This window comes from Indibacter alkaliphilus LW1 (assembly GCF_000295935.2).
GTDB classification, from domain to species: Bacteria; Bacteroidota; Bacteroidia; order Cytophagales; family Cyclobacteriaceae; genus Indibacter; species Indibacter alkaliphilus.
The window spans coordinates 1-57,671 of the sequence record NZ_ALWO02000032.1 but is presented as its reverse complement, the minus strand read 5'-3'; the positions used below and the strand labels follow the sequence as shown (position 1 = coordinate 57,671).

Below are 57,671 nucleotides of genomic sequence, written 5' to 3'. Positions count from 1 at the left end.
TTCCTACTATAGCGGTAAATTTGAAACAGACGAAAACTCAAGAAATGAGTTTATGAAATATATCAGTCTATAATACTGACTGAAAATTAAACCAACACGAAGCCGGGTGATGCCCGGCTTTTTTTATTTCTCAAAAGTCTTCTTTAGTTGGTTATTTCAAGGGATAAGTGTCTAGTATTTAATGATAAGGGGTTTTTGTATAAAACAATTCACTGTGTAATTGATTATATATGTTAAACAAGATTGTATGAAAGATAAGAATATTGTGATCATAGGAGGGAATTCCGGCATTGGGAAATCCATAGTAGACAAACTGAAAATGGAGGGTGCGAATGTTTTTTCATTTTCCCGAAGTGAATCTGGTCAAAACCAATTGGATGTGACAGAGGATTTTGATATAAGTGCTTCACTTCCAGAGCAGATTGATGGTTTGGTTTATTGCCCGGGGACTATCAATCTTAAGCCCTTTCATCGATTCAGTACCGAAGATTTTCAGAAAGACCACGAAATCAATTTTTTAGGCGCTGTCAAGGTGCTTCAAGCGTGTATGAAAGGTTTGAAAAAATCTGGATCTGCATCTGTTGTTCTTTTTAGTACAGTAGCAGTACAGGTAGGATTGGGGTTTCATGCTTCTATTGCATCGACCAAAGGTGCCGTGGAAGGACTGACTAGATCGCTTGCAGCTGAATGGGCTCCAAATAACATAAGAGTAAATGCAATAGCTCCTTCTCTTACAGATACTCCGTTGGCAAATCAACTTTTGGGCACGGATGATAAGAAAGAAGCTTCCAATAAAAGGCATCCTTTAGGTCGATATGGGCAGCCTGAAGACATCTCGTCTGCGAGTCTCTATTTGCTTTCAGATGCGTCAGGTTGGATGACGGGGCAAATTCTACATTTAGATGGTGGCATGTCCTCCATTAAATAGACAAAGTGTCTCCGTTTTAAACAATTTATAAGGATATTGTGTAATTATTATAGGGTATACTCCCTTGCGTTTAAAGTACAAAGATTATGAGGACTCCACCGGAATCATTTTTGATTTTCAAGGAAGAATTGGAAAAAGCCAAACTTGAAAAGGAAAGGCTTAAAAAGGAATACGAAGCCAAGTTGGCTGATATGAATAGAGAATTAATGAGATTAAAGGAGCAGATTCAGTCCCAACAGGAGTTGATTAAGACAACTTTGGATTATGCAATCCGTCTAGAAGAGAATCTGGGAAGCTTTAAAGATGAAGTCTCAAATGGTAGAAATACTAAAAACCGTTCATTTCATTAAATCAACTTATCCAAAGCATCATGAATACCACTATAAATGTCATAGAATCCAATAATTTTGAGATGTTGTTCGAAGCTAGGTATGCCAAGGTATATGCCAATTCGGAAAAAGGAATGATTATCTGTGAATTGCTGGCCGATTACATCCCTATTGATGATTTCAAAGACACATTTAATCAGATTACAGCCATAGTCAAAAACGGAAAATACGAGAAGTTTATTTTTGATAAGAGATCTTTGAGAGCATTTCATCAGCCAAGTATGGAATGGTACTTTCTGCACTGGAAGAATAAAATGCTGGATGAAGGAATTTCAAAGCATAGAAAAATTCTTCCTGAAGAAAAATGGTTTGAAAAAATGGTCATGATCGCCAAGGAACAGATCATGAAAAATAATCCAGACAATATTATTGATAAGCTGGATATCAAATACTGCAATTCCATAGAAGAAGCCATTTTAATATGATGAAGCATTTTGATAAGGCCTCCATATTGGAGGCTAAATCATTTTTCAGAAGAGATCTGATCAATTCCATCTCGGGTTACAAAAGTCTTAATCTAATAGGTACTAAAAATAAAATCGGGCAAAGTAATCTATCACCCTTCTCACAGGTTTTTCACATCGGGGCAACTCCGCCTTTGCTTGGCATTCTTTTTAGACCGCATACTGTTGAAAGACATACCTTACAAAATATTCTCGAAACAAATTATTTTACGCTCAATCATGTAACAGCTGATTTTTATAAGCAAGCACATCAGACTGCGGCAAGGTATGAAGGCTCTGAATTTGAAGCTACTGGACTTGAAGAGGAGTATAAGCTAGATTTTTATGCCCCTTTTGTAGAGCCAAGTCCTCTGAAGGTTGGGTGTAAACTGGAAGAAAGCCTTACGCTCGAAATCAATGGGACTGTTATGGTCATAGCAAGTGTGGAGCATTTGTGGGTTGACCAAAAAGGTCTACTTCCCGATGGTTCATTAGATCTTGAAGCAATCGGAACAGTGACCTGTTCAGGTTTGGATACTTATTATTTGGGTAAAAAATTGAGTAGATTGAGCTATCCAAAGCCAAACAAGGATTTAGAAGAAATCTAATGTCTCTCCTCGAACTTACACCTGCCGGGCTATATTGCAAACAAGCAGATATTTATGTAGATCCATGGAGGTCTGTAAATAGAGCTGTGATTACACATGCACATGCTGATCATTCCAAGTGGGGAATGAAGCATTATTTAGCGCATCACATGTCCAGAGAGGTGATGAAGCTTAGGCTGGGAAATGACATATCTCTCGAAACAGTTGATTATAATTCTCCAAAGCAAATCAATGGTGTCAAACTTTCCCTCCATCCGGCAGGGCATATTCCAGGTTCCTCGCAAGTAAGATTGGAGTATAAAGGCCAAGTAGTGGTAGTCAGTGGTGATTACAAACTGGAGGATGATGGTCTGAGTACTGTTTTTGAGGCAGTAAAATGTCATGAGTTTGTTTCAGAATGCACTTTTGGATTACCGATCTATAAATGGGAATCACAGGGGTATATTTTCAATTCCATTAATAATTGGTGGAAGCGAAATGCCTCAAAAGAAATCACTTCTGTGATTTTCGGTTATTCCTTGGGAAAAGCACAGCGTATTCTTAAGCATTTGGATCAAAATATTGGCCCCGTCTATGCCCATGGAGCAATTTGGAATACAAACCAAGCTTTGAAATCCAATGGGCTGAACTTGCCTGACATACCTAGGGTTACTCAGGAATTGCCTAAGTCCGCTTATAAAGGCGCTTTGATCATAGCCCCGCCTTCTGCTATGGGAACAGCTTGGATGAAAAAGTTCAGCCCCTACCGAACTGCCATTTGCTCAGGTTGGATGAATATCCGAGGAGCCAGAAGGAGAAGATCAGCGGATATTGGGTTTGTGCTGTCCGACCACGCAGATTGGGAAGGTTTGATCAAGGCCATTAAAGCGACGGAAGCCGAAAAAGTTTACCTCACCCATGGAAGTACCGCTGTTTTTGGCAGATATCTAGAGGAAGTGGAAAAAATACAGGCTGTGGAACTGGAAACACTTTTTGAAGGGGAGAATGGAAGTGAAACAGAAGGTTGATATTTAATCCCCATAGCGGACAAACTATTGATGGGTATTATAAATAAGTTTTAACGGTATTGGAGTTTGAAAAATAGCGGTTGATTCTTTTGATTCAATATCAAATACCCATTAGATCATTTAAAGACTTCTTTTGACCTCAAAAGAGATTATGGATGTTAAACTTGGATAAATATTTCTATTTTTATGTATCACCATTTATCCAAATCACATGAAAAGAAACATCATTCCTTTTTTGATCAAGTGAAATTCAGTACCTTTTCTGGACAATAGAATTCCTTTAAGCGGAAGAAATCCAAAATATGATAAGGGTATTACCACTTTTTAGTCAAAGTCTAGTTAATCTTCCAGTCGACCTCGGTAGACAAGTTCTTTCAACCTTTCAATCCATTCCTTTCACTTGCCAAACATTCTTCTGAAAATTTTCCTTAAACTTTTTCCCAATCTCACTGCCCTGTGTACCTTTGCGCATGGCAGAACAAATACTCATCCTAGATTTTGGTTCCCAATACACACAGTTAATTGCCCGCAGGGTAAGGGAGCTTAATGTTTATTGCGAAATCCACCCCTACAACAACATCCCCGAAATCACCCCGGATATCAAAGGGATAATCCTTTCGGGAAGTCCTTGCTCAGTGAGAGATGAAGGCTCTCCAGATCTTGATCTGGATGCATTAAGGGGGAAATTGCCCATATTGGGCGTTTGTTACGGATCTCAACTTTTGGCTCACAAGTATGGAGGTGAGGTATTGCCTTCAGAAATTAGAGAGTATGGCAGGGCAAACTTAGACCATATCGATCTCCATTATGATTTGTTAAAGGAGATGACTCATGGTTCTACAGTATGGATGTCTCATGGTGATACCATCAAAAACCTACCGGATGGATTTGATGTGATTGCCAGCACTGCATCAGTAAAAGTGGCTGCATTCAAAATCCAAAATGAAGAAACCTATGGCATACAGTTTCATCCTGAAGTAACCCATTCTACAGAAGGCAAAAATCTTCTCAGAAATTTCGTAGTCAATATCTGTGGCTGTTCCCAGGATTGGACTTCTGATATGTTTATTGATATCACTGTAGCAGAGCTCAAAGAAAAGATAGGTTCTGACAAAGTAGTGATGGGTCTTTCAGGCGGTGTGGACTCTTCAGTGGCAGCAACTTTGATTCATAGAGCTATAGGAGATAACCTGACTTGTGTATTTGTAGATAATGGCCTTCTGAGAAAGAACGAGTACGAGGAGGTTTTGGAGTCTTACAAAACATTGGGCCTTAATGTGATTGGGGTGGATGCCAAAGAAAGATTTTATGTGGCATTGGCAGGGATCTCAGAGCCTGAAGCCAAAAGGAAGGCTATCGGACGAGTGTTTATTGAAGTTTTTGATGATGAAGCACATAAGATCGACGGTGTGAAATGGCTAGGACAGGGGACTATTTATCCTGATGTGATCGAATCCGTTTCTGTTAAGGGGCCATCAGCAACTATCAAGTCTCACCACAATGTGGGAGGTCTCCCTGATTTTATGAAACTTTCAGTTATAGAGCCTTTAAATACACTTTTTAAGGATGAAGTAAGGGAAGTAGGCAGAGCGTTGGAAATTCCAGAAGCTATTATTGGGAGACACCCTTTCCCAGGTCCAGGTCTGGCTATTAGGATTTTGGGGGACATTACTGCTGAAAAAGCCAAAACACTTCAAGAAGTAGATTATATTTTTATCCAAGGATTGAAAACTCATGGTCTTTATGATCAGGTTTGGCAGGCCGGAGCAATTTTGCTTCCCATCCAATCAGTAGGGGTGATGGGAGATGAAAGGACTTATGAAAAAGTAGTAGCTCTCCGGGCTGTAGGATCAGTGGATGGTATGACTGCGGATTGGATTCATTTACCGTATGAGTTTCTCGGTAAAATGTCCAATGAGATTATCAATCGGGTTAAGGGAGTAAATCGAGTGGTTTATGACATTTCTTCCAAGCCACCTGCTACCATTGAATGGGAATAAGGAATATTGAAATTGCTTGATGGAATGAATGCCACCTCTTCAAGGGTGGCATTTTTCTTTTCTTTTGGTCGAAAATGGGTTAAATTCGAGCCCTGTTAGGAATGAATTTTGCCCTTGTAATTTGAAAATCTATATATGAGACAAGTTTTCCTTTTGTTATTGTTTGTTTTTACATTTTTTGTCCAAAGCTCAGCTCAAGATGAATTAAGAGAGTATGAAAGAGCCAAAACTTTAATTGGCTATGGCAATTATGGTGAAGCCATGGAACTTTTAAAGCCATTTATGGAAAGAAATCAATATGGTCAGCTTTCTAATTATGCCAAATACAATTATGCAATGGCAGCCTTGAAGAGTGAAAATTATGCTCTAGCTCAGACAACTTTAAAAGACCTGGTTGGCACTGGCAGCTGGGTAAAATCTGAAGATGCAAAATATTTACTTGCAATAGCTTTTTTTGAAGAAGGTAAAAATAAAGAGGCTCTTCAGGTAATAAATTCCATCAAAGAGGCTGAAATAAAAAGACAGGCTGAGAATGCCAGCTTTAATTTTTTGAAAGAAGCTCCTTTGGATTTCTTATTAGGTAACGTGAAGGAGTTTAATGATAACTCAGGGTTTATGCTGGCATTAAAGGCCCAATTGGATAGAAAAACGATACTTTCTTCAGAGGAGAGGGATTTGTATAACGAAGCTAGAAATATTGGTTTGGAAGGTGGTACGAAGGCAGATGGGAAAAATGGGCAAGAATTGGATATAGCTTTAGTACTTCCCTTTAATTATTCTGGTGGATCTGGGGTAAGAAGCCTCAATTCGAGCAATTTTGTTTTAGAATTGTATCAAGGAATCATAATGGGAGTAGAGCAGCTAAAGAAATCCGGAGTTGCCGTCAATATCAAGACTTTCGATACGGAAAGAAATATGGAAAGAATCAAAGAGATACTTGCAGATCCATATTTCAGACAAGCTGATGCAATCATTGGCCCCATATATCCGGATGAAACAGAGTTAGTAATGAATTTTGCTGAAACCAATAAAATACCTTATATCAACCCGCTGTCAAATATTGACGACAGGTTTCAGGGGATGAACTATGCATACCTGTTTAGACCTTCTGTAGCTTCAATTGCTGACGGTGTGGTGGAATTTGCTAGAAAAAATATCAACGGGAAAAAAATAGCCATTGCTTATTCATCTTCTTTGAGGGATGAACAGCTCTCCACCCAAATTCAGGAAACATCAAGGAAATTCGGGTTTGAGATTGTCAAATCCCAAAAGGTTTCGGGAAGGGAAATAAACGAATTTTTCAATGGTCTGGACTTAAGATATGATTCTGCTGCCAAAGCCGATATGGTCGTTTTATTGGCAGATGACCCGAATATTGGTGCAACAGCTTTGGGGTTCTTGGAATCACAAAATGTAAGCACACCTATTCTGGTAATGGACAGTTGGCTTTTCTTCAACTTCGCAAATTATGAAATGTTGCTTGCTGAAAATCTGTATTTTATAGGTAATAATACCATTAAATTAGACAGCAAACCTGTTGCAAGCTTCCGCGAAAAGTACTTTCAACTATTCGTCGGCTATCCGTCTTTTAATACTCACCTAGGTTATGAATTAATTCAATGGATTGGGGAAACTATCAACCAATCTGATGGGTTTGATCTAAGAAGGAATTTGGATAGACGGGGATTCCGGGAAGGCAAATTGTTCTATGGTTTTGATTTCAGCAAAAGTCATCACAACAAATATGTCCCTGTGCTTAAATTGGAACAGGGAAAACTTGAACTCAAACAATAAAAATTCATGCAGATTACCCAAAGCAAAGATTTATTTAATAAGGCTAAAAATTTTATACCGGGAGGAGTCAATTCTCCCGTTCGTGCATTTAGAGCTGTTGGAGGAGACCCAATTTTTATCAAGAAGGCAGATGGAGCATTCATTTATGATGAGGATGACAATGCTTATATAGAATTGATCAACAGCTGGGGTCCCATGATTTTGGGACACAATCATCCGATGATCCGGGAGGCTGTAATCAAAGCAATGGAAAATGGAACTTCTTTTGGCGCGCCTACAGCAAGGGAGGTGGAGATTGCAGAATTGATTGTTGCTATGGTGCCTTCTGTTGAAAAAGTAAGGATGGTCAATTCCGGTACAGAAGCTACCATGTCAGCTATCAGGGTTGCCAGAGGCTTTACGGGCAGAGATAAATTCATCAAGATGGAAGGCCATTATCACGGTCATGGCGATTCTTTTTTGATTTCTGCGGGATCTGGTGCCATTACCATGGGCAATCCGGATTCTCCGGGCGTGACCAAAGGTACAGCTAAGGACACACTTTTGGCCCCATACAATGACCTTGAGGCTATAGAAACGTTGGTTGAGGCCAACAAAGGGGAAATTGCAGCCTTGATACTGGAACCTGTACCAGGAAACATGGGGCTTGTTATTCCAAAAGAAGGCTATTTACAAGGTTTGAGAGATATATGTGACCGTGAAGGTATTGTACTGATCTTTGATGAAGTAATGACTGGCTTTAGGCTATCCAAAGGGGGAGCCCAGGAATTGTTCGGTGTCACTCCTGATATGACCACTCTAGGAAAAATAATCGGAGGAGGTATGCCGGTGGGTGCTTATGGAGGCAAAAAGGAGATTATGGAATTTGTTTCCCCAGCGGGACCTGTTTATCAAGCCGGAACATTATCCGGTAATCCCATTGCAATGGCAGCCGGACTTACCATGCTCAACTATCTCAATGACCATGATGAAGTATATACTCAACTCAATCAAATAGGGGGAAAGATTGTTGCTGGGATCAGATCCAGCCTTGAAGGACTGGGACTGGATTATACTGTGAACCATCTTGGTAGTATGTACAGTCTTTTCTTTACCAATTCGAAAGTTACGGACTTTGCATCTGCCAAGCATTCTGATACTGCTCTCTTTGGTAAATATTTTCAATCTATGCTTCGTCAGGGGGTGTATCTTGCTCCTAGTCAATTCGAAAGTTTATTTCTTTCTACGGCTCTTTCAGATCAGCTTATTGGCAAGATATTGGAAGCTAATAATGTAGCGTTAAAAGAGATTCACCAATAAATAAGCATAAAAATGGAACTTAGGATATACGGCATCAAAAACTGTAATACCATGAAAAAGACCTTCGATTTTTTGGAAGAGAAGGGGGTGGATTACCAGTTTACTGACTATAAAAAGGAAGCACCTGACGCAGAACTTCTGGTGAAATTCGCCGAAAAAGTAGGCTATGAAAAATTGATCAATAAAAAGGGCATGACTTTCAGGAAGCTAACAGATGAGGAAAAATCAAGTCTGGAAAATGAAAAGGAAGGCTTAGCACTTTTAAGCAAGAAAAGCAGTATGATCAAAAGGCCTATTATAGAATTTCCTGATGGAGATTTGGTTTTGGGTTTTGATCCAGAGGCAATTGAAGCAAAAATGTAAGGAAAGGTTTACGGCAGCATCACAGTTATTGGTGCTGCCATATTTTTTTATTGAGGTACTTTTTGAATTAATATGACCCGTTTTGTCATATAAAACTAACTAAGAGAAACCATAGAACTTAGCCATCCAAAAAGACCAGATGTGTTTCCAAGCATTTCTATGGATGATGTCAATGAAATCGAAAATCATCCTGTTTTCAGCAATTTACTTTTTGCAGGAGAATATGCTTTGGTGCAATTCTTTACTAAGATTCCTGAGGATCAACTTAAGGCTTTTAAAGCAAAGTCAGAACAATATTTCAATTTACCGGAATATAAAGAAGCCTTCAGAAAATACGTTAAGCCCTGTTACATATTAGTGAAGAATGGCCAGCAAATAGGTGTGATCAATGAACTCCCTGTGAATGGGAATATTGAATTTTTGGATAAAGAAGGAGCAATCTATATCAATGACAATATCAGTCCGGAGGTAGAGAGAGATTACAACGTGTTCTATAAGCTGAAGATAGAAGAATAAAAGAGGCCTTCGCCTCTTTTTTATTTTTAGAAATTCACCATATACTCAGGTAGGTTGGTCAAAATATCTGCTGTCATTTTTCCCAAATCGTAATCGTGCTTCCAGCCCCAATCTTCCCTTGATCTGCTGTCATCTATGCTATCCGGCCAGGAATCTGCTATGGCTTGCCTAAAATCCGGTTCATAGCCTATGGTAAAGTTGGGATAATGTTTTTTGATGCTTTCGAAGATTTCTTTCGGAGAAAAGCTAATGGCCGCCAAATTATAACTTGATCTGATTTTCACTTTTTCCTTAGGAGCATGCATGAGGTCTAAGGTAGCTTTGATCGCATCAGGCATGTACATCATCGGTAAGTATGAATCTTCCTTAAGGAAGGAAACAAAATGCTCTCCGGCAATAGCTTTATGGTAGATATCTACTGCATAATCAGTAGTGCCCCCACCAGGAAGGGATTTGTAACCAATAAGACCTGGATACCTGAGACTTCGGACATCAACCCCGAATTTCTGGAAATAATATTCACACCAGCGCTCCCCAGCTTGCTTGGAAATGCCATATACCGTATTGGGTTCTTTTACACAATATTGAGGGGTATTGACTTTTGGAGTGTTGGGCCCGAATACTGCTATTGAAGAGGGCCAGTACACTTTGTCCATATTGAATTCTTTGGCCAGTTCCAAAATAAAAAGGAGGCTTTCCATATTGAGATGCCAGGCAAAGAGAGGATTTTTTTCTCCCGTAGCAGACAGAACTGCCGCTAAATGATATATCTGCTTGACATTTTCTTCTTGGATCAGTTTCCTGACCTTTTCCTTATCCATGACATCCAGCACCTGAGTGCGGCAAAAATCAAACTTCTTAAGATTACCAGGATTGATATCTGATGCGATGACATTGTCACTTCCGTAAATTTCTGTCAGAGCCAGTGATAATTCCGAACCAAGTTGCCCTGCTGAGCCTATAATAAGAATTCTTTCCATAAGATAAATTACACTTCCCGGGTCCAAAGGCCCATGAGCTTTTTTGATTATATTTGGGTTTGCGTGGGCAAAAATAGTGAAATCAATGAATGAATAACATTAATATTCCACAAGTGTTTTTATAATAAATCAGTCTAATAAATATGTACGATACTTTAAAACCCAAATTAGAACAAGAATTAAAAGAAATTGAAGAGGCAGGTCTTTTCAAAAAGGAAAGAGTCATTACTTCTCCCCAATCAGCTGAAATAACCATTTCCGGAGGTAAGAAAGTGTTGAACTTTTGTGCAAATAATTACCTGGGTCTTTCTTCCCATCCTAAGGTTATCGAAGCGGCAAAAAATGCCATTGACACTCATGGTTTTGGGTTGTCTTCAGTCAGGTTTATCTGCGGTACGCAGGATATCCATAAAGAATTGGAAAGAAAGATATCCGAGTTTTTAGGGACAGAGGATACTATTCTTTATGCAGCAGCATTTGATGCTAATGGGGGAGTCTTTGAGCCTGTTTTTGGTCCAGAGGATGCCATTATCTCAGACGCACTCAACCACGCATCCATTATTGACGGTGTAAGGCTTTGTAAAGCTATGCGTTTTAGATATCAGCACAATGATATGAAAGACCTAGAAGCACAGCTACAAGAAGCAGATGTCAAAGGGGCCAAACAAAAGATCATCGTCACGGATGGTGTATTTTCTATGGATGGTACTATTGCGCAATTGGATAAGATTGTAGCCTTAGCCGAAAAGTACAATGCGGTAGTAATGTCAGACGAATGCCATTCCACAGGATTTATGGGCAAGACAGGAAGAGGTGTACACGAACATTGTGGTGTGATGGGTAAAATAGATATCATCACGGGAACATTGGGTAAAGCTCTTGGAGGAGCATCCGGTGGGTTTACTTCAGGAAGAAAAGAAATCATTGAGCTGTTGAGACAAAGGTCCCGGCCATACCTTTTTTCAAACACCTTGGCCCCATCCATTACCGGAGCATCTATTGCTGTATTTGACCTGCTATCTGAGACCACAGAACTTAGGGATAAGCTTGAAGATAATACTAAGTATTTCAGGACTAAAATGACTGAAGCTGGATTTGACATCAAACCTGGGGAGCATGCTATTGTTCCAATTATGCTCTATGATGCTGTTCTGTCCCAAAAAATGGCCGAGAGGTTATTGGAAAAGGGAGTTTATGTGATTGGATTTTATTATCCAGTAGTGCCAAAGGGACAGGCAAGAATAAGAGTACAGATTTCTGCCGGACATGATAGAGAACATTTGGATACCGCTATCAATGCTTTTGTAGAAGTAGGTAAGGAATTGGGAGTTATTAAATAGAAACCATTCTATTTCCTAAAATTTATGGTAAAAGCCTGCTTGTCTTTAGACAGGCAGGCTTTTTAATACCTTTGATTTTGAGGAAGTCTTCTCAGTTATGATAGCAGTTAGGAAATCAATTGGGATTTGTTTCATAATTATTCACAAATTTTTGAAAAAGGGCTGGCAGGTTTTTTCTTATAGAAGTGGGATTTTAGAAAATGAATATAGGAGAAATGAAGAAGACTTTTCAAGCATAAAAAAAGGGGCTTGAAGCCCCTTTAAGTATTGTAATTCGGAAATTATCCAAGTTTGAACCTGATCGGAAGTCTCATCCTTACTCTTACTGGACGGCCTCTTTGCTTACCAGGAGTCCATTTTGGAGCATTGGAAACTACTCTGAGTGCTTCTTCATCGCAACCTCCCCCAATTCCTCTTAGGATTTCAACATCCTGAATAGAACCGTCAGTGTTTACAACGAATACTACATATACTGTTCCCTCTATACCCATTCTTCTCGCTTGAGTTGGGTACTTAAGATTTTTTCTCAAATACTCATTCCAAGCTTCCATTCCACCTGGGAATTCAGGAGAATTTTCTACCACATCAAAAATTTCATCTGCTTTCTCCACTACAGGTGCATCAGCGATTACTACTTCTTTGATGACAGTCTCTTCCTGAACATCCAAATCAAAATTTACTTCGATTTTTTCTTCGATTTCCACTTCATCAGGAATCTCCTGAATTACCGGCTGCTCGATTGGCGGCGGTGGTGGTGGTGGCTGTTCTGTAATTGGAATGTCCAATAGTTCTTCAAAGTCATCGGATACCTGTCCTAAGTCTTTTAATCCAAGATCATCGAATGACTTGTATTCAAAGGCAAACAGAACCAACCCGACGCTAACAAAAAGACCTATATTCAGGAACATTCCCGATTTTTTGGTCAAATCCGCTTTTGGCGTCTTTTTAGCTTCCATGGTTGTACTTTATAAAGGTTAATAAATTTTACAATTTTAAAGATAACAATTGTAGCCATTTATTTTTATTTATACAAGTCTGCTTTTAGCCTTATATAAAATAATAAACGCCACAAAACCCACTGTACCCCCTATCAAATTTGCAGCAATATCAGCGTATTCAAATGACCGATTGGGTACAAACTGTTGCAAATACTCCACTAAGATAGGAAAAATTATTGTAAATACTAACAAATTAGTCAATAATTTTCCCCAATTCAACTGATTATCAGCATTTATCGTACCGACTCTGCACCATAGAAATGTCAATAAGGCAAAAACTCCAAAGTGCACCAACTTATCAGCATGTGGAAACAACGGGGTCTTCGGGAGGTTTTCACCTGGTGTCAAAAGTGCCACCGTTACAATGATCAACCAAATGATGGCCGGTAATATTCTGTGATTTATCAAAATTAATTATGCACCGATCAACTCTGCGTAATCTTCTGAGCTCAATAGGTCATCAGGAAGGTCTCCGGAGATTTTCACTTTGATCATCCATCCTTCATCGTATGGAGATTCATTCACAAGTTCAGGAGAAGATTCCAACTCTTCATTAAATTCGATGATTTCGCCTTCTAAAGGCATAAAAAGGTCTGAAACTGTTTTGACAGCTTCTACAGTGCCGAAAACCTCGCCTGAAGCGATCGTTTCTCCAACTGTTTCTACTTCTACATAGACAATATCACCAAGTTCTCTTTGAGCAAATTCTGTAATTCCAATGGTTGCGATTCCATCTTCAATTTTCACCCATTCGTGATCTTTGGTGTACTTAAGTTCTTGAGGCAAATTCATAAATTGATTTTTTTAAGGTGGGTAAAAATACAAGGTTTCATTAAATCAAAAAACCTATTGTGATAAATTAAATCTCAGTTGTCCACCAAAGGCAGTAGAGCTTCTTCGGAATGCTGTTGTTACCCTTGGGTCGTTGACAGTTCTGTCAAAATAAAACTGGATATTCAGACTTTGATTGATAACATAACCTATTGTAGGACGGATTTGCAAATTAAGGTTGCCGTTGGTTACTGTTGCCGGTTCTCCAATTTTTCTTTGGATTTGCCTTGTATCCACTACTCTGGTGTTTAGCCGCAGTTGAAGATCATTTTTCAAAACTTCTTGCCTTCCCTGGATCTTAAAAGGGATTTTTACTCCCGCTTTTGTATAACCCAGATCAAAGCCGATGTCCCTACTGTTTTGCTCAGTTACTTGGGCATTGGAGAAATTTAAGCCAATATTCCTTTCAGTATTGTATTCAAGGTTAATATTGAGCCTGTCTTTTGTCAATAAGTTTACTCCGAGGAGAGGTGAAAATCTTTCAGTCATGATTACCTGGTTCAATACAAAAATCGGGATGTATTCTCCAAACTCATTGGTAAGGGTGGCTCCAGGTATATCCCTGACCCTGTTGAAAAGCTCAAGGCCAGATTGATAAAGCAATGAATTTGAAAAATTGCTTACCTCATAAGTGGAAGCATAACCATGGGTCAGGTTGATGCTGGCAAAATACTCTCTTAAGGCTGGGATTTGGGATAACCCCTTGTAATCCAATCTCCAATTGGGAATCGGGATTTTAGGAAATGGATTTAATTCGATATCCGTAGGGTCTTTGCCAGAGTAAGCTGCTAGAAATGCCAAAGTCAATACATCCTGACCATTAAGGGCATATTCCCCTCCAGGATTAGCGGCATTTAAGCGGTCCTGAATCAAAGATCTGTTTTGCTCAAACTGGCTGAAAATTGGAGAATTATTACTTCTGTCATCCCGCGAAAAGGTCGTTCGAAGCATAGAGTAAGTGATACTGTAGCCGCCCATCCTATTGGGACTGAGTGAAACAAATTCTCCTGGACTGCTTTCTGAGTTCCTGAATATTTCACTGAATTCCCCCGTTTCTCTTTTTCTTGCTTCAAAATTTATCCTGAAGTCCCTAAAGGGTTCAGCCAAAGCATTGACTTGAATATTGATTGCCTGATTCTGCCGGAATGCCTGTGTGAGTTCTGTACTTGGAGCCATCAGACCCTGATCTGCCAGTCCAAATCTGACATTTGGATTTTGAGCCCCTAATATAAATCCAAGACCAGGATTCAAAAAGCTCCTATCCAAGCCCAGTAACCCCGTGTTTTCCATGTACCCTGGCAGGAAAGTTCCCTCAACTTTGGAAATCCTGAAGTTAATGTCCTTGAACATGGTCACAAACTTAATCAGCCTGTTCGTAAAGGGGGTGCCAATGGTGTCTTCTGCATTGACAGAGGGTCTACCTGGAATACTTGGTCTTTTGGGCGCATTCAATGCTCTGATTTTGGCGTTTTTATTATATAGTTTAACAAGGTCAATTCTACCGTTCAAGGCTTGGTCTCTTGTGTTTTGTATCACATTACCCAAGGTATCCCTTTGGCCAATAGCTCCTGTCATCCAGGTGTAATTGGCCCCATACCGGTAATCCATACCTATCCAATCCAAGGCTCCCACTTTTTCAAATGGAAGTTTGTAATTGAGCATTACTTGGTGATTGTAATTTGTAGTTCTCCCCAGATTCATCAAGTTGACCCGGACAGAATCCCTAGCTTCCTGTGAGTCTCTTGCTCCTTCAGGTTCATCAATGACAGCTAATACCCTACCGCTGTAATCAACCCTTAGATTTTTGGTCAAATCCCAATTGACATTGTAGTTTCTGTTCAGGAAAAAACTTTTCTGATAAAAAGGCTCCACACCATCTGTTGTTAAAAATTCATTTCTGTATTGAGTTCTCAAAAATCGCCGGTCCACATCCACTCTTGCAGAAACGGAGGTTGGAGAGAAATTGAAATTCATATCTTTCAACAACCTGAAATTTCCCAACCAATCAACATTCTTGAAAGGCTCCAAAATGGCAGGTTTAGGTTGGAATACATAGGCTATATTTCCTACATAGGATTCGAATAAATAGCTTTCAGTATCAATATTACTTTGTCTAACTGAGCCATAGGCGTAGGAAAAGGAAAAATTGCTGAGGTCATAGATTCTTACGTTTTCTTTTTCAGGATTTCGGTTTTTCCTGACATTGGAGAATCCAATATTTCGCCTTCTGGAAAGATCTAAAACCTGACTTCGATAAAAATCCCGGTCGGCATCCGTGGTGAATTTATCCAATGCCTGAGAAAGCAGAACGTCAGGATTTAAAGGGTCATATTCCGGTCTGACGGTAGTGTTCTCTATACTGGCATACATGGGAATGGTTACATTCATTGCTTCGGGCAGAAGTTTTTCCACGTTTACATTGGCGGATACATCGTATTGGGTAGAAGCAAATAAAGATCTTTGAGAAAGGCGTGTTTCCAGTCCTCCAAACCCGACGGAGCTGTGGCGGATAGATGTGGATACGGTCGCTACATCAGCTATCTGCGCATTTAAAATAGCATTGGCTGCCCAGCCAGACGATTCCTTGAACCCCGTCACCCGGAGTTCGTTTGCCCAGATACAGATAGATTTAGATGCACCTCCTGTTTCGCCGGGGTTTCTGATTCCCAGCATCATCCCTTGGATCAAACTGAGTTCCGGTCTTCCGACCACGGTGACTTTGTATTGTCTGACATCTTGGGTAAATGCTAAGTTCAGGGGAACTCTTGCATTGTCTCTTGCAATTTTAACCCCCACAATTTCATCGATAGCGATATCTATTTCATTTTCCAAGGGCCAGATTTGTTGGGGGTCTCTCGTACCTCTTGGAGTGATCAATAGGGGTACCTCAATCTCATAATAATTGTCTGTATAATCTGTCCCCATTCTTAAAAAAGCAGTCATTTCTCCGTCTTCGGCATCATCCGAATCGGCATGAAAAAACATTTTAACCCTTTCAAACTGTACCAAGTCGAGTGAATTGGCATTTTTGAATACTGCTCTGGCATCCCTGGCTTGAAGATCTTCCACACAAAGCCTCAAGGATTGTTCGTTGAGCTGTCTTTCAACTGCCGCAAGATTGTCACGGTCACGGGTGATGCCGGGAGGAAGTACATAAGGACTTTGGGTAGGCGATCCTTGACTGTTTTCTTCAATATTTACTACTCCAACAGTCAAATTGGAATTGTCAGGCTCAGGTACTTCAAAAAAACCTCTTTCAAACAGAGACTCTTGGAAAACCCTCCATTGACTTGCTATCAATCTGAAATTGGCCATCCTTAATACCACAGGCTGTTCAAATTCCGTCAGATATGTCCTCATAAATCGGATGGACTTAAAGCCTGAAATATCTCCCTGTACCCTGTCAGGAGTTCTAATGGGAATTCTGAATAAGTACCAATCTACTTGGTCCCCACTCTGGGTTGAAGTCACTTTATCAATAATATAATTTCTCCCAACTTGCAATTCGCCAGGTCTAAGATCTATTTCGTACTCATAATAAGCTTCCAGTTCATTGATTGTATTGTCATTATTCAAATCCTCATTGTCAGGAAGGTTTGAACCTGATGGCGTATAAGGAAGATTTACATTAGAGGTGATTGGAGTATTCCCCTCCATGCCATTAAATTTCTTGTGGCGCTCAAGAATCTTTACATTGTTTTGATCGTATTCTGGATCCAGGTAATATTTAAAATCATCATTGGATGGATCTTCCAATATTTCCTGAAGGGCATTTGGAGAGACACTCAACCTGTTGATAAACCTGTCTCTAAAAAACTCAACCTCAGCATCACTACTGAGTCCATCCAAGCCTATATCCTGATTTTCCCTTGCTTCGGGAGAGTTGTCAAAAGCAGGTATCAAAAATTGCTGTCTTGTTATCCGTCCCCATTCTGTAGTAGCAGTTTCACTTGCGTCTCCATCTGCAGGTAGCCCATTTTCAAATCCGTGCCTTCCGTCTTTGATGACATCTTCTGAGACTTCCCCCAAGTTGAACCTCAGTTTTCCACCGGTAGTATTATTTTCATTAAATACTCCATCCAGAACACGGCCATTCGGCCCATCGATAAAGGGGTCGAGCATCCAGAATTCAATGTATTCGATATTCGTTCTGTCAAAATCCACCTCTGTAGTAATAGCACGAGTGACCCCCCCATAATTTAATCTGGGATTTGGAAGTAAACCTTCCGGGGTAAGGTTCGGATTATAATTATACATTCCCCTTTCATGAGGAAAGTAGGCCAACTCAAATAAAGGCTCCGGCACTATGATCACATCTCTATCCCTAAATTGAAATATCTCTTGGGGAATTACTCTCCTTACATAATGGTTTTGCCTGTCTTCTCTTCCGATATTGGAAGGAACTCCTGGGCCACTTTCTCTATAAAAAACATTGTCAATATTGTACCAAGCTACCTTAGCTCTTCTGTATGCATTTCCCAACCTGTCTTCAGTACTTCCTCTGAGATCAAAGTCATCATTATCTGTTTTAGGGGTTGCAGCAAGGCTCCAAGTCTGGGCCGCTGCATTTCCAAGTCCGTAAGGAGTAATGGCTGTTTCGAAATCATCAATATAGGAAGCCTGTTCCCCATTTACCCTATTGGAAGTTCCTGGAAGCAGTTGGGCAAATTCTCCACTAAACTGTATAATGGATTTTTCTTTGGTGCTTGTAAAAGGAAGTGCATCGGCGAGTTTTGTCAACCACCTGGATTCGTCATTATAATTTGCATCAAGCCCCCACATGCTGTTTCTCAATGTCTCGGAACCTGTGGCTATACGGGTAATATTGGGCCTTTCGTTGAGGTACAGAAAAGTACCTCCAAGATTCAACTTGTCATTAACCATGTAGTCCAATCTTGTTCCAAGCAAACTTCGGGTCTGAAAGGAAACCAAATCTGCTTTTTCAAAACTGATGGAAATTCTTTTTCCTGATTGGAGAATGCTTTCATTGATGATGTTTACACGCCCTATATTGTAATCCACTGTAAAATCCACACCCTCTGTCAAAGGAATATTGCCCGCATTTACGATGACGGATCCTGGAGAAATATTCAAACCGGGAAGTAGAATTTCAGAAGCTGAGCCTGCAGTAAACCTGCCTTTGATGAAGTACTTATCGTAGCGGGTGACCAGTTCTGCATCTGCTTTTGTAGTCCTGTACAAGGTGTCAAAGACATATCTCTCAGCAAGATTTCTTTCATTGGGTTGAAAAAGATTCCTCAGGGTCCTGCCAAATGGCTCCAACACCGGGAAAACCAAAAGGCCCCGGTCTGGAAAAATAGTTATGCCCGGCACAAAGTCAAAGTTTCCGTCAGGTGCCGGATCATTTTGGGGGTTTAAATTGTCCAGACCCATCAAGCGTATTAATGGTCTATTGGCTACATTTTCACCCTCCAGTAGGGTAGGGTTGTCCAATCCCGTCCTGTCATCTCTATAAATAACCTGTAGCTGGAAGCCATCCTGCATAATCTGGTTTGCATTGAGATTATAGACGTTTTTCATCATCAGATCCCAGGTAGGTATATTGATGTTGATCCGTGCAGGTCTCAGCATTTTTAGAAATATCAGCTCATTTTCCGGTCTGTTTTGATAATCCTCAGAAAGTTCTCCAACCTTAAACACCTGTCCATTAAAAGTATATTCATATGAAACTGCTAAGACTTCATCATTCTGCAACCTTCTGGTAAGCGAGACATAGCCAAGCTCTCTATGGAAAATAAACTCAGTATCCGCAAGCCTTCTGGCTCCGCTCACCTGTTCAAAATCCACACCTCTGGTAAGCTGTAAATTGGATTCAATAGCAGAAGATCCTGTATCAAAAGGGCGGAAGGCCGGGTTAGAAGTCAAATTTCCAAATAATTCATTGGATCCGTTGGCAGTAGGAGCCCCTTGAGTCCCCGTACCAATATTAGGATTGTCAGGTCTGAATATTCTTGTACCCTCACCCAAATCCATGAATGCGTTGAAATTTCTCAAAGTTTCAGTATTGTTGGCCCTGTTCATAATGTAAACTTCAACCCTTGTAATATTTACTCCTGAAAGTATCTGAGGCAAACCTCTCAACCATCTTTCATAATTGTCTCTAAAAAAGTGTCCGAGGAAAAAGTGTCTGTTTTCATCGTAATTAGAACCTTGAATTTCAAACTGCCTTCCTTGACTACCACCTTCTATCACCAATTCATCACGCCTTCCCCTTTGTGTAGAGGCCACTGCTGTCACGAAAAGGTTCCCAAACTGTAGCTGTGTCTTGACCCCAAAGAGATTTTGTGCTCCTTGGATCAGACTGTTTTGTACAGGCATGCTCACATTTCCGATTTCTATGGATTTGATGATGTCTTCCTTGAATCCGGTATATTCAAGTTTGAGTTGATTCTGAAAGTCAAAGGAATTGTTGGAATCAAAATTGGCTCCTAACCTCATTTTTTCACCAAGATTACCATTGACGGCCATTTGGATCTGTTGATTGAAATTAAAGTTGCCGTTTTGCTGTTGCCGAATAGGGATAGCCGGGTTATCAATTCTTCTGAAAACTGCACCCAAGTCCAAGTTGACAAATCCAGTGGGAACTATATTGATTTCATCTCCTCCAAAAATCCTGTCAAATTGAGGGGTGCTTGTCATGGGGAGAACCAGGTCTCTTCCAGTTACGGGGCTGTCTCCGTCCATCCCACGGGATCTACTTCGCCAATATTCCTGCCTTACTTTGTATTCTTGGATTTTAGAGAATTCTTCGAAATCATAAATCACTCCTGAGTCCACATCTCCGCTGTCCAGCTGGTTTTGAATTCTATATTTCAGCGTAGAATCCAATTCCACCTGTACCCTTTCATCGGAAGGGGGGGCAGGGTGAAAAGGTGAATATCTGGGTCGGTACGGATTTTGATCAGGATAAAGTGGATTGGTATTAAGGTTCTTCCAAAGCAAAAAAGAAGGCAACATCCTTCTTCTACTTAGTGAGTCCACAATATTAATATTTAAGCTGTCTCTAGGAGATACCGCTAAAGTGTCCTGCGCAACAGGAGGAACTGTATCTGTCTCCACTTCCTGTGCTATGGCTTCCAGTGGAGGCAAAACTATGCACAGCAACAGAAAAAAAACTGTTGAAATGATAAATAGAGCGCCTTTGGGAAAAAAATCCTGCAGAGACAAAAGACCTGATATTTAGAGGTTGTTAAGGTGTTTTTAAAGATGCTTTAATTAATTCTTCTAAAGAAATATCCATTCCTGTTTTTTTCAAAACAGCAGCGATATTTTTTTCGGCTGTTGCTTTTGGAAAACCCAGAGTAATCAAGGCCTGTAACGCCTCCTCCTTGATTTTATTGTTAGATTTGATAAATCCCAGATTTGCAGAAGAGCTTTCTGTTGGGTAATCTTTTTTGATTTTATCCTTAAGCTCTAGGACAATTCTCTGAGCAGTTTTGGCGCCTACCCCTTTGACATTTTGAATCGTTTTAAAATCTTCCGAAACTATTGCCTGTTCTAATTCCTCAGTACTCAAGGAGGATAAAATCATCAGACCTGTCGTAGGCCCCACGCCTGATATGGATGTGAGATTTAAAAATAGCTTTTTCTCGGCTTCTTCCTTGAATCCAAATAGTGTATGAGCGTCTTCCTTGATATGCAAATAAGTGAGGAGCATTATCTGCTCCTCATCTTTTATCTTGGAATATGTCTGTAAAGAAATCTTTACATGGTATCCCACACCTGAAATATCTATGATTACGTATGTGGGATCTTTATAAACTAATTTACCTTTTAAATAAGCGATCATTATGAACTTTTGGTTTGTGCATCTACTACAGCGATAGCAACCATGTTGATGATTTCTCTGATTGAGCTACCAAGCTGTAATATATGCACAGGCTTATTCATTCCCAAAAGTACGGGACCAATTGCTTCGGCATGGCCAAGTTCTGAAAGTAATTTATAAGCAATATTTCCCGAACTAAGGTCAGGGAAAATCAGTGTATTGGCCCTATTGCCTATTAGATCACTGAATGGGTAATTTTCTTTCTGAATTTCTTCATTGAGAGCAACATTGGCCTGCATTTCTCCTTCAATCACCATATTTGGGTATTTAGCTTTTGCCATGGCTGTGGCTTTAGCTGTTTTTGATGCGACTTCACCTTTGGCCGAACCAAAATTGGAATAGGAAAGAATAGCTACTTTAGGGTCAATATCGAAAAACTTCACGCCATTAGCGGTAAGCCCGACGATTTCTACAAGTTGCTCTGCCGTGGGGTTTACATTGACAGTAGTATCAGAAAAGAAGAATGGGCCTCTTTCGGTATTCATGATATACATCCCAGCTACCCTGTCTGTTCCTTCTTTTACTCCGATTACATGAAGAGCGGGAAGAATTGTTTTTGGATAATCTTTGGTCAGACCTGAAATAAGCGCATCTGCTTCACCCAATTCTACCATCATGGATCCGAAGTAGTTCCTGTCTTTCATTAGTCTAAAACACTCCTTGGGTGTAAGTCCTTTTCTTTTTCTTTTTTCAAAAAGAATGTTTCCGTATTTGGTCAGTCTTTCATCGTCAGTGTAAGGATCTACGATTTGTACCCCACTGAGATCAAGTTTGTTTTCAGCAATGATTTCGTCGATTTTTTCTTTTCTCCCAAGCAAAATAGGGATGGCGACTTTTTCATCCCGAAGTACCTGAACTGCTTTGAGGATTTTTACATTGTCAGCTTCTGCGAAGACAACACGTTTTGGATTCTTTTTGGCTCTTGTGACTACCCGGAGCATCAGTCTTTGGTCAATGCCGATTCTTTCCTGAAGTTCAAGCTCGTAGGCTTCCCAATCTGTTATCAAGGTTTTTGCCACTCCTGACTCCATCGCTGCTTTTGCTACAGCAGGCGCGATGGTTGTAATCAGTCTTGGATCCAAGGGTTTAGGAATGAGATAAAATCTGCCAAATGCCATTTTTGCATCGCCGTATGCTTTATTGACAATTTCGGGAATGGGTTCTTTGGCAAGTTTTGCAATTGCTTTGGCAGCAGCCAATTTCATTTCCTCATTGATGGAAGTAGCTCTGACATCTAGTGCACCTCGGAAAATGTAAGGAAATCCCAAAACATTATTTACCTGATTAGGGTAATCGGATCTACCTGTAGCCATAATGAGATCATCTCTTGTTTCCATTGCCAAATCATAAGCGATTTCCGGATCCGGATTGGCCAAAGCGAAAACAATAGGGTTTGGAGCCATTGCTTTAATTTGATCGGGACTCACAATGTTTCCGGCAGAGAGGCCAAGAAAAACATCAGCGCCAGTAAGCGCTTCTGTAAGGGTATTGATGTCCCTATGCGTAGCAAATTCCCCTTTGATAGCATCAAGGTTTTGCCTGTCCATTCGGATAGCCCCTTCTTTATCACACATGATGATATTTTCTCTTTTGACGCCCAGACTCATATAAAATCTAGTACAAGAGACAGCTGAAGCTCCAGCTCCGTTTACTACAAGCTTGATTTCATCAATTTTTTTGTCGACTACCTCCAGTGCATTGAGCAGTGCTGCCCCGGATATTATAGCTGTTCCGTGCTGGTCATCGTGCATGACAGGAATATTCATATCCCTCTTCAAAGTCTGTTCTATGACAAAGCATTCAGGAGCTTTGATATCTTCCAGATTTACACCCCCAAATGTAGGCTCAAGTGATTTGATGATTTGGATGAGTTTTTCAGGGTCTTTCTCATCGATTTCAATGTCAAAGACATCGATTCCTGCAAATTTTTTGAAAAGTACACCTTTTCCTTCCATAACTGGCTTGGAAGCTTCAGGGCCTATATCTCCTAATCCCAATACTGCTGTTCCATTGGAAATGACTGCCACAAGGTTTCCCTTTGCAGTATATTTATAGACATTTTCTTTATCTCTTTCTATTTCCTTGCAAGGCTCTGCTACTCCTGGAGAGTAAGCCAATGCAAGATCCAATTGACTGGAAAGTGGTTTGGTGGGTACTACTTCAATTTTTCCCGGTTTACCTTGGATGTGGTAACTTAGGGCGTCTTCTTTTCTGATTTTAATGGCCATAAAGGTGTTTTTTGTTAATAAAATCAGCTGGCTTGATCTTCTTTGGGAGAAAGCTCTGTAGCCAGCAAAAGTGTTTCAATCTCGCGGATGGCTTCTCGATGTGCCTCGTTGGGGTAATAAACAAAACCCTCCATATAGTAGAGTTTGCCGTTTTTGTCATCCACGACCACATAGCTCATGAATGAACCGCCCATGCTGAGGTTGTTGGTCTTCCATCCACCTCTGATTTCTATTGCAAAATTATTGTTGATACTGAAATTTGTAAATACAGGAGTAGGATCTACCCGCTCGGTTACCAAATAGGAATTCCTATTATTTGGATCTCCATAAATATGCATTTTTGTAATACTTTCTCTCAATGCCAAAAGAGATTCCGGAAAAAGCTGCTCCTCTGAATAATAGTCTGTTTCATAGAAAAACAAACTGATATCAGCCCTGTCGGCTCTCGGTGTAGGCTGTCTTAGCCATAAAAAATTATCAGTGGTTTTGGCGATCTGGTAGGAGGCGGGGACATTGACTTCCAAGCCTAAGTCACGCCCGGCAACTTTGGCAGCAGAACTTTTTCTATTTAAAAGCACACGTTCAAGCCGATTTCTTTCTCTTACCTGAAAGAGGTTTTGAAGCTTATTTTTATTTTCCCGAAGATTTTTGACAAGCTCCTCTTCATTATTTCCAAATAAGTAAATCACCTCCTGGCCTACAGCAAACTCATCTTCACTTCTAAGAATGTATTTGCTTGGGTCTGATGCTGCCTGTTCTTTTGCTTCTTTGCTGAATAAAGCATTGATATTTTGGCTGGCGGATTTCCTATCATCAAATGTGGTGACATATACAATATTGGTTGCCATTTTAAGCATCCGGTTCATACCTCTAGGATCAACTTTCCTGATATCGAACATGCTCTCGTCCCTGATAAGACCGTGTACATCTTCTTGGAAAATATCTTTCAAAGCGCTCCCGACAGGGCCATCCCACTTGGCGGAGTCTATTGCCAGGATTATCTCGCCCACGGCTCCTCTGGCTTTTGGCTTTGTAGAGTTTTTGGATTCTTCTGTCTCCTCACAGCTCCAAAATACGATAGAGGCAAGGCCAACAAGCAATGCTGTAAATATTTTTTTGACAATCATTTTTTAGATGTTTTTAACCTTGTACAAGTTATCAATTATCGGAAGGATTAAAAAGTTTTTACTAAATAAATAGTTATCCTATAATTAATTTCTGCCCTGGCTTGATTTGATTAGTATTGAGGTTATTCAATCTTTTGATCTGTTCTACGGATATGCCACTCAGTTTTTTGGAAATTAGCCAAAGGGAATCCCCTGGTTGCACTGTATACACTTTAGGATTTTCGCTGGATGAATTGTTAGCCGCAATGGAATTATCAAAAGATCCATTTTTGGTATAGATATAAAGTGTTTGCCCAATTCTGATGTTATTGTTAGATAAATTGTTCCATGCTTTGATATTGGTGACGGTAGTTCCGTGATTCTGAGCAATTTTACCTAAAACATCACCGGACTTTACTTTGTAGGTTACTCTTGTTCTTTCACCAGTGCTTACTTCTGCATTTGCCTGAGCGACTGCTCTTACTGCACTTTGATTACTGGCCAACCTCAGGTCTATAGCTCTTTCTGTTGTCAGTTTTACAGCAGAAGCAAAATGTTCTTTATTCTCCGTGATGTATTCCACTTTGCTTTTTGGGACTCTTATAGCCATGTTTTTGTTTGAAGCAGGAACTAGACGGTGTTGAATAGATGGGTTGAGGTATTCAATATCTTCTATACAGATACCGGTGAGGTTGGCAAGTTCTTCCAGGTCAAGCTCTTGGTTGAAATTGATTTTTTCGAATGCAATAGGATAGCTGGGCTCTTCCAATACAAAATTATGCTCCTCAGCATGTCTGATGAGATACATCATGGCCTGGAATTGGGGGATATAGCTTCTGGTTTCCCTTGGAAGATAATTGTATAGGTCCCAGAATTTTGATTTACCTCCAGATCTTCGGATTGCCTTCCTGACATTGCCGGGACCGCAATTATAAGCAGCTAGAGCCACTTCCCAGTCGTTAAACATTCTGTACAAAGATTTGAGGTACTTGGCAGCGGCTTCAGTGGACATTTCCGGATCCATGCGGTCATCAATGTCCATATTGGTGTGCATATTATACATTCTGCCAGTAGCTGGCATAAATTGCCAAAGTCCCATGGCACCCACTCTCGATTTTGCTTTTGGATTAAGCCCGGATTCTATGATGGCCAAAAACTTCACATCATCTGGCATGTCGTGGGCAGAGAGCATTTCTTCAAACATTGGGAAGTAAGTATCCATCCTTTGAAGTACCATTTTGGTATAGTCTCTGTTTCTGACAGCGAAATAATTGATGAAAGCAAATATACGTTCGTTGAGCTCAAAAGGCATGCTGGTTTCCATTGCCTTGATTCTTTGCTCTACCTGTTCGTATGTGAAATCGGGGATGTATTCAAACTGATAATGTGGAGTAATCGTCTCTTCATCCAAACCTGTACTGTTCAGTTGAAAAAGTTCCTGACCATGAGAAAACTGAATGATTGCCAAAAGCAGTGCGAGTGAAGCGCAGAAAGAGCAAATTTTCTTTTTCATGGTCAGGATTGTTTAAAGGTTGCTGTTTTGTTCAGATAAGTATTTGGCAAAAGCATATAATTCTGCTTCTTTGAATGAGTTAGCCATTATCTGAAGGCCTATTGGAAGTCCTTTTTTATCTTTTCCATTTGGAATGGAAATTGAAGGTACTCCTGAAACTGAGGCCTGTACAGTGAATAAATCTTCCAGATACATGGCTACCGGATCATTATTATGCTCTCCAAACTTAAACGCTGTAGTCGGCGTCGTTGGCATAATAATATAGTCATATTTTGTCAATAAATTCTCTGTAAATTCCTTGATCAATCTTCTTACCCTTTGTGCTTTTGTAAAGTAAGCATCGTAATAACTTGCACTGAGAACAAATGTCCCCAACATAATCCTCCTTTTGACCTCTTCGCCAAAACCTTCTGAGCGGGTCATTTTATACATACTTTCCAGATTATGTGCATTTGGAGTTCTATATCCATATTTTACACCATCAAATCTGGACAAATTCGAGCTCGCTTCTGCAGTGGTAAGAATGTAATATGTAGGAAGTACGTATTTGAGTAAAGGGAAGTGAACTTCGTCAACCTGATGTCCTTCTTCTTTTAACCTGTTGAGTACAGAGATGGTATTTTCCTTGATTTCTTCCTGCAATGCGGGAGATTCAATTGTTTCTGTGAGATAGGCTATTTTTGCCCTTTTATCAAAGTGCAGTAACTCAGAATAATGAGGTACGTCTTTTCTGGAAACTGTACTATCAAAATTGTCCGGTCCTGCCATTACTTCCATGACTAAAGCATTGTCCTGTACATTTCTGGAGAAAACCCCTATGGTGTCAAAAGATGATGCATATGCTATCAGCCCCCACCTAGATACTCTGGAATAGGTAGGCTTGATACCCACTATTCCTGTAAAAGCTGCAGGCTGTCTGACGGATCCTCCTGTGTCAGTACCTAAAGAAACAGTACAAAGATTGGCCTGTACAGCTACAGCAGAACCACCAGAGGAACCACCCGGTACTCTTTCTTCGTCTGCTGCATTCAATACTCGACCATGGGCAGAATTCTCATTGGAACTGCCCATCCCGAATTCATCACAGTTGAGTCGGCCAATAATGATGGCATCTTCATCGATGAGCTTTTGAATAGCAGTGGCAGTGAATTGAGACTTGAATCCTTTGAGGATTTTACTGGAAGCATTGGATTCATGATCCATGTAGACCAATACGTCTTTGATTCCTATAACCATTCCGGCTAATTTCCCGGCTTTACCTGAGGATATTTTTTCATCTACAATGGCCGCTTGTTCCAAAGCAGATTCCTTATAAACTTCAACGAAGGCGTTGAGATGCGCCTTCGTCTGAATATTTTCGAGGTAATAATTTACAATCGCTTTACAATCGGTTTCCCTATTTTCAAGCGACTTTTGTATGTCGTCAAATGAAAGGAATTTTTCCAAACTTATTTTATTTGAGTCAATTTAGTTTTTTGTCTTTTTTTCTTTCAGGCCCTCTTCAAGGTCGTCCTGAATTTCTTTGGTTGCATCTTTGAATTCTCTGATTCCCCTTCCAAGTCCTCTTGCCAATTCAGGGATTCTCTTAGCTCCGAATAGAAGCAAGATCACCAAAATGATTAGGATGATAGAACCTCCACCCATATTTTGTAAGAAACCCAATGTTGTCATGGTTGTATTGTTTAAATTATTAATTACTACAAAGATATAACAGCCTTACGCTTAGACCAAGGAAAGCCGCCACCTTATCCTGCTTTTTTTATAAATATACGAATTATTTGTTTTATCGCCCTGCAAGCCAAATGGATGGGTTCATGGGCTGAAGTCCTTTCCAAGTCTCAAAGTGCACTTCTGCAACTCCGTCTTTATTGGTGTATACCTGTCCAATCACCTGTTTAGCAGTCACTTTGTCTCCTGATTTGACCGAAACTACCTTTAGTTTGCTGTACATGGAATAATATTCTCCATGCCTCACTACAATAGTACCTCCATATCCAGGAATGGTTGCAACCTTAATGACTTCTCCATCAAATACAGCCCTCACGCTGGCGTTTGGTGTGGTTTGAATGTCAATTCCGTCATTATCCTCAGTCACTCCTTTGACCGTAGGGTGGGGGTGGGTGCCAAATGGCCTGGAAATGAAACCGCTTTCCACCGGCCAGGGAAGTTTTCCTCGGTTACCTGCAAATGAATTGGATAGTGCTGCAGCTTCTGGCGTAAGTGGAATAGAGCTTCCAGATGATTTTGTAGCTGTAGAGTTTGCTTTTTTTGCTTCAGCTTCAGCCCTTCTTATCTCTTCTTCTATGATTGCCCTGATTGCTTTGTTCAGGTTCTCTTGCTGCTTTTTGGCCGCGGCGATCTGTTTTCGAATGTCTTGTTCTTGTTTGGTAAGTGTGTTTATAATTCCCTGTTGTTCCTGTTTGGCCTTATCCAATTGTTGCTTTTGTTGCTGTTCTTGCTGCAGAACCACTTGCTTTTCGGATTTTTTATCTTCCAGCCCAGCTCTCTGCACGGCTAATTCAGCAGTAACTTTTTCAATCTGCTCTACCTGTTTTTTCCTTGCATCCGAATACTGTTTCAGATATTTAAGTCTCATGTAAAACTGCTTGAAAGTGGAGGAACTAAATACAAATGCAGTCATAGTCATTCCCTGATTGAGTTTGGATGAGGTGTAAATCATACCCGCATACTCCTCCTTCATGTTTTTCAAATCATTCTCCAAGGCTATGATTTTGTTTTCTGTTTCCTTGATTTCTGAGTCTAGCAGCCTTACTTCTCTGTTCAGGGTATTGATGTAATTCACCCGGTTCTGAAGCTGTTTGCTGACTACATTGAGTTGACCTACAGAAACTTTTTTTGTTTCGGCTGTTTTTTTTAAGATCTGATCAAATTCCAAGAGTCTTTTTTGGATTTCTGCTTTTTCGCGTTCCAGTTCAGCTCTGGTTTTTTTGGTCTGGGCATGACTTGTTAGACTTGGTGCCAGCCAAACAAAGAGTAAGAAAATCAAGATAACTCTGAATTTCAACATACTTTAGAACCGAAATGGGAAAGATAATGGAGAACTGACCAATTCTGTCCTTGACATTTCAAGATTGACAATCGATGCCTGAGGTCCATCGGGAGTATTAAAGGAAAGCCTCAGGAGCATTTGATTGGGGAAAGGTTGATTTTCCAAATCTTCAAAAACATGGTAATTGGCCATGAGGGAACCTTTTTCCTTCATGGAGGTGCTGGTGAGCTCTGCTACCTTACCATGTTGTGTACTGACTCTGGAGTGGTATCTAAATCCTTCCCGGGCTTGTGTGAGTTCAAAATATTGCCCTACCCTGATCAGGCGGTCACGATAACTGAACTCATGCGGAATATTTGCAAAAATTATATTTTGAAGCAGATCAAGACTTAAGCTCAGATCATAAATTGTCTCAACTTCTTGAAAAGTAAGATTGATATCCTGGCCATTGAGACGGTCTTTGATCATCACTCTGTCTTTGGTAATGGTTCCTCGGAATGCTTCCAGGCCTAGTCCAGGAGTAATGCTAAACCAGAGGATACTGTCTTTCTTGGCACGGATGTTAATGGTTCCTCTAGTCGTTTTACCAGAAGGCTCTTCAATAACAATTCTACCTCTTGCCGTCAAATTGTCAAACTCAAGGTAAACAGGATTGAATTCCTGCATGACCTCATCTGAAGTGTAAAGGTTAGGTTTGGGTGCACAGCCGATTCCAACAATCAGCAGTACCCACATGGCTAAAAAAGACCTAATCATAATATTTTTGATCCTTGATTTTTTTGAATAAAAGTTCAGATGTTTCATCCCCACCCTCAGCTTGTTTCCAGAAGCTGATAGCCTCATTTCTTTTGCCAAGATGATATAATATATCTCCATAATGCTCAAGCATGACACCACTCGGCGTTTCTTCATTTTCCAGAGCAAGTTCCATGAATTTTTTTGCTTCTTCGTACTCCTTCAATTGGAATAAAACCCAAGCGTGCGTGTCAAGGTAAGTAGAATTTTTGGGATGTTTTTTAACCAATCTCTCTGACATCTTTTTGGCTTTGTCCAAGTCTTTTTTGGCTAACGATAAAAAGTAAGCATAATTATTCAGTACATGCTCATCATCAGGTCTTTCTTTCAATACTGACTCGTAGGCTTTAAATGCTTTTTCTTTTTCTCCGAGTTGATGAAATGAATCTCCCATCTGTCCTTGAACCAAAATGTCAAGCTGCTTATTTCTACCCTGATTTATTTCCTTGGCTTTTTCCAGAGATTCAATAGCCTCTTCTGCTTTTTTTAGTGCTAGCTTAGCTGTACCATCAAAAAACCAAAATTCAGCCCTTGTTGGAAATTCCTCAACTGCAAGCTCCGTGTAAGTTTCTATATCTTTAAAGTCCTTCCCGGAATCAAACATTGTCATGATGATTCCCTGAAGCACTTCTGCATTGGAAGGGTCTATTTTGATACTTTTTTCATAAAATTCCAAGGCTTCTTGCCTTTGGTCATTGAAATATAACCTGTCTCCCACGACAGTGAGTACATCAGCATCGTTGGTATGCAAATTAACCATTGGGCCTTGAAGAGCATCCAGCAGCTTTTCTCTTCGGGCAGTTTTCATTTCTTTCAAGATATCAGAAAATGCTTCGGCTTTGACTGCAGCTTCCAGATCAGGATTTTTGAAAGCTTCAATGATCAGGTCCTCAGCAGTTTCCAAATCCCCCTTTTCCTTGTATAGTGCATAAGCTGCCATTTGAAGGTCAGGTTGGTTGGGGTAGGCTTTTAGAGATTCTTCTACCAGTTGTATGGCCTCATTTGAGCGGTTATTGTTAAAAAGGATTTCAACTAAATTGAGAACAAACTGTGAATTTCCGGGATGTGCCTCAATTAGATTTCTTCCCTCATTGATGGCACTTTCAAGGTCATTCTTTCTGAGGTAAATCCTTTGTTTTTGAACGGTGAGCTGCTCCACTATTCCATAATAATCTTCGGCCCTGTTCAATGCGTCCAATGCATTGTCGTAATCTCCTGCACTGAGATAAAGGGAAGCTAAGTCAAGGATGTAATTTTGGTTTTCTTCTGAATTACTCATCAGGTTTTCCAAAATATCAGCAGCAGCTTCTGGGTTTCCCTGTTTGGAAAAAGCCTCTGCCATGACCAAATTATAGTACTTGTTTTCCGGATCACCTTCCACAGCCAAAAGCCCATATTCCATGGCATCATCCACCCGGTTTGCCCGGAGAAGTATTTCGGCTATTTTAAAATTGATGGCAGGATCATCAGGACTCAATTCCCTAGCTTTTTGAAAATAAAAATAGGCTTTGTCAAAGTCTTCCAGCATCATAAATCTTTGCCCGTCGACAAATAATCTGCTTGCTTTTCTCTCTTCCAGTTGCTTTTTCCTTTCCTTTCTTGACAGTTTCTCCTGAGGAAATGCCTGAAAGCCCAAAAAGAAGCTGAGTATTATTATGATGAAATTTCTGATTTTAATTTTCACGTGTCAACGGTTATATTTATTTCATGCCTGAAATGCCTTTACGAAGAAGCAAAGATGAGGTTGGGTTTGCTAATTGGGAAGAGCATGAATCACAGCTATAACGCAAACTTAATGCCTTTTTGTTCTTTCCAAACACAAGAAGGCTTGCCCTTGATCCAATCTATAATAAAAACCTTTAATTTTAATTACTTTTTCCCAGTACTTCCATAACCTCCAGTGCCCCTTTCTGTTTCTGAAAGCAATTCACTGAGCTGCCATTTGATCTGTTCGTGTTTGGCTACTACCATTTGGGCGACTCTTTCACCGTTTGCTACGGTAAAAGGTTCGTTGGACAGGTTTACCAATAATACTTTAATTTCTCCTCTATAGTCGGCATCTATTGTACCAGGTGTATTCAGTACTGTAAGCCCGTGCTTGAAAGCCAATCCTGACCTAGGCCTTATCTGAGCTTCGTATCCTGCGGGCAATTCAATAAACAGTCCTGTGCCAATTAGCTTTCTTTCTAATGGAAGCAAAGTGACAGGTTCATCTAAATTTGCCCTCAGGTCAAGACCTGCTGATAGCTCTGTCTGATATTGGGGCAGATCATGTTTGGAATTGTTGATGACTTTGATTTGCATATACTTTTTAAATTTATATTATAGGATAGGCCAATTCAGGAATTCAAAAAAGAATACGGTCAATTTACGTGGATTCATTCAGTGCGAATAACCTTGGTGAACATCACTGGTGATGGTTTAGACTTTTCCTGAATTAATAGCATTACCTTTGAGAGGACTTTTTATGATTTAGGATTTAGTCTGTCGCGTATTTTCTGAACTTCTTTTTTTTCCAGCCACAAAACTACAAGAACAAAAACAATCAACAGACTATTCTTTCCTATAAATTGAAGAAAAGGTGTACCCCAGTCCCAATAAAATCCAAGATAACTCAGCCCAAAGGCCATCAAAAGGTAAAAAATCCCCTTTCCGGCTTGGTAAGGTATTGGAAAATGTTTTTGCCCAATGAAATAGCAAGTAATACTCATGACTGTGTAGCAGCAGAGTGTACTTAGTGCTCCTCCCATTAACCCGATTCTGGGAACAAGCGTCAACATGACTGTGACAGTTACTATAGCACCTAAAACAGTGATGTAAAAGCTGTATTTTGTTTGATCTGTAAGTTTAAACCAAATGCTGAGATTGAAATAAATTCCAAGCATCAAGTAACCGAGCAGCAAAACAGGTACAATATGATTGCCCATAGCATAACCCTCACCTCTTAGAAAGAGGCTACCTATCAAATCCAGATTTACTGAAACCGCTATCATCAAGCCTGAGCAAAAGATAATAAATGCGTGCATTACGGTAGCAAAAGTTTGCGGACTGTTTTTTTCAGTGGACTGATTGAAGAAAAAAGGTTCTGCAGCATATTTAAATGCCTGAATGATGAGGTTCATCAAAATGGCCAATTTGAAGTTGGCACCGAATATACCTGTAGCTTCTCTTGATGTCAGCCCTTCATAGAAACCTTCAGGTAGCACATATTCAAAGATAGTCCGGGAAAAAGTTTCATTGATAGTTCCAGCCAATCCCATAAATAAAAGTGGGAATGCATAATGCCAAATGGGTTTGAGAAATTCTCTGTTGATGGCAAAGCGGAATGTTTTGGTCAACCAGATCAAAACCGGAATCATTGCCGCATTCGCTATTAAGTTGGAAATAAAGATATATTCGACTCCCCAATCAGGGTTGTATATTTTGCCGATTAGGGGCACAAGCTCCGAAAACCAGTTCCCATTCCATATCTGATAACAAAGGACAATAAAAAAAACATTCAGCCCCACATTGATCAGGATATTGCTCAGTTTGGTAAGGGCAAATTGAAAAGCCTTGTTTTCTTTTCTCAGCTTGGCATAGGGTATCACCAAAACTGCATCAATGGCCAATATCCAGGCAATCCATCTAAAAAGATGCTCTTGCCCTTCATAATTGAGCCATGAGGCCAGGGTGGGTGCGGAGAGATAAATGATAGCCCCCAAAGAAAGGGAAGTGGTGATCAGTAATGATTGAATCTGGGAGAAGACTTTTTCAGGATCCAGACCTTTTCCCGTGGCATATCGGAAATAAGTAGTTTCCATCCCATAGGTAAAAATAATGTTGAAAAGTGCCATATAGCCATATAGAGCTGTGTAAGCTCCTACAGCGTCTTTGGTCAGGTAAGCTGTGTAAATGGGTATTAATAAAAAGTTAACAGTGCGGCCAAGGATACTGCTGATCCCATATATAGCTGTCTGTCCGGCTAATTGTTTGAGTTGCCCCATGGTTAAAAAAGAAAAGGGGATTTACTCCCCTTTGAAAACCGGTTTTCTTTTTTCAAGGAATGCCGAAGTGCCTTCTTTATAATCTCCCGACTTGACACATCGGGCAAAACTGTTTGCTTCAGTTTGATAACCATTTTCACCTTGGATAAATACTGCATTGACACAGTCTACAATCATTCCAATGGCTAATGGCGCCTTACTCATGACCTTCTGGATGATTTCCCCTGCTTTTTCCATAGCTGCTGCTTTGGTCTCGCAGACATGATTTACAAGGCCCAAAGATTTTGCTTCCTCTGCCCCTATCATGTCTCCCGTCATCATTAGCTCATTGGCTTTTCCTCTGCCAATCAGATAAGTCAGTCTTTGCGTTCCACCGTATCCTGGAATAATTCCCAAATTTACCTCAGGCTGTCCAAACTTAGCGTTTGCTGTAGCAATTCTCATGTGACATGCCATTGCTAATTCACATCCGCCACCTAAGGCAAATCCATTGACAACGGCAATCACAGGTTTGTGACAGTTTTCTATGAGGCTGAATATTTCCTGCCCGTTTTCGGCAAACTTCCTTGCGTTGAGCTCATTGAGCCCTGCAATTTCACTGATATCGGCACCTGCAATGAAGGCTTTTTCACCTGAACCGGTGATGATTACTGCCTTGATGTCCTTATTGTCCGATACTTCATTAAAAATATTCCTGATTTCTTCGAGGGTATCAAAGTTCAATGCATTGAGCTTCGATTCTCTATTTACTGTCAGGTATAAAATCCCTTCTTTTTCTTCTGAGAGAATGTTGGTATTATCAGCCATTGGATTTGGTGATGGTTAGGGGCCAAATATACAAGGCTGACAGGCATTCCCAAAGCATTCCTTAGAAAAATACAATCTGTTTGTATCCAAAGTGCCTTGTTCCAATAATTCAATCGTTTGTTGTCTATTTTTATTTATGTGCTAATTTATAATAGGTTTACCCTGCTCATAGCCTTTATTTTTATATTTTTGTACCACATCGAAATTTCAACAAAACTCATTTTATATATGTCGTCAAAAACAAAAATTACTGTTGCCTATGGTGATGGGATCGGACCGGAAATTATGAAAGCCACACTCAGCATACTAGAAGCTGCTGGCGCTCAACTGGAATATGATATCATTGAAATCGGCGAACAGGTATATTTGAAGGGGATCAGTTCAGGAATGGAGCCTAAGGCTTTTGATTCTTTGAGAGAAACCAAAGTATTTTTGAAGTCTCCGATCACGACTCCTCAGGGAGGAGGATTCAAAAGTCTGAACGTGACCACCAGGAAATCCTTTGGACTTTTTGCCAATGTAAGGCCTTGTAAAGCTTATTCACCTTTTGTAAAGACGCATTTCCCTAAGACAGATTTGGTCATAATCAGGGAAAATGAGGAGGATTTATATGCTGGTATCGAACACAGACAAACACAAGAAGTCTATCAGTGTCTGAAATTGATTTCCCAGCCGGGTTCTGAAAAAATCATCAGATATGCCTTTGAATATGCAAAGAAATATGGCAGAAAGAAAGTGACTTGCATGACGAAGGATAATATCATGAAATTGGCTGATGGACTATTCCACAAAACCTTCAATGATATTGCCAAAGAATACCCAGAGATAGAAACTGATCATAAAATCATCGACATAGGTTCAGCTTTGATTGCTGAAAGACCGGAAATGTTTGACGTGATCGTGACATTGAATCTTTACGGGGATATCATTTCGGATATTGCTGCACAGGTGACAGGTTCTGTTGGTTTGGGTGGCTCTGCCAATGTGGGAGAGGAAGTTGCTATGTTTGAAGCTATTCATGGATCTGCTCCGGATATTGCCGGACAGGACATGGCCAATCCATCAGGATTGCTCAACGGCGCTGTGATGATGCTTGTACACATCGGTCAGCCTGAGATCGCTGAGAAAGTAGGCAATGCCTGGATGAAAACTTTGGAAGATGGAATCCATACAGGTGATATTTATCAGGAAGGGATTTCCAGCAAAAAAGTAGGTACTCAGGAGTTTGCCCAAGCAGTGATTGAAAGATTAGGACAAAAGCCTGTCAATATGACTCCGGCTATTTTTGACAAATCAGCCAAAGACCCTATCAGTATCAAACTTTCTCCAGTGACCAAATCTGAGAAAAAACTTATAGGCGTGGATGTGTTTATCGATTGGGATAAAGACGGTAGAGACCCTAACTCTATCGGAGACTCTTTGAGAAAAGCGGACGCAGATGGCCTTGTGCTCCAGCTGATAACGAATAGAGGAATCAAAGTGTACCCAGGAGGAATGAAAGAAACATTCTGTACGGATCATTGGAGATGTAGATTCCAAAAAGCGGATCAATCACCGGTTTCACATGCCCAAGTACTGGATTTGATGGATCAGATTGCTAAATTAGGCTTTGACTTCATTAAGACTGAAAACCTTTATTCCTTTGATGGTGTGAGGGCTTATAGCTTGGCTCAGGGAGAGTAAGAAAAGGATGAAGGATGAGGGAGGAAGGATGAAGGATGAGAGATGAAGGATGAAGGATGAAGACAAGAGTCTCTTGATAAAAAAGCCGGGCAGAGATGTCCGGTTTTTTGATTATTGGATAGTTTAGATGTATTGGTGAAAGGTATCACTTAAAAAAGAGTAATAATAGGTTTTCAATTCTTGATGCTTTTCAGGAAGATACCTTCGAGGTTTTTGGAAACCTCAAAGGTCAAAAAAAAGACCCCAAAAGTCTTTCAACTTCCGGGGTCCATCTTTGTACTTGGTACTTTAAACTTTGTACAATTATGAATCTTTCTTCGCCATTCTCGTTCTCTCATTTTCATCCAAGTAGATTTTTCTCATTCGGATAGACTTAGGCGTGATTTCAAGATATTCATCTTTTTGGATGTATTCCATAGCCTCTTCCAAGGAGAATTTTTTGGCAGGAGCGATTCTGGTATTGTCATCAGAACCTGAAGCACGCATGTTAGTCAATTTTTTACCTTTCTGTACGTTAACTACAATGTCATTGTCACGGGAGTTTTCGCCGATCACCTGACCTGTGTATAGCTCGTCTCCTGGCTCAATAAAGAAGGTGCCTCTATCCTGCAATTTATCAATTGCATACGCAGTACACTGACCGGCTTCCATGGAAATCAGTGATCCGTTGTTTCTTTCGGGGATATTTCCCTTGAAAGGCTCGTAAGCGGAGAATCTGTGGTTCATGATCGCTTCACCTTGGGTAGCAGTCAAGACATTGTTTCTCAATCCGATCAAACCTCTTGAAGGGATTCTGAACTCAAGGTGTTGAAGATCGCCTTTTGGTTCCATGACAAGGAGTTCGCCTTTTCTCTGTGTAGCTAACTCTATCACTTTTCCAGCAGTTGTCTCAGGTACGTCAACGACCAAAACTTCAATTGGCTCGTGTTTTACACCATCGATTTCTTTGAAAATCACCTGAGGCTGACCTACTTGAAGTTCATAACCTTCTCTTCTCATGGTCTCGATTAAGACTGACAAGTGAAGGATACCGCGACCATAGACCAAGAATTTGTCTTCGGAGTCAGTTGATTCTACTCTCAAAGCCAAGTTCTTTTCCATCTCTTTCATCAATCTATCTCTCAAGTGACGTGAAGTCACAAACTTTCCTTCTTTACCGAAGAAAGGAGAGTTGTTGATCGTGAAGAGCATGTTCATAGTAGGCTCATCAATCGCAATTCTTGGAAGTGGTTCAGGGTTTTCCAAGTCAGCTAATGTATCTCCGATTTCAAAATCTTCAATGCCCGTTACCGCACAGATATCACCGGCAACAACTTCTGTAACTTTGTTTTTACCAAGACCTTCAAAAGTATGAAGTTCTTTTACTTTTACTTTTTTGAATACACCATCAGCTTTGCATAGCATCAACTGAGCGCCTTCCTTGATGGTTCCTCTTTTTACCCTGCCAATAGCAATACGGCCTACGAAGTTCGAATAATCCAGGGAGGTGATCTGCATTTGAACAGTTCCTTCGTCAATTTTTGGAGCAGGAATATGCTCAACGATAGCGTCTAGAAGTGGAATAATGGAGTCGGTTGGGTTTTGCCAATCAGGTCCCATCCAGTTTTGCTTGGCAGAGCCGTACAAAGTCTGGAAGTTGAGCTGCTCTTCAGTGGCATCTAGGTTGAACATCAGTTCAAATACTGATTCCTGAACTTCGTCAGGTCTACAGTTTTCTTTGTCCACTTTATTGACCACCACAATAGGAGTAAGCCCAAGGTCAAGCGCTTTACCCAACACAAAACGTGTCTGAGGCATAGGGCCTTCAAAGGCATCTACCAATAGGATAACCCCATCAGCCATTTTCAATACCCTTTCCACTTCACCTCCAAAGTCGGCGTGACCGGGGGTGTCAATGATGTTGATTTTGGTGTCTTTATATCTTACGGATACGTTCTTGGATAGAATGGTAATTCCTCTTTCCCTTTCCAAGTCGTTGTTATCCAGGATTAAATCGTCAAACTGTTGGTTTTCACGAAAGATTTTGGAGGCATGGATGATTTTGTCCACGAGGGTCGTCTTGCCGTGGTCAACGTGTGCGATAATCGCGATATTCCGAATACTTTGCATTGTAAAATTGAATTAGGGTGCAAAGGTAAGAAGAAAATTTGGTTTCAGACTGATGCGATCTGAAAGTCTCTAAGATTTAATGATTTGTTAATTCAATTCAAAAAGCAAATTAGGATGCAATCAACTATTATGGATAAGGATTAGTTGGATTGTAATATTTTATTAAGGGGTTGAGGATTTTCAAGCATTTCCTCTTGCCTTACTCCATTTTTATCTAAATAAACCCTTCCTTTAGCTGTAATGAGAGTTTTAGGATTTTCATGGATAGCATTGAGGATTTCTTTCATTATCGGATAAGGAATTACCTCCATGGCTTTTTCTTTACTGAACCAACCAATATGAGTACAATCCTCTGGTGGTGTAATTTCTCCAGATACATATCTTGCTGAATAATAATGCATAATAGTTGGATGTGGAGAAGGTAAGTGATTAGTGAAAATTGCACGCAGTTCCCAATTATTTGTTTCTATGCCCATAGTTAAAGACATGAATTCTAAAAATTCTGAAATACTCACATCTTGATTAAATCTATTTCCAACCACTTCCCACTCTCCCTCCCATTTGACCAATAGAATTTCATCTTTTTCATTGTAAACGCAAAGTTTAAAAAAAGAGGAACTGAATTGCGCATGGATATCTTGAGTGAAAAATGTCAAGAGGTAAATTAAAAGGACTATCCGTCCTCTTTTTTCAAAGAAAGTTGAGTTCGTCATAGTTTTATTTTATCAAGAGTTCAATCGCTTTTTCCAGTACTTCGTCTCTACCTTCCCTGACACCTTGGAAGGTAGGTTTAACCTCTAAGTCTATTTTGATACCCACTCTTTGGGTCTCTGTTCCATCGGGGTAATAGATTCCCACTCCGGAGAAAAAAGTTAAATAGCCACCTGGAATTTTAATAGTTGCAACATTGCCATCTGCTCCTGCCGTTTGACTACCTATAGTCATTACGTTTTCTCCAACTTGAAGCCCCATTGTATGGAATTCAGGAGCACTTTGAGTGTTTTCGTCTACAAGAAGAATTACCTTACCCAAGTAAAAGGCTGTTGGGTTCGGATTAATTTGTAGTATTTGTGTAAAATAGAATTTTCCTGGTGTATCATATTGGGGCAAGCTCCCTTTGACAAATCCCTTGGGAGTGTTGACTAGGAATGCTCCAAGATCATAGACCAAGGTATGTTCAGGATAAGTCCTTAAATCGATGATAAGCCCATTTGTTGACTGAATTTTCTCAAAAGCAGACGCTAACTCAGTAGGAGTTAATTTTTTGATATTCAAGTAAGCAATATTAGGAGTTAGCATTTTAAATGACTCTGGATCTGGATTTTTATTCGCATAAATCGAGTTGAATGAATTGGCATGAATAAAATCCATAGTTGCTAATCCTTTTTTTTCAAAAGTGATAGTTGATGATTTTGTTTTACTTCGGAGAATTTGCCAAGCCATATCTCTTTTCAATGCAGCTTCATTAGAGGCTGGAAAAAATGGTCTTATACTGTCCACAATACTATGGATTTCTTTGCCATTGAAATGGCTGACCACTGTACCACTTAGATGGGATAAGCTATCCACCAATGGCTGGGTTACAACCAAATTATTTTCAATAAAATCCACTTTGAATGGTGGGTAATAGTCTCCCCGGAGCTCTCGGTCAATCAATCTTGCATTCAAACTTGCATGGCTATCATTAATCATAGTGATTAATTGAAGCAAAGCCAATTCATATTCGAGGGCATTTTTGGCATTTAGGAAAATTGGGATAAAGGTTTTTAAGACAGTATTCCAATCTTCATCCATAAGATGTTTATATGGAAAAAAATATTCAATTACTCCCCAATATCTAAAAAGGGCAAGTAATCTAAACCCATCATCAGGGTATGCAAACTGTTTGTAATCCAACTCATTTGAAAAGACAGGGGAAGGGCCATATTCTGCTGGTCCGACATAAAACTTTTCCTCACTGGTTCTGTTTTTAAAAATCCATTTTAAAGCCGTTTTCACATCATTTGAAATATTTTCCTGCTCAATCCAATCAAAATTTCCAAGAGAAAAAGAGTCAGGAGATACTTCAACGCAAGGGTCACATGTTGGCACAGTACCTAAATTTTTGATCCATTTTAAAAAGGATTGGTCTCTCAGTTTATCATTTTTTGCTTTAAGTATTTCAGGTAAAACCCTAAATAGTTCATAGTCCCAATTAAACTTACCTGCATTTACCTCGGGATGATAGTACTTTAGGAAAGACCATATTTTGGCAGTGATTGCCAAGTTGTTTATTTGCTGGTCCGTAATTTGGCTTAAAATAATTTCAGATCCTTTATCAAAAATAGTGTCCGATTCAAAAATTCCCGGTTTTAAATTAGGAATTTCGAAGTTATTGATATCCTTGCCATCTATTTGAACCTTAAAATCATCAAACCAAGCTGTTCCTTTTCCTTGAATAATACCGGCTATTGTTAAGTTATCCTTCCCAAATCCAAGTGGTAATGTAATTCGATAAGTGCTCCAATCTTTTGTTCCATTCAGATTTAGGTCTTGAAGATTTTCAAAGTGTATGGTATTTCCATTTTCTTCAACTCTAAGAATTAAACCAACAAAACCCTCTGAAATATTTTCAAATCGGATTTTACCCTCCAATCGAACACTGTCACCTATTATTCCTTTAATTGGGATTTTATAAACTATTCCACCAAAAGACTCTTTATCCGAAATTGATGAAATTTTACCCGAGTATTTCCCTTCATAAGAAAATGTAGAGTCGATTTCTACCTTTTTATCTCCCCAAGTACTCCAACCATCTGATAAATCCGATTTATTAGTCCAAACTTCAAACCCTAAATTATGTTGAGGTTGTGAGGCAGGATTTTTAGATGTGCAGTTTTGAAGCACAATTGAAAAACATAAAAAATAGAAGCAAATCTTTGCAATTGAAATTTTATACATCAGAGGCTTTTTGAAGCAATATTAAAATGGATTTCTTATTGAACAAATGTGGTAAGCTAAGTTCAAATTTAAGATTATTTCAACACCATCTCCACTCTCCTGTTTTTGCTTTTCCCTTCTTCCGAGGTGTTGGCTGAAACTGGAGAAAGAGAAGATACTCCATACTCCTCTAATCTACTTGCAGTAATTTGATAATTCTCAATTAAATAGTTAACCACTGCCTCAGCCCTTCTTTCGGATAATTTTTGATTGTGTTCGAAAGCCCCTGTGTTGTCGGTATGACCTACTATAAAGACATTAACTTGTGCATTCGATTTTAAATAGTTAGCCATTTGCTCTAAAGTTTCCTTGGACTCAGGCTTGATTTCTGATTTGTCTGTATCGAAAAAGATCCCATAAAAAGTAGCCTTACCATTAGCCTCCATTTCTTTGGCGATGTCTTCTGCAGAAAGAACAATGTATTGGTTCATCGATTCTTCTTTTACAGCGCTAACCGAGAAAGTTCCGCTTTGGTCACTTTGGATCTGTATCCACCAAGTATCACTGCCAGATTTTAGGGTTAGCAAGACTACTGATTTTGACTCATTAATCACTGAGCCACCCTTGGATGCAACAGCTTGGATATAATTTTGAAAAATCATCGCATTGGAAGGTCTCTTTTCCCAATCTCCATCGAAGCTGTAATATGTTTTTAGAAAATATCCAGCTTTTTCATATTGAATCCAAGTACCGTCTCTATCTGTAAAGTCAACTTTCAATTTATCATATTCTTTTTCTTCACAACCTGAAATACTGTGTTGGGGCAGGGCATTTAAAAGGGGATGAAGATCACAGGGGGATTGAGCGAAAATGGGAGTTGATAGCCAAATAGCTAAAATGACGGAGCTGAATACTTTATTCATTAGTTTCCTATTAAAGAATTGAGGATTAAATGTATAAAAATCAGTTGAAAAATTATTGTTTTATTATTGCTTGAAATTTATATCCTTGAGTGATTTTAATGGCTTAAATTTAAGAGTAGATAGGTTGAAACTCGCAAAGTATTTAACGTCCGTCCCTACGGGACTGATGGAGTGCATTTATTTTTCTGGATCCGTGGGTTGAAACCCACGGTTATTATATCGATCATCCCTACGGGACTTATGGGGGCTCCTGGTTTGCTATAACAATGTGTTCAAAATAATAGAAAATAGATAATGCGACCTACTGGGATTTTTTTAGGTAGTGATGTTTTGGGGAGATGCGTTGACTCTTAGCCTGGCATGTTTATCCATGTCCATGTGTATGTTAATTGGGGAGAGTTTTTAATTTTTAGCTAATTTTGAGAAAGGTAGGAAAAAGCTCCGGAGGAGCGGCCGATGTAATAACCACGGCTTTCAAGCCGTGGATCAGGATAGCTTAAGGAGTAGGGAAGTGCCGTAGGCATGGACGATCTAAATGAATCATTCTCTTTACTACCTAAAATTCATTTTTTAAGCTGTTTCGTAGACCGCCTCCAGTTTTTTGGTGTCTTCTAAAGATTTTCGGAAAACAGCAGGAAGAACAGAAAGAATCATCATCCCACCAAATACAAATATAACCGCAAAAATCTGCCATAAACTTAATGTAAATGGCTCTAGTAAATTAAAATTCCCAAAATACCTATACCCCTGAATCATAAACTGAAGCGGTATGTATGTAAACATTAATATACCTTGGTTCCCTCTCCATAATGCATAGTTTTTGTACTTTTTGAAATCTTTGCTGAAGGCATAGTACCACCATAACACCACAATAACCAAGAATAAGAAACCTATCATTAAAGCACTGCCCTCTCCGAAACTGAAGTTTTTTTCTATAACATAAGCACTTTGGAAGTAGCAAAATGTCAAGAGAATAGGGGATATTATGTTTAGACTGAAAACACTTGATTTCAATTCTGTCCAAAAATATCCTAGCAATCTTTTTTCAATCATCTTTTTATAAGACTCTTCCAATTCTGAAAATCCAAAAATCCCAAAAGAAGCATGTACCTTTTGAAAGGCATCGGATACACTTAGCTCTGGATTTGCTTCTGTAAGCTCTTCTATCTTGCAAGCGACATGGTCCAAAATCTCATATTGCACATCAATTTCCGGATAGCCTTTGTAGGAGATCAGTTTTTTGAGTTGCTCGATTTGGTCTTTGGTGAGTTTCATGTTTGGGGAACATTTAATTCAGGTCTTTTGTATGTGATGGACACCTTCAGTAAAGAAATGGTGTAAAGAAAAATTATTGTGCAGATGATGATTCCCAAAGTTGTCCCGATAGGCCCTGGGTTTGATTCTCCCCAATTACTGACTCCTATCCAAAACCAAGATAAACAACCGTACAATAATCCAAGCCGAGACAGAATGACCCTACTGACACAGGCAACAGGTTTTTGTTTTTTTGGATTGAGGGAAAAACTAATTCCTTTCCCTTGTTTGTTCCAGGCTAGGATGATACCTGCCAAAGCTAAAATACTTGAAGCCATAAAAAGGCCTTCAAGCTTAAAAGTAAGGAAAGAAATAAACATTAAGCCTGCTATCAATAAGCCTGTAAAAAATTCATTTGGTGAAAACTTCCAAATCTTCAAACTTTCCCATTGTATTTTGGCTATGAGCTTATTGGTTTGCTTTTCAAGGTTCTTTTCCATGCCCTTTACTACCGACCAAGCAAAAGTCTCATTTAGTTTTTCGAGTTCTTGCTCAAATTCCGGTTGATCTTTTTTCTCCAGTTGGCTGATATAATGATCCAGCAACTCATCATAGATTTCCTTATAAACAATTTGCAAGCTATCAAGTCTTGTTTTGATACTGTTGAATTCAAGGTCACTTAACTTTCTCATACAGTCTTTTGATTTAGTTCACCTTTGGTTTGACCATAGCCTTTCTAGCCTGATATCTTGCAATAGTCATCAAAAAGAATAGCCACAAGCAGACAGTGGTGGCATAAAGATAGGGTGGTTGGAAAAAGAAGTAGGAAGTACTGTCTTCAACTACTTCAAAAATGTAAAGCGCACCTATCGGAAGGAAAATCAGCAACATAACCGCTACATGTAATATTCCAAAGCCTTTTGGAGCCGCTGCCCTAAGTTGGGCAAATGTCGGTTTATCATCTATGCTTCTGTAATGATGTTTGATTTTTTTATTGGGATATGATCTTGATATGATCCAGTTTTCAAGCATCAATCCGGTCAACAACGATAAATTTACCAGATGAAAAAGCATGTTCGCGTTTTGTATCCAACTCGGTAGGCTTAATACAAATGCCAATAATAAAATCGGAACCCAAACCTTTTCTTTTTGGAAAAGGTTGAAGAAATTCTTTTTAAACTGTTTCGGGTATTCTGATTTTAGGCTATTGAGGTAGTTTTCTGATGCTTGATTACAATAACCCAATGTAAAGGTTTGATCCAAGGATTTCAAAACCTCTTCCATTGTCTTTTCTTTTTCCGATTCCAAAGCAGTCTGATAATGATCTAATACCTCATCCCTGACTTCTGTATAGGGAATCTGCTTGGCATTGATATGGTAATGCAGTTGTTTTATTTGGTCTTCAGTCAGTTTCATATTAAGGATTTTTTGGATTTGACTTGCCAAACTTCAAATAGCGTAAGCACATATATGGAAAGGGTAATAAATATTACTACAGCAATTGAAGGGGCCAAATTCACTGTTGTTTTTGAATTAAAAATCCATTCAGAAGACCAAATAATGCCGTAGGCCATCATGACGGGCAAGTACAGTTTTTCTGAAATGGGGTAAAAGAGAGAAGATTGGAGAGGACCCTCAGCATTGAAATTCTTTTTGATGCTTTTGATCTTGAAGTACGATTTAATCAAAAAGAAAATATGGGCTCCAGCCAATATCAAAAGCGGTGAAAGCATAAATAAAGCTATTTCTTTTTGATCAGTGACAAATCGACTCAGCTGAAATGCCAAGAATGAAAAGACCAAAACATATAGAATTTTGGAAAGACAGAAATATCTTTTGAAAACTTGCCAATGTAGACTGCTGAGTTCCTTTCTGATTTCTTTGTTATATTTTGCCTGCAAGGCATGGCAATAGGCATAGGTAAACTTATGTTCCAATTCAAAAAGTTGTTCATTGAATTCCTCTTCTGAAGATTCCTCTAAGTGACTGATGTAATGGTCATATACCTCCATCAGTATCTCTGCTGAGGAGATCTCTTTCCGCATAATGGCTTTGCGGATTTCTTGAAGTTCTATGTCAGTTAGTTGGCGCATAAATTTTTGTTTCTCGCAACGGGCGCAAAGTTTTCGCCACTTGCGCTACGAGTACTTTTTCAGCTTTTAAATAACTTTTTAATTATTGTTCAATATCTCTTAGCGTTTCTTGCGTCATTCGTTGCGAACGTCGCGTGAACCCTTTAAGCCAAACCTGGCTTCCATTCAGGATCCAGGATGCGTTGGAGATTACCTACAAAACTCTGCAACTCGGACATCTTGGCACTGACTTCCTTTTGGCCATCCTTGGTCAAGCTGTAATATTTTCTTACACGGTTGTCTACCTGCTGTATTTCTGTGGTCAGCATCCCTTCAGCTTCCAGCTTGTGAAGGGCAGGGTAGAGTGCGCCTTCTGTAATCTTAATCTCCCCTTCCGTAAGTTCTTTGACCCTTTGGGTTATTTCATAGCCGTACATTCTATCATTTTCCTCAAGGAGTTTGAGGATGATGGTTTGCAGGCTTCCTTTAATTAAATTGTTATTTGACATAGCGTTTTGATGCATCAGTAAGTCAAATATATAAAAAAATTATATACATAAGGAATTGAGGTATTGTTTTTTAGTCTGTTATGGGATATTTCCGATAAAAAGTTTTAGCTTTAATGTAAAGATTCGTTTACAAGGCCTTTCTAAGATGAAAAAACTCCTGAGTTCCATAAGTCTACTTGTTTTGGTATGTTCTTTTGAAGCTCATGCCCAGAGCAGAATTAATCTTGAAATGTACTTTGTTCCCCAGCGGCACCATCAAAGCCTATTGAATGATCCATCTCCTTCCTTTGATTTTGCTACCCGTACTGGGCTGAATTTGGGCTTGGGATTATCTTACAATATCAGTAATGACTGGCAAATGGTCCTTCAATCCTGGCATGTATCTTCCCCTCTTCGGTTTACACAACATCCTGAACATTCAGGATCTGCATTTATTCCGGGACCACAGCGAATAGATTGGGGTTTTTCCTACAGTAATTTTAGTTTGGGTCTTAGAAGAATCTGGGAAATGGGAGAATATGCGCTTTATGTTCAACCCTCTTTGGGGATAAATCGATCACGTAGTTTTGGATTTGACCATCAAGACTCTTTAGTGAATTTCCCTAGAGCCAATTTGATGACTCAAGTTGTTCCAGCGGCATCTATCGAAGTAGGCATGAAGTTCAGTACTCCAAGTAATAATTATTTTCTGGTCGGATTAAGACATCATCAAGGATTCGGAATGCTGCAATCTTGGTTTACGTACAGCAAGGAACCGCCTTTACCACAAGTTCAGCGAAGGGGTACCTACACCGGACTTGTTTTTGGATATGGAATAGATTTTAGGACAAGAAAAGGGGAGGATTGGAGAGTGACCAAAAAGGAGCGAAAAACAGAGAAGCGCGAGGCGGCCTGGGGTGATGGCACTTATGCATTGTTCACAACCTTACAAAGGTTCCAGCCAGATTTTGTGCAAAGTAATGCCCCAGGCATGACCAGGCTTAGGCCCGCTTCCCAAATTCTATTTGGTTACACTTCAGGTCAATGGAGTTTTGAGACTGGCTATACCAGTTGGAAGAGTCAGACCAAGGTGGAATCTCAAAACTTTGGATGGGTCAGCCTAAATGAGCCAGGGACAAGGGCCATTCCGCTAAGGGCAAGATATCATTTGGATGTAGGTCAAAGCAACCGACTGAGGGTGGGAGTGTCAGCTGCTACTTTTGTTACATTAAACACCGTGAGGATGAATGTAGCGCGAATAGGGGCCGTAATGGTGAATGATGAAAGGGTTCCAGCCTTGAGGTCTGTTCCGACGGATCAAAACTCCGGCGGGAAGCTGTTCTATCAGGCCGGTGCGTTTTTTGAAATTCCTTTCTTTAATTCCAGTTTACTTGCCTTTAATTTTTCCCAGAATTTTGGAAGTCCTGAAATTGGGCAGGTAAATGTGCGGGAGTTCGTCAATCAGCAGCAGGTGGAGTCCGTGAAATCCGGTACCCTTGACGGTTTCAATATAGAAGTAGGACTTAAATTACCTATCAGCACTTTGGTGAGATAATATTAATGTTGAAGAGACGTTTACATTCTGTAATTTTGATTCTCAGAATGAAAAGGGTATTGTTTTCAACGTTTTTTTTGGTTGTAATTTTCAATAATGCTTGGGCTCAGCGTAACTTTCATGTAGAAATTTTGGGAGGTCCATCCCGTTCTTTTTTAAGTTATGAAAATTCAGCATTTGAGCCAAATTTTCGCTCCTATACCAGGTTGGCTTGGCAGGAAAGTTTGAGGGGATATTATGAACTGGGGAATGATTTAGAAATTGGCTTTAAAAAGATAGGCATCAATGAGATTTCAAGCATAGTAAACCGCTATTTCTAAAAGATTCCTTTAATTTGGGCTTCTCAAATTACAACAATAAATGAAGCTTAGATTTACAATCCTCACTCTTAGTTTGATCCTCATTACAGTTTTCAAATCCAATGCTCAGCTTGGATTTGGCGCGGAAGTTTATGGCGGAATCCAAAAATCTTTTGTAGATGTCAATTACAGCAGCCCAGCTTTTGCTAATGTTCTGACAGTCAGATCTCCCTTTGATTTTCATGCAGGAGCTACATTTTTGACTAGTTTCCATCAAAATTGGCAGCTCGCCCTACAAGGGGAGTTTTACAGAGTGGCAGTTCGGGAGATTTGGGCGGGAAATATTGGTCAGAATGTCGTCAGAGGTGATGAATATGGGATTTATAGCCTTGGGATCCGGTATAACATAGAAAAAGAAGGTTATGCCTTTTATCTGCAGCCCTCATTTGGTTATGCATTAAATAACTATGAAGACTCAGGAACAACCCAAATGGCACTTGGCCCTGTGGTCAGAGCGGAGGTAGGGTTGAAGAACTATTTTAAGGAAAGTAAAGACTACTTTTTCTGGGGATTAAGGTACCAATATGGATTCGAAAATATGAACAAGGGCAATTTTCTGGATACAGGGAATTATAGAGTGGGGTCTTATGGAGATTATGTGGGGGCTTTTGTTGGATTGGGATTTGATTTTAGCAAATAATTTACTTTACTTTTTAAATAAAAAAACCTAAAAGGCATGCTGATTCAGGATGCCTTTTAGGAAAAGTGAAGTTATTTTATCCGATTTACCACCCAATTCTTTTATTGAGGGAGTAAGACTGAGTCTCTTCACCTGAAACAATTTCATGATATTTCCTGTCCAATAAGGTTTGGAAATTTTGATCACTTTTTATTACAGTGATTGATGAAATTTCCAAAGCGTCCCTATTTGAAAATTCTGGATGGGCTGAAATAAACTCTGATGGGAAATCTTTCAGAACAGGGTGGCCTTTTTCAGACCATAGGTTCCAAATGATACTTAGGTTGCCTTGAGAATCCTTTTTCCTCCATTCAATATTTATGTTGTTAAAATCCTTGTCAAATACAATACTGGATACAGTTTCAGCATTGTACCTGCTGATGTCTCCAAAAGTGATTTTTTTGATGACAGTCAAGCTTAAGTCAGAGGTGTTGTCACCTGTGGTTAAGTCTAAATTGTTCTTATCAGAAATAGGTTGGTAATCCAATAGCTCTCCATGCTTGTTGTGGAGGAATACCCATGCTGATTCATTTTCAGAAAGGTAATTCACTTCAATATTGATGTGAAGCAAATGGTTAATGGGAACCGGTGGTTCCTGGGATTCTTCACAAGAAAATAAGGAAAGGATCCAAAAGCTGGCAAGTAAATACTTTTTCATATGGAATTATCAATAAAATTCACCGAAAAAAGCAAATTAATTAATCCTTAAATAAAAACAGTGTGAATAATTTTAACCAAATTACCTAAAGGTCTAATTTTTAGCCTGATAATTTTTGGTTTTGAATGCTATGCCAGAATATTGAAAATAATGACTTATGATCTATTATTGCTTTGGCTGATTTGTTTTGCCCAATCAATTTCTGCAAATTGAAAAAATGGACTATCAAGCATTAATAGAAGAAGTTTACAAGGAAGTACAAAATGAAAATCCCCGAGGCAAAGTTGCAGACTATATCCCGGAACTGGCCCATGTAGACGGGAATCAGTTTGGGATTGCTCTGGTTGATCTTGAGGGCAATGTATTCGGAGTTGGAGACTATCAAACACCTTTTTCTATTCAGAGTGTATCCAAAGTACATACTTTGACTATGGTATTCCATGTTTTCAAAAGTAAGCTTTGGTCCAGAGTTAATGTGGAGCCCAGTGGCAACCCTTTCAATTCTATTGCACAGCTTGAATACGAAAAGGGAATACCTAGAAACCCATTTATCAATGCTGGTGCCTTGGTGATCACTGATGCCCTTTGCAGCAAATTTGATAGACCTTTTCATCAAATATCGGACTTTATCAACGAGCTTTCCGGGCATCAATGTGTTTTGATGAATCCAGAAGTGAAACAATCCGAACAAAACCATGCCGAAAGAAATACAGCACTGGCTTATTTTCTAAAAGCATATAAAAACTTTGAAAACAAGGTAGAGGATGTGTTGGATGTATATTTTTCTCAATGCGCAATAGAAATGTCCTGTACAGACTTGGCTAAGTCTTTCTCTTTTTTAGCGAATGACGGTTACAGTATTTTTGCCAATAGGGAAATTGTTTCCGAGAGCCATGCGAGAAGGATCAATGCTTTGATGCTGACTTGTGGTTTCTATGATGAATCAGGTGAGTTTGCTTTTAGGGTAGGATTGCCGGGTAAAAGTGGAGTAGGAGGGGGAATTGCAGCTGTTATGCCTCACAAATTCTCTATAGCTGTCTGGTGCCCTGAGTTAAATGAAAAAGGAAATTCAGTGAAATCAATCAAGGCACTTGAGCTCTTGACCGATAAGCTTAAATTCTCACTTTTTTGAGATTATAAAGGATAGTAATCTAATCCTCAAAAAGAAGTTTGACTTCAACACGCCTGTCCCTGTCATTGGTAGCCCTTTGAGTGCCACGAACAACCTGTCCCCCGGATTCCAACTGGATTTTGGATGGATCTAATCCAAAAGATTCAATCAGTGCCTCAGCTACGGCCTTGGTTCTATCTTCTGCTAATTTCAGGTTATAATTGACATTGCCGGTATTGTCAGCAAAACCTGTAAGCATCAAGCTTGCACCTGCATTCTCTTTGACAAAATCTGCCAAATCAGCCAATTTCTTTAACTCTTCGGAGTCTACTTCCCTCTGATTGATTTTGAAATAAATGCTTTCCTTGGACCGGATCATTTTGATGATAGCTTTATTTTCCAGGAAAACAGTATCTCTGATAATTTCAGACGGCTGAGTACTTGTGGGTTTGATATCCTCGCTTACATCATCATCCATATTATCTTGTCTCACAGAAGCTGACCCATTAAGAGGAGCGCTTTGTTGAACCAATGCGGTACTCAGAAATAAACTGCTGATTGCCAAACTTAGATTACGCAATTCTTCCTGAGTTGGAGATATTATGGCCGGGTTTAGTTGAGTTTGATTGAGCGTATTGATTTGGTTCTGTTCATCTAGATTTTGACTATTCTCAATCCTTGCTGCCGCATTTCCAGCTGCGAACGGCCACCACCACCTGTTTCTTTTTCTTTCCTCTGGCTCTTGGCTAGAAGGGGTTCGGGTGGCTTGAAAAGTAGAAGTGTCTCTTTCTTGGTAAATATTCTCCTGACTCGTAGTTTGCTCTACATCCTGTCTGTTTTGAAGTAGAAGTTGGTCTCTCTGATAGATGAGGTAATCAACTTGATTTTCCAAGCGGCGAATTCTAGCATTTTCATCAGTAGAAGTTGAGGTTGCCGCCTCCTCATGAGATATAACTGACTCCGATGAGCTTATTTTGCTCTCTTTATTCTCAATTAAGTTTTCCCTTTGTGATTGTTCAGTCCTAAGTTTGGTTTCTGGTTGTTCACCTTCTAAGGTCTCTGCCCCAGATACTGCATCACTCTCCTTCTTTTCCAAGATAGAAGAGGTATCTGAAGGAGAATGAATTCTTTCTTGAATAAAAAGATCAAGGCTATCAGTTGAAATACTCCGTGCTTGTGATGGGAGACTTTTGGTCGAAATAAGATTTCTAATGCTATCAATCTCCAACAGCAATTCTTTTTCTCTTCTGCTGATACTGTCTATACTGTATCGTAGGTTGTCTAATCTGAGCATGCTGGAGTCCAACATACTTTCTTTTTCTTTAAGCTCTAGATTTTGTTCCTTTTGCAGGGATTGTAAGTGAATAAGAAACTGACTTCGAAGCCCTATCAGGTCTTTTTGTGCTACCTGTCCGGCTAAAATCCTGTTTTCCCTGTTGAGAATTTGCTGCTCCCAAATCAAAATTTGAGATTTGTGCTCTAGGCTATCCAGCCTTTTATCATCAATGATCTGGATATTGTAATAATTACTGGTTGTTTGGCTTTCAATACTCTCCTCCTCTTTTTCTTCAGGAATAGCTGTTTTTTGACTTTGCGCGGATACTGTATATTCAGGATTGTAACTACTGATTCTAGGCGCCGAGAAGGTTTTTTTGCTAGCTCCAAAGTTGTATTTCAGGCCTATACTGTGAAAAATTATCCAATCGTTGGGGCTGTTTGGATTGCCTCTTTGCAGGTTATTTGGATCCAAAACCATCCCTGAGGGATTAGCAGCGTAAGCTTGGAAGTCATTTTCATAATTAGTCCTGTAATTCCCACTTACGTCATCCAGGTAATCTGTAAAAGTGTAAAGAAAGTCAGATTGGGCAAAAAGCTCCAGACGATTACTCAACCTTATCCTAAACCCCAAACCCAAATTGGTATATAATGAACCAAGTGAATACCCGCTCTCCTGTTCAGTCCGTATTGGCTGAAGGTCTGTTTCATATTCAAAATTGTTGACAGGAATTGGGAGTGTATAATCGTACCTGTTTCCCTCGTCATCTAAGAGGTCTCCAAAAACCTCAAAATTGATCAGCCCAAAACCCAATGTGAAATATGGAGCAATCAGTGATTTAGATGACAAAAGCCTATCGTTATCAGTCTTGAAAACAAAAGATAATCCCATGTCCCGGGTGTGGTTTTGGAAATTTAGGCTTCGGAAAAAGTTGGGATTTTCCAACATCAATCTCCCATCTCTCTGAATGTACCGATCACTCATAGCGAAATGATATTCACCGTAACTGAACATCAGACCAACTGTCGGACTCAATTGCCTCTCCAATGATATTTTAAAGGAAGGTCTCTGGCTGTAAGTCGGGTTGAAATAAAATAGATGGTGGACAGCTTTCCAGTTGCTCAGACCTCTGACAGTGTAGGGGCTCAAATCTCCATAGTAGTTGGAGAAGCCCGCGCTGACACCTATTCTCCATTCAAAGTCTTTCTGTTGGGCAAAAAGAGATGAATAACAAATCAATGCGAAAAGAAATGTGTACGCTTTCTTTAGCATAATTTACCTCCTGTCTCTTAATCCAAGCCACATATTGAACTCAAGGCTTATTCCGGCAAAAGGTTGGATGTGATTAGGGCTGAAGTTCCCATTACTTTCTTCAATATTGAGCATCACTGCGCCTACATTAAGCCGCAACACACGGAACATTTTATATCCCAAGCCAGCATAGATGGGTAAACCGACGAGTTCTCCCCGGACGATTGTCCCATCTCTTGATCCGAAGTTTTGCAAAAACACCCCAGTTGAAATTGACGCATTGCCCAAAAAGCGGGTAAATGTTTGATTTCCCAAGGGCAAAGATAGCCCTACATAGGGACCATGAAGGTATTCTGTACTTGAAAGACTTCTTTTTACTGCTATGCTACCATAACCAAAATTGAGTGGCAAGGTGCCAGGTTTTCTTTCCGTGGGATAATTGCTAACAGTTCTTATTTCAGCTAAAGCTAAAAGACTGTTGTCTAGGTATTGAGAGGTTTCTGATTGAACTAATTGGATCAATTCGTTGATGTACTGAGCTGCATAAGCTGCTTTTTCATTGTCCAACTCGTTTTTACCAAGAATATTGAATCTGGCTCTATTTAGCCGTAAGCGGCTTTTCTGATCCAATTTTTGCCTTACAATTTCACTGAACCCTCTGAAATCCCTCCCGAGGAAATGTCTGAAATCTTCAAGGGCATCTGTAACAATCTGATTCATCTGAGTCATCATGACTGGATCTGAATGGTTGGTCCTGATTCCTCTTGAGGTGACTTCAAAATTCGCACGAATATAAGCTTCCAAATTCCGGTAGATAGATGTCCTGACATTACTCATTTCCAAATTATCTGCTTTTCTGAAATAATGAAACTCCAGATCGTAATTGTCATTGCTTCTCAATTCCCTGGAAACAAAAAGTTCATATTGAGAAACAGGAAATTCAAAGGCCCTTTTCCAGAAATATTCCTCCGCCAGTCTCTCATTTTTGCCGGTTCTGTTGACAATGACCTTGACCAGGTCTATACCTTCTGGAAGTGTGCCTTTTATAAAAAAGGGTTCTTCCGAGGGGAGAGGGTTATTGCTGTTAATTTCATTGTTGACCACATTGTAAGTCACAGATTTGATCTGTGCATGAGAAAATAGGCTAACAGAAAATAAAATAAAAACTCCAAGTATCAATCTTTTCATAAGCTGTTTAAGGTTGATTCTTTTTTAATATACGAAAAAACAACCTTCTACAGGCTCAATGGTTTCCTTGTAGGGGCTAAGTCTCTGAGGCTTTGATGGAAAATTTGTGCATTCTCAAGATTCTTTATTTTTTAAATCAACGCATTGTTAAGAGTATTTACCGATTTTATCTTCAATTGTCACATCCTCGTTTTTTCTAATCTGCATTCTGAAATAAATCAATACTTCATCTGCGCCAGCTTTCAGAACGGCATCCTGCGCCTTTTGAGCGACAAGAAGTAATTCTTCTTGGGTCCCTTCCATGACTGTTTCAAAAGCGAACAATAATTGGTCACTTAATCTAATTGCACATTTTTGAACAGGGTGATTCAGTCAAAATTACTCTAATTGAATTTATAAATCTGCTGACCAAACTGTCTTAATTGAGCTGAGGGGCCATTTTAGGTAGAATACCTGAACTAGCATATAAAAATATTAAAATTCAATTCCGGATTGCTCGTTTTTTGAGAGAAGCTTGCTTAAATCAATTCAATAATTCATGCGTACCATTACAAGATTCTTCTGGTTTTGTTCGGGTGCCTACACACCCTTATTAAATAGGGTTCCTACAGAAACCCATAAATTTATTGGGATAGGGGGTACGGTATTTTTTACGGGTTTGCTAGCTTCAATTTCAGCAGGATATGCCTTATACACTGTTTTCAATTCTTTGTTATTCGCAGTGGGCTTCGGTTTAGTATGGGGGGTGATGATTTTCAATTTGGATAGATTTATCGTCTCAAGCATGAAGAAAAGAGACAATTCATGGCAAGAATGGAAGATGGCAATTCCCAGGCTACTTTTCGCTGTTCTTTTGGCCATAGTGATTTCAAAACCCTTAGAGTTGAAGATTTTTGAAAAAGAAATCAACCGGAAGTTGGATGAACAAAAAACAGCAATGTTGGCTTCAAGCAAACTTGCAGTGGAGCAAACTTTTTCTGAAATAGGGGAAAGAGAAGCTCAAAAGGAATTGTTGAGAAAAGAAATCAAGGAGGCTGTTGATTTTAGGGATAAGCTGCAAGAGGAATATGATTTTGAAAGGTTCGGGACCAAAACCGAAAGGACTTCAGGAATAGTAGGATTGGGCAGCAATGCCAAGAAGAAAGAGCAGCAATTGGATGCAGCGCAAGAGGCCTTGGACAGACTGAGAGAGTCTCATCAACAGCGCTTGGATATTTTGGATGATGAAATCAGGATGCTCATGCAGGCCAGAACCAACGCTGTTGACCAACTGAAGCCTGGAATTGAAGCTTACGATGGTTTGGCAGCGAGATTGGATGCATTGGCAGCATTGGGAATGGAATCAAAGGCTATTAAAATCGCGGGCTATTTTATCATGCTTTTATTTGTCGCAGTAGAAACGGCGCCTGTTTTTGTCAAATTGATTTCTTTAAGAGGGCCTTATGATGACTTGCTTGATCTGACAGAGCACCGGGTGGGTGTTTATGTTTCAGAAGAGACTGCAAAAGCCAATGCTAAATCTTCATATCGGCTTGAACAGTTGGCTGAGAGCCTACAGCATAGGTAGATGAACTGACTTTATTGCTCCTTTGCGATAGTTTCGAGTTGTTTCATTGTTCTTTTAACCGATCGCCACTCAGCCAAGCTTATCAGGCTCAAGAGCCTGGAAAGTCTTTTGCCTGGATTACTGAGACTTTGGGCTAAGCCATCGATAACTTGATCCCGGATAGATAGGGTGCTGGGTAGGTCTTTGCTGGCTGCATATTCTTCTGCAAATTTCCAAGCCCCATCACGGGCTGTTCTGATGCTGAAGTTGACAAGGATTTCATCTCTGCCTTTGGCGAAGCGGATCAGTAACCTGAACAATGGAGAGACTTTTCCGATATTATTTTTGACACCATTGACCAACTCATAGAGAATGGCATTGATCTTATCGAAGTCGTTGCGTATGGCTTCCAGGTTTTTGCCTTCCATAGTTTCTACAGTTGCTATCCCTAAATCTAAATTGATATGGGCATTGATACCAAGAAGGAGGTGCTGAAGGACCACATGTCTTGAAGAAATAGCCGTGTCAAAGGCTGTTTGCCAAGATGAGGTGATGGATTTGCCGGCTTGATAGTCATCATAAGCATCGATAAACCTTTTGGCAAAAATTATGTCCAGCTTGACCATTCTTGGGTTATCATCAAACTCACCATTTATGATTCCCTCCTTGACCCTGATGGTGACTTGCCTGTAAAGTATAGCAAAATAGCCCAATCTGCTGTCCTTGTTATAACTTTCAGTGGCAATCCGGTCAATGGCCTCAATGACATCGTCTATGGTTTCCATTTATGAATTCATGATTAAAGTTTCCAGAAAATCTCCAACAAAATATGCGACTAGAGCTGCCAATAGCCCCAATCCAATAGTCTCACCCATGCTTTTAAATATATTGGTCTGATTGACCAAGCTTTTTAAAGAGCCAATCACGGCAAAAGCAAGGCCTGTGAAAATGCTTGTCCACAGAAAGATATCAAATTCAGTATGTTTAAAAAAATCATAGACATAAATCATTAAGGGTATGAAGCCAATTAGAATAAAGGAAATCAGGGTGGCCAAGCCTATCTTAAATGGGCTTTTCTCTTCGGGAATCATTTCCAGTTCGTTTTTCATCATTTCTTCTACCCAGCGCTCCCTGTCTGAAGTAATCACGGTGACTACTTGCTCGAGCAACTTGCCTTCAAAACCTTTTGCCTTGTAGATGTCCCGGACTTCTTGAATTTCCTTTTCTGGGATATTATCTATTTCCCAATATTCAATGTTTTTGTGTTTTTGGTAGCTCTCTTTTTCGGATTTGGCGGAAAGGTATGCCCCAACAGACATGGAAAATCCGTCTGCAAACAGGTTGGCAAATCCAAGAATGATGATGATCTCTGAGCTCAGACTTGCTCCAACGGCCCCAGCTACGACAGCAAATGTAGTCACAGCTCCATCGATACCTCCGTAAACAAACTCTCTGAGGTACCTTTGAAGGTTGCCCAAAAATCTTATCTCCTGATGGATTTTTGACTCATTCATTTTATATGGAATATATTCCTGTTAAAATCAGGTAATAGAACCTCTAAATAGACCTTTGAAAGGCAATCAATATAGGGAAAATAGGCTTGAAATGATAGGCTTGGGAAAATATTGTAAAAACGAGGTATGGATCATCCCTACGGGATTACCGAGGGGGGTGGCATATGCAGGTCCAGAGGTTGAAACCTCTGGTTATAAGATAGTCCGTCCCTATGGGACTTGTTTTGAGTTTTCTCGATGTTTTGGTTTAAGGGTTTTGGTTTTAAGATTTGGGTTTGGATCTGCTACATTTGATT

General features: G+C 39.7%; 51 protein-coding genes (1 of these 51 running past the window's edge). 19 read left to right on the top strand and 32 right to left on the bottom strand.

Annotated features, from left to right (window positions below):
* From folE to A33Q_RS09285, 11 genes are all read left to right on the top strand, one after another.
* Nucleotides 1–73, top strand: the 3' portion of a protein-coding gene (folE, locus tag A33Q_RS09335) for a GTP cyclohydrolase I FolE (RefSeq protein WP_040490298.1). The gene continues 623 nt to the left of window position 1, outside the view; 73 of the gene's 696 nt are visible here — the last part of the coding sequence; its start codon lies beyond the left edge, outside the window; it ends in the stop codon at nucleotides 71–73.
* A gap of 174 nt (nucleotides 74–247) precedes the next feature.
* Entirely contained in the window at nucleotides 248–928 is a 681-nt protein-coding gene (locus A33Q_RS09330; protein WP_009034307.1) for an SDR family NAD(P)-dependent oxidoreductase, read from the top strand.
* A gap of 86 nt (nucleotides 929–1,014) precedes the next feature.
* Complete coding sequence (locus tag A33Q_RS09325) at nucleotides 1,015–1,278, top strand: hypothetical protein (protein ID WP_009034306.1); 264 nt, start codon at nucleotides 1,015–1,017, stop codon at nucleotides 1,276–1,278.
* A 20-nt stretch (nucleotides 1,279–1,298) separates the two neighbouring features.
* Nucleotides 1,299–1,742, top strand: coding sequence for a hypothetical protein (locus A33Q_RS09320; RefSeq protein WP_009034305.1), 444 nt, complete (start codon nucleotides 1,299–1,301; stop codon nucleotides 1,740–1,742).
* Nucleotides 1,739–2,368, top strand: coding sequence for a flavin reductase family protein (locus A33Q_RS09315; protein WP_009034304.1), 630 nt, complete (start codon nucleotides 1,739–1,741; stop codon nucleotides 2,366–2,368). The genes A33Q_RS09320 and A33Q_RS09315 overlap by 4 nt, the downstream gene beginning before the upstream one ends.
* On the top strand, nucleotides 2,368–3,375 hold the full coding sequence (locus A33Q_RS09310; protein WP_009034303.1) for a ligase-associated DNA damage response exonuclease: 1,008 nt from the start codon (nucleotides 2,368–2,370) through the stop codon (nucleotides 3,373–3,375). The genes A33Q_RS09315 and A33Q_RS09310 overlap by 1 nt, the downstream gene beginning before the upstream one ends.
* A 470-nt stretch (nucleotides 3,376–3,845) precedes the next feature.
* Nucleotides 3,846–5,375, top strand: coding sequence for a glutamine-hydrolyzing GMP synthase (guaA, locus tag A33Q_RS09305; RefSeq protein WP_009034302.1), 1,530 nt, complete (start codon nucleotides 3,846–3,848; stop codon nucleotides 5,373–5,375).
* 135 nt (nucleotides 5,376–5,510) lie between these two features.
* Nucleotides 5,511–7,169, top strand: coding sequence for an ABC transporter substrate-binding protein (locus A33Q_RS09300; protein WP_009034301.1), 1,659 nt, complete (start codon nucleotides 5,511–5,513; stop codon nucleotides 7,167–7,169).
* Nucleotides 7,170–7,175: 6 nt separating this feature from the next.
* Nucleotides 7,176–8,468: a glutamate-1-semialdehyde 2,1-aminomutase gene (hemL, locus tag A33Q_RS09295; protein WP_009034300.1), complete on the top strand. Its 1,293-nt coding sequence runs from the start codon at nucleotides 7,176–7,178 to the stop codon at nucleotides 8,466–8,468.
* 12 nt (nucleotides 8,469–8,480) lie between these two features.
* Entirely contained in the window at nucleotides 8,481–8,831 is a 351-nt protein-coding gene (locus A33Q_RS09290; protein ID WP_016255010.1) for a Spx/MgsR family RNA polymerase-binding regulatory protein, read from the top strand.
* A 141-nt stretch (nucleotides 8,832–8,972) separates the two neighbouring features.
* Complete coding sequence (locus A33Q_RS09285) at nucleotides 8,973–9,347, top strand: hypothetical protein (protein WP_152527398.1); 375 nt, start codon at nucleotides 8,973–8,975, stop codon at nucleotides 9,345–9,347.
* Nucleotides 9,348–9,373: 26 nt separating this feature from the next.
* Here A33Q_RS09285 and A33Q_RS09280 read toward each other — a convergent pair whose 3' ends face one another.
* On the bottom strand, nucleotides 9,374–10,327 hold the full coding sequence (locus A33Q_RS09280) for an NAD-dependent epimerase/dehydratase family protein (RefSeq protein WP_040490297.1): 954 nt from the start codon (nucleotides 10,325–10,327) through the stop codon (nucleotides 9,374–9,376).
* 143 nt (nucleotides 10,328–10,470) lie between these two features.
* Here A33Q_RS09280 and kbl point away from each other — a divergent pair, with 143 nt between their 5' ends.
* Complete coding sequence (gene kbl / locus A33Q_RS09275; protein ID WP_009034296.1) at nucleotides 10,471–11,667, top strand: glycine C-acetyltransferase; 1,197 nt, start codon at nucleotides 10,471–10,473, stop codon at nucleotides 11,665–11,667.
* A gap of 281 nt (nucleotides 11,668–11,948) precedes the next feature.
* Here kbl and A33Q_RS09270 read toward each other — a convergent pair whose 3' ends face one another.
* The 16 genes from A33Q_RS09270 to A33Q_RS09195 form a co-directional block, all read right to left on the bottom strand.
* The gene (locus A33Q_RS09270; RefSeq protein WP_009034295.1) at nucleotides 11,949–12,623 is read right to left on the bottom strand and encodes an energy transducer TonB; all 675 of its coding nucleotides are present in this window, start codon (nucleotides 12,621–12,623) and stop codon (nucleotides 11,949–11,951) included.
* A gap of 69 nt (nucleotides 12,624–12,692) precedes the next feature.
* Nucleotides 12,693–13,073 (bottom strand): VanZ family protein, encoded by a 381-nt coding sequence (locus A33Q_RS09265; RefSeq protein WP_009034294.1) that lies wholly within the window; start codon nucleotides 13,071–13,073, stop codon nucleotides 12,693–12,695.
* 6 nt (nucleotides 13,074–13,079) lie between these two features.
* The gene (gcvH, locus tag A33Q_RS09260) at nucleotides 13,080–13,457 is read right to left on the bottom strand and encodes a glycine cleavage system protein GcvH (protein WP_009034293.1); all 378 of its coding nucleotides are present in this window, start codon (nucleotides 13,455–13,457) and stop codon (nucleotides 13,080–13,082) included.
* A 54-nt stretch (nucleotides 13,458–13,511) separates the two neighbouring features.
* Nucleotides 13,512–20,684, bottom strand: a complete 7,173-nt coding sequence (gene sov / locus A33Q_RS09255; protein WP_009034292.1) for a T9SS outer membrane translocon Sov/SprA — start codon at nucleotides 20,682–20,684, stop codon at nucleotides 13,512–13,514.
* 22 nt (nucleotides 20,685–20,706) lie between these two features.
* Nucleotides 20,707–21,306 (bottom strand): Holliday junction branch migration protein RuvA, encoded by a 600-nt coding sequence (gene ruvA / locus A33Q_RS09250; RefSeq protein WP_009034291.1) that lies wholly within the window; start codon nucleotides 21,304–21,306, stop codon nucleotides 20,707–20,709.
* The gene (locus A33Q_RS09245; protein WP_009034290.1) at nucleotides 21,306–23,573 is read right to left on the bottom strand and encodes an NADP-dependent malic enzyme; all 2,268 of its coding nucleotides are present in this window, start codon (nucleotides 23,571–23,573) and stop codon (nucleotides 21,306–21,308) included. The genes ruvA and A33Q_RS09245 overlap by 1 nt, the downstream gene beginning before the upstream one ends.
* 23 nt (nucleotides 23,574–23,596) lie before the next feature.
* Complete coding sequence (locus tag A33Q_RS09240; RefSeq protein WP_009034289.1) at nucleotides 23,597–24,700, bottom strand: DUF4837 family protein; 1,104 nt, start codon at nucleotides 24,698–24,700, stop codon at nucleotides 23,597–23,599.
* A gap of 73 nt (nucleotides 24,701–24,773) precedes the next feature.
* The gene (locus tag A33Q_RS09235; RefSeq protein ID WP_009034288.1) at nucleotides 24,774–26,192 is read right to left on the bottom strand and encodes a transglycosylase SLT domain-containing protein; all 1,419 of its coding nucleotides are present in this window, start codon (nucleotides 26,190–26,192) and stop codon (nucleotides 24,774–24,776) included.
* A gap of 12 nt (nucleotides 26,193–26,204) precedes the next feature.
* Entirely contained in the window at nucleotides 26,205–27,638 is a 1,434-nt protein-coding gene (gatA, locus tag A33Q_RS09230) for an Asp-tRNA(Asn)/Glu-tRNA(Gln) amidotransferase subunit GatA (RefSeq protein ID WP_009034287.1), read from the bottom strand.
* A gap of 21 nt (nucleotides 27,639–27,659) precedes the next feature.
* Entirely contained in the window at nucleotides 27,660–27,863 is a 204-nt protein-coding gene (locus A33Q_RS09225) for a Sec-independent protein translocase subunit TatA/TatB (protein WP_009034286.1), read from the bottom strand.
* Between the two features lie 112 nt (nucleotides 27,864–27,975).
* On the bottom strand, nucleotides 27,976–29,220 hold the full coding sequence (locus tag A33Q_RS09220) for a murein hydrolase activator EnvC family protein (RefSeq protein ID WP_009034285.1): 1,245 nt from the start codon (nucleotides 29,218–29,220) through the stop codon (nucleotides 27,976–27,978).
* Nucleotides 29,221–29,223: 3 nt separating this feature from the next.
* Complete coding sequence (locus A33Q_RS09215) at nucleotides 29,224–29,958, bottom strand: DUF4292 domain-containing protein (RefSeq protein ID WP_016255007.1); 735 nt, start codon at nucleotides 29,956–29,958, stop codon at nucleotides 29,224–29,226.
* Nucleotides 29,951–31,681: a tetratricopeptide repeat protein gene (locus A33Q_RS09210; RefSeq protein ID WP_009034283.1), complete on the bottom strand. Its 1,731-nt coding sequence runs from the start codon at nucleotides 31,679–31,681 to the stop codon at nucleotides 29,951–29,953. The genes A33Q_RS09215 and A33Q_RS09210 overlap by 8 nt, the downstream gene beginning before the upstream one ends.
* A 185-nt stretch (nucleotides 31,682–31,866) precedes the next feature.
* Entirely contained in the window at nucleotides 31,867–32,301 is a 435-nt protein-coding gene (dut, locus tag A33Q_RS09205) for a dUTP diphosphatase (RefSeq protein ID WP_009034282.1), read from the bottom strand.
* Between the two features lie 161 nt (nucleotides 32,302–32,462).
* The gene (locus A33Q_RS09200; RefSeq protein WP_009034281.1) at nucleotides 32,463–33,983 is read right to left on the bottom strand and encodes a lipopolysaccharide biosynthesis protein; all 1,521 of its coding nucleotides are present in this window, start codon (nucleotides 33,981–33,983) and stop codon (nucleotides 32,463–32,465) included.
* A 21-nt stretch (nucleotides 33,984–34,004) separates the two neighbouring features.
* Complete coding sequence (locus A33Q_RS09195) at nucleotides 34,005–34,790, bottom strand: enoyl-CoA hydratase/isomerase family protein (RefSeq protein ID WP_009034280.1); 786 nt, start codon at nucleotides 34,788–34,790, stop codon at nucleotides 34,005–34,007.
* A 228-nt stretch (nucleotides 34,791–35,018) separates the two neighbouring features.
* On the opposite strand from A33Q_RS09195, the gene A33Q_RS09190 reads away from it, so the two are divergent.
* Nucleotides 35,019–36,473, top strand: a complete 1,455-nt coding sequence (locus A33Q_RS09190; RefSeq protein ID WP_009034279.1) for an NADP-dependent isocitrate dehydrogenase — start codon at nucleotides 35,019–35,021, stop codon at nucleotides 36,471–36,473.
* A gap of 303 nt (nucleotides 36,474–36,776) precedes the next feature.
* Here A33Q_RS09190 and typA read toward each other — a convergent pair whose 3' ends face one another.
* The 9 genes from typA to A33Q_RS09145 all read right to left on the bottom strand — a co-directional run bounded on the left by typA (nucleotide 36,777) and on the right by A33Q_RS09145 (nucleotide 46,259).
* Complete coding sequence (gene typA / locus A33Q_RS09185) at nucleotides 36,777–38,582, bottom strand: translational GTPase TypA (RefSeq protein ID WP_009034278.1); 1,806 nt, start codon at nucleotides 38,580–38,582, stop codon at nucleotides 36,777–36,779.
* A 140-nt stretch (nucleotides 38,583–38,722) separates the two neighbouring features.
* Nucleotides 38,723–39,295 (bottom strand): NUDIX hydrolase, encoded by a 573-nt coding sequence (locus A33Q_RS09180; RefSeq protein ID WP_009034277.1) that lies wholly within the window; start codon nucleotides 39,293–39,295, stop codon nucleotides 38,723–38,725.
* Between the two features lie 4 nt (nucleotides 39,296–39,299).
* Nucleotides 39,300–41,468 (bottom strand): S41 family peptidase, encoded by a 2,169-nt coding sequence (locus A33Q_RS09175; RefSeq protein ID WP_160169346.1) that lies wholly within the window; start codon nucleotides 41,466–41,468, stop codon nucleotides 39,300–39,302.
* 128 nt (nucleotides 41,469–41,596) lie between these two features.
* Nucleotides 41,597–42,424 carry an OmpA family protein gene (locus A33Q_RS09170; RefSeq protein WP_009034275.1) on the bottom strand — a complete coding sequence of 276 codons (828 nt, stop codon included), beginning with the start codon at nucleotides 42,422–42,424 and terminating at the stop codon, nucleotides 41,597–41,599.
* A 570-nt stretch (nucleotides 42,425–42,994) separates the two neighbouring features.
* The gene (locus tag A33Q_RS09165) at nucleotides 42,995–43,699 is read right to left on the bottom strand and encodes a hypothetical protein (protein WP_009034274.1); all 705 of its coding nucleotides are present in this window, start codon (nucleotides 43,697–43,699) and stop codon (nucleotides 42,995–42,997) included.
* The gene (locus A33Q_RS09160; protein WP_009034273.1) at nucleotides 43,696–44,370 is read right to left on the bottom strand and encodes a hypothetical protein; all 675 of its coding nucleotides are present in this window, start codon (nucleotides 44,368–44,370) and stop codon (nucleotides 43,696–43,698) included. Before A33Q_RS09160 ends, A33Q_RS09165 begins: the two co-directional genes overlap by 4 nt.
* A 13-nt stretch (nucleotides 44,371–44,383) precedes the next feature.
* Nucleotides 44,384–45,094, bottom strand: a complete 711-nt coding sequence (locus A33Q_RS09155) for a hypothetical protein (protein ID WP_009034272.1) — start codon at nucleotides 45,092–45,094, stop codon at nucleotides 44,384–44,386.
* Nucleotides 45,091–45,771 carry a hypothetical protein gene (locus A33Q_RS09150; RefSeq protein WP_009034271.1) on the bottom strand — a complete coding sequence of 227 codons (681 nt, stop codon included), beginning with the start codon at nucleotides 45,769–45,771 and terminating at the stop codon, nucleotides 45,091–45,093. The genes A33Q_RS09155 and A33Q_RS09150 overlap by 4 nt, the downstream gene beginning before the upstream one ends.
* 143 nt (nucleotides 45,772–45,914) lie before the next feature.
* Nucleotides 45,915–46,259, bottom strand: coding sequence for a PadR family transcriptional regulator (locus tag A33Q_RS09145; RefSeq protein ID WP_009034270.1), 345 nt, complete (start codon nucleotides 46,257–46,259; stop codon nucleotides 45,915–45,917).
* Nucleotides 46,260–46,404: 145 nt separating this feature from the next.
* Between A33Q_RS09145 and A33Q_RS09140 the strand changes: the two genes are divergently transcribed.
* The 3 genes from A33Q_RS09140 to A33Q_RS09130 are packed head-to-tail and all read left to right on the top strand — an operon-like array spanning nucleotide 46,405 to nucleotide 48,792.
* A complete protein-coding gene (locus A33Q_RS09140; RefSeq protein ID WP_009034269.1) occupies nucleotides 46,405–47,793 on the top strand; it encodes a hypothetical protein in 1,389 nt (462 codons plus the stop codon).
* Nucleotides 47,794–47,840: 47 nt separating this feature from the next.
* Nucleotides 47,841–48,113 carry a hypothetical protein gene (locus tag A33Q_RS09135; RefSeq protein ID WP_040490296.1) on the top strand — a complete coding sequence of 91 codons (273 nt, stop codon included), beginning with the start codon at nucleotides 47,841–47,843 and terminating at the stop codon, nucleotides 48,111–48,113.
* A 40-nt stretch (nucleotides 48,114–48,153) separates the two neighbouring features.
* A complete protein-coding gene (locus A33Q_RS09130; protein WP_009034267.1) occupies nucleotides 48,154–48,792 on the top strand; it encodes a hypothetical protein in 639 nt (212 codons plus the stop codon).
* 85 nt (nucleotides 48,793–48,877) lie between these two features.
* Here the strand turns inward: A33Q_RS09130 and A33Q_RS09125 are convergent, their stop codons facing one another.
* Nucleotides 48,878–49,489, bottom strand: coding sequence for a hypothetical protein (locus A33Q_RS09125; protein ID WP_009034266.1), 612 nt, complete (start codon nucleotides 49,487–49,489; stop codon nucleotides 48,878–48,880).
* 217 nt (nucleotides 49,490–49,706) lie between these two features.
* Between A33Q_RS09125 and A33Q_RS09120 the strand changes: the two genes are divergently transcribed.
* Nucleotides 49,707–50,621 carry a glutaminase gene (locus tag A33Q_RS09120; RefSeq protein WP_009034265.1) on the top strand — a complete coding sequence of 305 codons (915 nt, stop codon included), beginning with the start codon at nucleotides 49,707–49,709 and terminating at the stop codon, nucleotides 50,619–50,621.
* Nucleotides 50,622–50,640: 19 nt separating this feature from the next.
* Here A33Q_RS09120 and A33Q_RS09115 read toward each other — a convergent pair whose 3' ends face one another.
* The 3 genes from A33Q_RS09115 to A33Q_RS21530 form a co-directional block, all read right to left on the bottom strand.
* Nucleotides 50,641–53,148 (bottom strand): OmpA family protein, encoded by a 2,508-nt coding sequence (locus tag A33Q_RS09115; protein WP_040490295.1) that lies wholly within the window; start codon nucleotides 53,146–53,148, stop codon nucleotides 50,641–50,643.
* Between the two features lie 3 nt (nucleotides 53,149–53,151).
* Nucleotides 53,152–54,315, bottom strand: a complete 1,164-nt coding sequence (locus A33Q_RS09110; protein ID WP_009034263.1) for a hypothetical protein — start codon at nucleotides 54,313–54,315, stop codon at nucleotides 53,152–53,154.
* A 147-nt stretch (nucleotides 54,316–54,462) separates the two neighbouring features.
* Entirely contained in the window at nucleotides 54,463–54,639 is a 177-nt protein-coding gene (locus A33Q_RS21530) for a thiamine-binding protein (protein WP_316929409.1), read from the bottom strand.
* Nucleotides 54,640–54,853: 214 nt separating this feature from the next.
* Between A33Q_RS21530 and A33Q_RS09105 the strand changes: the two genes are divergently transcribed.
* Complete coding sequence (locus A33Q_RS09105) at nucleotides 54,854–55,882, top strand: DUF4407 domain-containing protein (RefSeq protein WP_009034261.1); 1,029 nt, start codon at nucleotides 54,854–54,856, stop codon at nucleotides 55,880–55,882.
* An 11-nt stretch (nucleotides 55,883–55,893) separates the two neighbouring features.
* On the opposite strand, the gene A33Q_RS09100 is transcribed toward A33Q_RS09105, so the two are convergent.
* Together A33Q_RS09100 and A33Q_RS09095 are read right to left on the bottom strand one after the other, a co-directional pair.
* Nucleotides 55,894–56,646, bottom strand: coding sequence for a DUF5995 family protein (locus A33Q_RS09100; protein WP_009034260.1), 753 nt, complete (start codon nucleotides 56,644–56,646; stop codon nucleotides 55,894–55,896).
* A complete protein-coding gene (locus A33Q_RS09095) occupies nucleotides 56,647–57,375 on the bottom strand; it encodes a VIT1/CCC1 transporter family protein (protein WP_009034259.1) in 729 nt (242 codons plus the stop codon).
* A 55-nt stretch (nucleotides 57,376–57,430) separates the two neighbouring features.
* Between A33Q_RS09095 and A33Q_RS22405 the strand changes: the two genes are divergently transcribed.
* Nucleotides 57,431–57,671: hypothetical protein (locus tag A33Q_RS22405; RefSeq protein WP_235062789.1), on the top strand; the 241-nt coding region annotated here is incomplete at its 3' end.

Excerpts from the sequence above, each read along its gene's own strand:
- A33Q_RS09095 (WP_009034259.1), bottom strand. The coding sequence starts at position 57,375 with ATGAATGAGTCAAAAATCCATCAGGAGATAAGATTTTTGGGCAACCTT.
- hemL (WP_009034300.1), top strand. The coding sequence starts at position 7,176 with ATGCAGATTACCCAAAGCAAAGATTTATTTAATAAGGCTAAAAATTTT.
- A33Q_RS09315 (WP_009034304.1), top strand. The coding sequence starts at position 1,739 with ATGATGAAGCATTTTGATAAGGCCTCCATATTGGAGGCTAAATCATTT.
- kbl (WP_009034296.1), top strand. The coding sequence starts at position 10,471 with ATGTACGATACTTTAAAACCCAAATTAGAACAAGAATTAAAAGAAATT.
- typA (WP_009034278.1), bottom strand. The coding sequence starts at position 38,582 with ATGCAAAGTATTCGGAATATCGCGATTATCGCACACGTTGACCACGGC.
- A33Q_RS09125 (WP_009034266.1), bottom strand. The coding sequence starts at position 49,489 with ATGAAAAAGTATTTACTTGCCAGCTTTTGGATCCTTTCCTTATTTTCT.
- A33Q_RS09120 (WP_009034265.1), top strand. The coding sequence starts at position 49,707 with ATGGACTATCAAGCATTAATAGAAGAAGTTTACAAGGAAGTACAAAAT.
- A33Q_RS09155 (WP_009034272.1), bottom strand. The coding sequence starts at position 45,094 with ATGAAACTGACTGAAGACCAAATAAAACAACTGCATTACCATATCAAT.
- A33Q_RS09220 (WP_009034285.1), bottom strand. The coding sequence starts at position 29,220 with ATGTTGAAATTCAGAGTTATCTTGATTTTCTTACTCTTTGTTTGGCTG.
- A33Q_RS09135 (WP_040490296.1), top strand. The coding sequence starts at position 47,841 with ATGAAAAGGGTATTGTTTTCAACGTTTTTTTTGGTTGTAATTTTCAAT.
- A33Q_RS09100 (WP_009034260.1), bottom strand. The coding sequence starts at position 56,646 with ATGGAAACCATAGACGATGTCATTGAGGCCATTGACCGGATTGCCACT.
- A33Q_RS09195 (WP_009034280.1), bottom strand. The coding sequence starts at position 34,790 with ATGGCTGATAATACCAACATTCTCTCAGAAGAAAAAGAAGGGATTTTA.
- ruvA (WP_009034291.1), bottom strand. The coding sequence starts at position 21,306 with ATGATCGCTTATTTAAAAGGTAAATTAGTTTATAAAGATCCCACATAC.
- A33Q_RS09145 (WP_009034270.1), bottom strand. The coding sequence starts at position 46,259 with ATGTCAAATAACAATTTAATTAAAGGAAGCCTGCAAACCATCATCCTC.
- A33Q_RS09115 (WP_040490295.1), bottom strand. The coding sequence starts at position 53,148 with ATGCTAAAGAAAGCGTACACATTTCTTTTCGCATTGATTTGTTATTCA.
- A33Q_RS09130 (WP_009034267.1), top strand. The coding sequence starts at position 48,154 with ATGAAGCTTAGATTTACAATCCTCACTCTTAGTTTGATCCTCATTACA.
- A33Q_RS09150 (WP_009034271.1), bottom strand. The coding sequence starts at position 45,771 with ATGCGCCAACTAACTGACATAGAACTTCAAGAAATCCGCAAAGCCATT.
- A33Q_RS09310 (WP_009034303.1), top strand. The coding sequence starts at position 2,368 with ATGTCTCTCCTCGAACTTACACCTGCCGGGCTATATTGCAAACAAGCA.
- A33Q_RS09245 (WP_009034290.1), bottom strand. The coding sequence starts at position 23,573 with ATGGCCATTAAAATCAGAAAAGAAGACGCCCTAAGTTACCACATCCAA.
- A33Q_RS09105 (WP_009034261.1), top strand. The coding sequence starts at position 54,854 with ATGCGTACCATTACAAGATTCTTCTGGTTTTGTTCGGGTGCCTACACA.
- A33Q_RS09240 (WP_009034289.1), bottom strand. The coding sequence starts at position 24,700 with ATGATTGTCAAAAAAATATTTACAGCATTGCTTGTTGGCCTTGCCTCT.
- dut (WP_009034282.1), bottom strand. The coding sequence starts at position 32,301 with ATGCAAATCAAAGTCATCAACAATTCCAAACATGATCTGCCCCAATAT.
- A33Q_RS09270 (WP_009034295.1), bottom strand. The coding sequence starts at position 12,623 with ATGGAAGCTAAAAAGACGCCAAAAGCGGATTTGACCAAAAAATCGGGA.
- A33Q_RS09170 (WP_009034275.1), bottom strand. The coding sequence starts at position 42,424 with ATGAATAAAGTATTCAGCTCCGTCATTTTAGCTATTTGGCTATCAACT.
- A33Q_RS09140 (WP_009034269.1), top strand. The coding sequence starts at position 46,405 with ATGAAAAAACTCCTGAGTTCCATAAGTCTACTTGTTTTGGTATGTTCT.
- A33Q_RS09225 (WP_009034286.1), bottom strand. The coding sequence starts at position 27,863 with ATGACAACATTGGGTTTCTTACAAAATATGGGTGGAGGTTCTATCATC.
- A33Q_RS09280 (WP_040490297.1), bottom strand. The coding sequence starts at position 10,327 with ATGGAAAGAATTCTTATTATAGGCTCAGCAGGGCAACTTGGTTCGGAA.
- A33Q_RS09300 (WP_009034301.1), top strand. The coding sequence starts at position 5,511 with ATGAGACAAGTTTTCCTTTTGTTATTGTTTGTTTTTACATTTTTTGTC.
- A33Q_RS09235 (WP_009034288.1), bottom strand. The coding sequence starts at position 26,192 with ATGAAAAAGAAAATTTGCTCTTTCTGCGCTTCACTCGCACTGCTTTTG.
- A33Q_RS09215 (WP_016255007.1), bottom strand. The coding sequence starts at position 29,958 with ATGATTAGGTCTTTTTTAGCCATGTGGGTACTGCTGATTGTTGGAATC.
- A33Q_RS09190 (WP_009034279.1), top strand. The coding sequence starts at position 35,019 with ATGTCGTCAAAAACAAAAATTACTGTTGCCTATGGTGATGGGATCGGA.
- A33Q_RS09165 (WP_009034274.1), bottom strand. The coding sequence starts at position 43,699 with ATGAAACTCACCAAAGACCAAATCGAGCAACTCAAAAAACTGATCTCC.
- A33Q_RS09290 (WP_016255010.1), top strand. The coding sequence starts at position 8,481 with ATGGAACTTAGGATATACGGCATCAAAAACTGTAATACCATGAAAAAG.
- gcvH (WP_009034293.1), bottom strand. The coding sequence starts at position 13,457 with ATGAATTTGCCTCAAGAACTTAAGTACACCAAAGATCACGAATGGGTG.
- A33Q_RS09180 (WP_009034277.1), bottom strand. The coding sequence starts at position 39,295 with ATGACGAACTCAACTTTCTTTGAAAAAAGAGGACGGATAGTCCTTTTA.
- A33Q_RS09160 (WP_009034273.1), bottom strand. The coding sequence starts at position 44,370 with ATGAGAAAGTTAAGTGACCTTGAATTCAACAGTATCAAAACAAGACTT.
- A33Q_RS09330 (WP_009034307.1), top strand. The coding sequence starts at position 248 with ATGAAAGATAAGAATATTGTGATCATAGGAGGGAATTCCGGCATTGGG.
- A33Q_RS09325 (WP_009034306.1), top strand. The coding sequence starts at position 1,015 with ATGAGGACTCCACCGGAATCATTTTTGATTTTCAAGGAAGAATTGGAA.
- A33Q_RS09200 (WP_009034281.1), bottom strand. The coding sequence starts at position 33,983 with ATGGGGCAACTCAAACAATTAGCCGGACAGACAGCTATATATGGGATC.
- A33Q_RS09110 (WP_009034263.1), bottom strand. The coding sequence starts at position 54,315 with ATGAAAAGATTGATACTTGGAGTTTTTATTTTATTTTCTGTTAGCCTA.
- A33Q_RS09320 (WP_009034305.1), top strand. The coding sequence starts at position 1,299 with ATGAATACCACTATAAATGTCATAGAATCCAATAATTTTGAGATGTTG.
- guaA (WP_009034302.1), top strand. The coding sequence starts at position 3,846 with ATGGCAGAACAAATACTCATCCTAGATTTTGGTTCCCAATACACACAG.